Origin of the sequence: Pantoea sp. Ap-967 (assembly GCF_011752565.1) — a bacterium.
Lineage (GTDB): Bacteria > Pseudomonadota > Gammaproteobacteria > Pseudomonadales > Pseudomonadaceae > Aquipseudomonas.
In genome coordinates, this window is the sequence record NZ_VWXK01000031.1 from 1 (window position 1) to 57671 (window position 57671).

48 protein-coding genes (1 of these 48 running past the window's edge) are annotated in these 57671 nt (G+C 63.6%); 25 read left to right on the forward strand and 23 right to left on the reverse strand.

Annotation, left to right across the window (positions count from 1 at the left end; all coding sequences use genetic code 11):
* Window positions 1–168: 168 nt before the first annotated feature.
* Complete coding sequence (locus tag F3J45_RS24305) at window positions 169–2097, reverse strand: transglycosylase SLT domain-containing protein (protein WP_167069127.1); 1929 nt, start codon at window positions 2095–2097, stop codon at window positions 169–171.
* A gap of 223 nt (window positions 2098–2320) precedes the next feature.
* Here F3J45_RS24305 and F3J45_RS24310 point away from each other — a divergent pair, with 223 nt between their 5' ends.
* The gene (locus F3J45_RS24310; RefSeq protein ID WP_167069130.1) at window positions 2321–4249 is read left to right on the forward strand and encodes an ATP-binding cassette domain-containing protein; all 1929 of its coding nucleotides are present in this window, start codon (window positions 2321–2323) and stop codon (window positions 4247–4249) included.
* Window positions 4250–4332: 83 nt separating this feature from the next.
* Here the strand turns inward: F3J45_RS24310 and F3J45_RS24315 are convergent, their stop codons facing one another.
* The gene (locus F3J45_RS24315; RefSeq protein ID WP_167069133.1) at window positions 4333–4773 is read right to left on the reverse strand and encodes a universal stress protein; all 441 of its coding nucleotides are present in this window, start codon (window positions 4771–4773) and stop codon (window positions 4333–4335) included.
* 110 nt (window positions 4774–4883) lie between these two features.
* Between F3J45_RS24315 and F3J45_RS24320 the strand changes: the two genes are divergently transcribed.
* From F3J45_RS24320 to F3J45_RS24350, 7 genes are all read left to right on the forward strand, one after another.
* Window positions 4884–5321 carry a hypothetical protein gene (locus tag F3J45_RS24320; RefSeq protein WP_167069136.1) on the forward strand — a complete coding sequence of 146 codons (438 nt, stop codon included), beginning with the start codon at window positions 4884–4886 and terminating at the stop codon, window positions 5319–5321.
* Window positions 5322–5836: 515 nt separating this feature from the next.
* Complete coding sequence (gene fadB / locus F3J45_RS24325) at window positions 5837–7984, forward strand: fatty acid oxidation complex subunit alpha FadB (protein ID WP_167069139.1); 2148 nt, start codon at window positions 5837–5839, stop codon at window positions 7982–7984.
* Window positions 7985–8015: 31 nt separating this feature from the next.
* Window positions 8016–9191: an acetyl-CoA C-acyltransferase FadA gene (gene fadA / locus F3J45_RS24330; protein ID WP_167069142.1), complete on the forward strand. Its 1176-nt coding sequence runs from the start codon at window positions 8016–8018 to the stop codon at window positions 9189–9191.
* Between the two features lie 78 nt (window positions 9192–9269).
* Window positions 9270–9521, forward strand: coding sequence for a DUF1653 domain-containing protein (locus tag F3J45_RS24335; protein ID WP_167069145.1), 252 nt, complete (start codon window positions 9270–9272; stop codon window positions 9519–9521).
* A 100-nt stretch (window positions 9522–9621) separates the two neighbouring features.
* A complete protein-coding gene (topA, locus tag F3J45_RS24340; protein ID WP_167069148.1) occupies window positions 9622–12234 on the forward strand; it encodes a type I DNA topoisomerase in 2613 nt (870 codons plus the stop codon).
* A 171-nt stretch (window positions 12235–12405) separates the two neighbouring features.
* Window positions 12406–12921 carry a DUF6586 family protein gene (locus F3J45_RS24345; RefSeq protein WP_167069151.1) on the forward strand — a complete coding sequence of 172 codons (516 nt, stop codon included), beginning with the start codon at window positions 12406–12408 and terminating at the stop codon, window positions 12919–12921.
* Window positions 12922–12971: 50 nt separating this feature from the next.
* On the forward strand, window positions 12972–13205 hold the full coding sequence (locus F3J45_RS24350; protein ID WP_167069154.1) for a hypothetical protein: 234 nt from the start codon (window positions 12972–12974) through the stop codon (window positions 13203–13205).
* 38 nt (window positions 13206–13243) lie between these two features.
* On the opposite strand, the gene sulA is transcribed toward F3J45_RS24350, so the two are convergent.
* Together sulA and lexA are read right to left on the reverse strand one after the other, a co-directional pair.
* The gene (sulA, locus tag F3J45_RS24355; RefSeq protein ID WP_167069157.1) at window positions 13244–13723 is read right to left on the reverse strand and encodes an SOS-induced cell division inhibitor SulA; all 480 of its coding nucleotides are present in this window, start codon (window positions 13721–13723) and stop codon (window positions 13244–13246) included.
* A 13-nt stretch (window positions 13724–13736) separates the two neighbouring features.
* Window positions 13737–14345, reverse strand: a complete 609-nt coding sequence (gene lexA / locus F3J45_RS24360) for a transcriptional repressor LexA (protein WP_167069160.1) — start codon at window positions 14343–14345, stop codon at window positions 13737–13739.
* 259 nt (window positions 14346–14604) lie between these two features.
* Here lexA and F3J45_RS24365 point away from each other — a divergent pair, with 259 nt between their 5' ends.
* Entirely contained in the window at window positions 14605–15312 is a 708-nt protein-coding gene (locus F3J45_RS24365) for a TetR/AcrR family transcriptional regulator (protein ID WP_167069163.1), read from the forward strand.
* Between the two features lie 216 nt (window positions 15313–15528).
* Window positions 15529–16539, forward strand: coding sequence for a beta-N-acetylhexosaminidase (gene nagZ, locus F3J45_RS24370; protein ID WP_167069166.1), 1011 nt, complete (start codon window positions 15529–15531; stop codon window positions 16537–16539).
* A 73-nt stretch (window positions 16540–16612) separates the two neighbouring features.
* Here the strand turns inward: nagZ and F3J45_RS30615 are convergent, their stop codons facing one another.
* From F3J45_RS30615 to mfd, 3 genes are read right to left on the reverse strand one after another with little or no spacing between them, the layout of a single operon-like run.
* Window positions 16613–19957 carry a DEAD/DEAH box helicase gene (locus F3J45_RS30615; RefSeq protein ID WP_205300663.1) on the reverse strand — a complete coding sequence of 1115 codons (3345 nt, stop codon included), beginning with the start codon at window positions 19955–19957 and terminating at the stop codon, window positions 16613–16615.
* 1 nt (window position 19958) lies between these two features.
* Window positions 19959–20531, reverse strand: a complete 573-nt coding sequence (locus F3J45_RS24380; protein ID WP_167069169.1) for a CsiV family protein — start codon at window positions 20529–20531, stop codon at window positions 19959–19961.
* Window positions 20532–20540: 9 nt separating this feature from the next.
* A complete protein-coding gene (gene mfd, locus F3J45_RS24385; RefSeq protein WP_370526470.1) occupies window positions 20541–23966 on the reverse strand; it encodes a transcription-repair coupling factor in 3426 nt (1141 codons plus the stop codon).
* 207 nt (window positions 23967–24173) lie between these two features.
* Between mfd and F3J45_RS24390 the strand changes: the two genes are divergently transcribed.
* The 3 genes from F3J45_RS24390 (at window position 24174) to sthA (ending at window position 28351) form a co-directional block, all read left to right on the forward strand.
* Complete coding sequence (locus F3J45_RS24390; RefSeq protein ID WP_370526467.1) at window positions 24174–25622, forward strand: glyceraldehyde-3-phosphate dehydrogenase; 1449 nt, start codon at window positions 24174–24176, stop codon at window positions 25620–25622.
* A 148-nt stretch (window positions 25623–25770) separates the two neighbouring features.
* Window positions 25771–26742 carry an FAD:protein FMN transferase gene (locus F3J45_RS24395; RefSeq protein ID WP_167069177.1) on the forward strand — a complete coding sequence of 324 codons (972 nt, stop codon included), beginning with the start codon at window positions 25771–25773 and terminating at the stop codon, window positions 26740–26742.
* Between the two features lie 214 nt (window positions 26743–26956).
* Window positions 26957–28351, forward strand: coding sequence for a Si-specific NAD(P)(+) transhydrogenase (gene sthA / locus F3J45_RS24400; protein ID WP_167069180.1), 1395 nt, complete (start codon window positions 26957–26959; stop codon window positions 28349–28351).
* Window positions 28352–28399: 48 nt separating this feature from the next.
* On the opposite strand, the gene F3J45_RS24405 is transcribed toward sthA, so the two are convergent.
* Both F3J45_RS24405 and F3J45_RS24410 read right to left on the reverse strand, forming a co-directional pair.
* Window positions 28400–29116: a glycerophosphodiester phosphodiesterase gene (locus F3J45_RS24405; RefSeq protein WP_167069183.1), complete on the reverse strand. Its 717-nt coding sequence runs from the start codon at window positions 29114–29116 to the stop codon at window positions 28400–28402.
* Between the two features lie 31 nt (window positions 29117–29147).
* Window positions 29148–29732: a PilZ domain-containing protein gene (locus tag F3J45_RS24410; RefSeq protein WP_167069186.1), complete on the reverse strand. Its 585-nt coding sequence runs from the start codon at window positions 29730–29732 to the stop codon at window positions 29148–29150.
* Window positions 29733–29825: 93 nt separating this feature from the next.
* Here F3J45_RS24410 and F3J45_RS24415 point away from each other — a divergent pair, with 93 nt between their 5' ends.
* From F3J45_RS24415 to F3J45_RS24425, 3 genes are read left to right on the forward strand one after another with little or no spacing between them, the layout of a single operon-like run.
* Window positions 29826–31076 carry a lipoprotein-releasing ABC transporter permease subunit gene (locus tag F3J45_RS24415; RefSeq protein WP_167069189.1) on the forward strand — a complete coding sequence of 417 codons (1251 nt, stop codon included), beginning with the start codon at window positions 29826–29828 and terminating at the stop codon, window positions 31074–31076.
* A 7-nt stretch (window positions 31077–31083) separates the two neighbouring features.
* A complete protein-coding gene (lolD, locus tag F3J45_RS24420; RefSeq protein ID WP_205299805.1) occupies window positions 31084–31767 on the forward strand; it encodes a lipoprotein-releasing ABC transporter ATP-binding protein LolD in 684 nt (227 codons plus the stop codon).
* A 57-nt stretch (window positions 31768–31824) separates the two neighbouring features.
* Window positions 31825–33066 (forward strand): lipoprotein-releasing ABC transporter permease subunit, encoded by a 1242-nt coding sequence (locus F3J45_RS24425; protein ID WP_167069195.1) that lies wholly within the window; start codon window positions 31825–31827, stop codon window positions 33064–33066.
* A 99-nt stretch (window positions 33067–33165) separates the two neighbouring features.
* Here the strand turns inward: F3J45_RS24425 and F3J45_RS24430 are convergent, their stop codons facing one another.
* Together F3J45_RS24430 and F3J45_RS24435 are read right to left on the reverse strand one after the other, a co-directional pair.
* Window positions 33166–34509, reverse strand: a complete 1344-nt coding sequence (locus F3J45_RS24430; protein WP_304623201.1) for a heavy metal sensor histidine kinase — start codon at window positions 34507–34509, stop codon at window positions 33166–33168.
* Window positions 34509–35189, reverse strand: a complete 681-nt coding sequence (locus F3J45_RS24435) for a heavy metal response regulator transcription factor (RefSeq protein WP_167069199.1) — start codon at window positions 35187–35189, stop codon at window positions 34509–34511. The genes F3J45_RS24430 and F3J45_RS24435 overlap by 1 nt, the downstream gene beginning before the upstream one ends.
* Window positions 35190–35440: 251 nt before the next feature.
* On the opposite strand from F3J45_RS24435, the gene F3J45_RS24440 reads away from it, so the two are divergent.
* Window positions 35441–35944 carry a plastocyanin/azurin family copper-binding protein gene (locus tag F3J45_RS24440; protein WP_167069203.1) on the forward strand — a complete coding sequence of 168 codons (504 nt, stop codon included), beginning with the start codon at window positions 35441–35443 and terminating at the stop codon, window positions 35942–35944.
* 68 nt (window positions 35945–36012) lie between these two features.
* The gene (queF, locus tag F3J45_RS24445) at window positions 36013–36843 is read left to right on the forward strand and encodes an NADPH-dependent 7-cyano-7-deazaguanine reductase QueF (RefSeq protein ID WP_167069206.1); all 831 of its coding nucleotides are present in this window, start codon (window positions 36013–36015) and stop codon (window positions 36841–36843) included.
* Between the two features lie 119 nt (window positions 36844–36962).
* On the opposite strand, the gene F3J45_RS24450 is transcribed toward queF, so the two are convergent.
* Window positions 36963–37226, reverse strand: coding sequence for a DUF4404 family protein (locus F3J45_RS24450; protein ID WP_167069210.1), 264 nt, complete (start codon window positions 37224–37226; stop codon window positions 36963–36965).
* Window positions 37227–37349: 123 nt separating this feature from the next.
* Entirely contained in the window at window positions 37350–37913 is a 564-nt protein-coding gene (locus tag F3J45_RS24455) for a phosphonoacetaldehyde phosphonohydrolase-related protein (protein ID WP_167069213.1), read from the reverse strand.
* A 188-nt stretch (window positions 37914–38101) separates the two neighbouring features.
* Between F3J45_RS24455 and F3J45_RS24460 the strand changes: the two genes are divergently transcribed.
* On the forward strand, window positions 38102–38809 hold the full coding sequence (locus F3J45_RS24460; RefSeq protein WP_167069216.1) for a VacJ family lipoprotein: 708 nt from the start codon (window positions 38102–38104) through the stop codon (window positions 38807–38809).
* Window positions 38810–38860: 51 nt separating this feature from the next.
* Here F3J45_RS24460 and F3J45_RS24465 read toward each other — a convergent pair whose 3' ends face one another.
* Complete coding sequence (locus F3J45_RS24465) at window positions 38861–39160, reverse strand: PilZ domain-containing protein (RefSeq protein ID WP_167069219.1); 300 nt, start codon at window positions 39158–39160, stop codon at window positions 38861–38863.
* A 224-nt stretch (window positions 39161–39384) separates the two neighbouring features.
* On the opposite strand from F3J45_RS24465, the gene rssB reads away from it, so the two are divergent.
* Together rssB and rssC are read left to right on the forward strand one after the other, a co-directional pair.
* Window positions 39385–40614 carry a two-component system response regulator RssB gene (gene rssB, locus F3J45_RS24470; protein ID WP_205299804.1) on the forward strand — a complete coding sequence of 410 codons (1230 nt, stop codon included), beginning with the start codon at window positions 39385–39387 and terminating at the stop codon, window positions 40612–40614.
* Window positions 40611–41093: an anti-sigma factor antagonist RssC gene (gene rssC / locus F3J45_RS24475; protein WP_167069222.1), complete on the forward strand. Its 483-nt coding sequence runs from the start codon at window positions 40611–40613 to the stop codon at window positions 41091–41093. The genes rssB and rssC overlap by 4 nt, the downstream gene beginning before the upstream one ends.
* A 130-nt stretch (window positions 41094–41223) precedes the next feature.
* Here the strand turns inward: rssC and F3J45_RS24480 are convergent, their stop codons facing one another.
* From F3J45_RS24480 to F3J45_RS24505, 6 genes are all read right to left on the reverse strand, one after another.
* The gene (locus F3J45_RS24480; RefSeq protein WP_167069225.1) at window positions 41224–43068 is read right to left on the reverse strand and encodes an alkaline phosphatase D family protein; all 1845 of its coding nucleotides are present in this window, start codon (window positions 43066–43068) and stop codon (window positions 41224–41226) included.
* Window positions 43069–43244: 176 nt separating this feature from the next.
* Window positions 43245–44171: a transaldolase gene (tal, locus tag F3J45_RS24485; RefSeq protein WP_167069228.1), complete on the reverse strand. Its 927-nt coding sequence runs from the start codon at window positions 44169–44171 to the stop codon at window positions 43245–43247.
* A gap of 355 nt (window positions 44172–44526) precedes the next feature.
* The gene (dusA, locus tag F3J45_RS24490) at window positions 44527–45537 is read right to left on the reverse strand and encodes a tRNA dihydrouridine(20/20a) synthase DusA (protein ID WP_167069231.1); all 1011 of its coding nucleotides are present in this window, start codon (window positions 45535–45537) and stop codon (window positions 44527–44529) included.
* Between the two features lie 223 nt (window positions 45538–45760).
* Complete coding sequence (locus F3J45_RS24495; RefSeq protein WP_167069234.1) at window positions 45761–47611, reverse strand: hypothetical protein; 1851 nt, start codon at window positions 47609–47611, stop codon at window positions 45761–45763.
* Between the two features lie 517 nt (window positions 47612–48128).
* On the reverse strand, window positions 48129–48731 hold the full coding sequence (locus F3J45_RS24500; RefSeq protein WP_167069238.1) for a phosphatase PAP2 family protein: 603 nt from the start codon (window positions 48729–48731) through the stop codon (window positions 48129–48131).
* Window positions 48732–48888: 157 nt separating this feature from the next.
* Window positions 48889–50643: a phosphoethanolamine transferase CptA gene (locus tag F3J45_RS24505; RefSeq protein WP_167069245.1), complete on the reverse strand. Its 1755-nt coding sequence runs from the start codon at window positions 50641–50643 to the stop codon at window positions 48889–48891.
* A 485-nt stretch (window positions 50644–51128) separates the two neighbouring features.
* Here F3J45_RS24505 and F3J45_RS24510 point away from each other — a divergent pair, with 485 nt between their 5' ends.
* Window positions 51129–51386 (forward strand): hypothetical protein, encoded by a 258-nt coding sequence (locus F3J45_RS24510; protein WP_167069249.1) that lies wholly within the window; start codon window positions 51129–51131, stop codon window positions 51384–51386.
* A gap of 105 nt (window positions 51387–51491) precedes the next feature.
* Complete coding sequence (locus F3J45_RS24515; RefSeq protein WP_167069253.1) at window positions 51492–51779, forward strand: DUF3077 domain-containing protein; 288 nt, start codon at window positions 51492–51494, stop codon at window positions 51777–51779.
* Between the two features lie 100 nt (window positions 51780–51879).
* Here F3J45_RS24515 and F3J45_RS24520 read toward each other — a convergent pair whose 3' ends face one another.
* Both F3J45_RS24520 and F3J45_RS24525 read right to left on the reverse strand, forming a co-directional pair.
* A complete protein-coding gene (locus tag F3J45_RS24520) occupies window positions 51880–53187 on the reverse strand; it encodes an NtaA/DmoA family FMN-dependent monooxygenase (RefSeq protein ID WP_167069277.1) in 1308 nt (435 codons plus the stop codon).
* 63 nt (window positions 53188–53250) lie between these two features.
* On the reverse strand, window positions 53251–55335 hold the full coding sequence (locus tag F3J45_RS24525; protein WP_240164694.1) for a TonB-dependent receptor: 2085 nt from the start codon (window positions 55333–55335) through the stop codon (window positions 53251–53253).
* 204 nt (window positions 55336–55539) lie between these two features.
* Here F3J45_RS24525 and F3J45_RS24530 point away from each other — a divergent pair, with 204 nt between their 5' ends.
* The gene (locus F3J45_RS24530; RefSeq protein WP_167069289.1) at window positions 55540–56358 is read left to right on the forward strand and encodes an IclR family transcriptional regulator; all 819 of its coding nucleotides are present in this window, start codon (window positions 55540–55542) and stop codon (window positions 56356–56358) included.
* Window positions 56359–56364: 6 nt separating this feature from the next.
* On the opposite strand, the gene F3J45_RS24535 is transcribed toward F3J45_RS24530, so the two are convergent.
* Entirely contained in the window at window positions 56365–57156 is a 792-nt protein-coding gene (locus F3J45_RS24535; protein ID WP_167069292.1) for an ABC transporter ATP-binding protein, read from the reverse strand.
* A 108-nt stretch (window positions 57157–57264) separates the two neighbouring features.
* Between F3J45_RS24535 and fepB the strand changes: the two genes are divergently transcribed.
* Window positions 57265–57671, forward strand: partial view of a Fe2+-enterobactin ABC transporter substrate-binding protein gene (gene fepB / locus F3J45_RS24540; protein ID WP_167069295.1) — the beginning only. Its footprint extends 493 nt past the window's final position; 407 of the gene's 900 nt are visible here — the first part of the coding sequence; the start codon lies at window positions 57265–57267; the stop codon falls past the right edge of the window.

Consider the following 57671-nt stretch of genomic DNA (forward strand, 5'->3'; position numbering starts at 1 on the left):
GGGGCCTCTCTACATACAAGGTCAGGGGCAATCCCTGCCTTTAGGAGCGATCGGCCTCCCCGGAAGTGCTTCTTCAACCTGACGAGAATAACCTCTCTCGCCAGGCCAGACACAACATACAAGGAGCGGGCTTGCCCCGCGAAGGGGCCGGCCCGGGCTCAACGATGCTCACATGTCATCGAAATACCGCTCATGCCAGTCCACCAGCGGCTGTGGCACATTGAGCTTCTGCCCGTAGATCACCGAATACGACAGCACGTTCTGCACATACTGGCGCGTTTCGTCGAACGGAATCGACTCCACCCACACGTCGAAACTCAGGTGCTTGGCACCCTTGAGCCACTGGCGCACGCGGCCTGGGCCTGCGTTGTAGGCCGCCGAGGCCAGCACGCGGTTGCCATTGAACTGGCCATGCACCTGGCTCAGGTAGGCGGCCCCCACCTGAATGTTCTTTTCTGGGTTGAACATCTGCTGTGGCGACGCCAGCGGAATGCTGAACTTGCGCGCGGTTTCCTTGGCGGTGGCCGGCATCACCTGCATCAGGCCACTGGCACCGACGCTGGAGCGGGCGTCTTCCATGAAGGCGCTTTCCTGGCGGGTGATGGCGAACACCCAGCTCGAATGCAGCCCACGCACCTTGGCTTCGCGCACCAGGGTGTCGCGGTAGGCCATGGGGAAGCGGATATCCAGGTCATCCCAGTACTGTGCCTGGCTGATGGTGCGGATGGCCGGGAAGTACCAGCGCATGTCATAGGCCAGGCGCGCCTGGGCGACCATTTCGTCGCGGGTGAAGTGGCGGCTGACGTGGTACCACTCGCGGCGGCCCTCGACGATCTGGCCACGGGCATGGAATTCCAGGGCGCGCTGGATGCCCGGGGTATTGCGCACCTTGTTCACCAGTTGCGGGCTGAGCACCAGCGGCCGGTTGTTCAGCTGGTAGGGCGTTTTCGCCCGGTCGGCCGCGAGGAAACCGTAGAAGTCACGCTCGCGCGCCACGTTCTTGTACAGCAGCGGCACCTGCGGGTTGCTTGGCTGGGCCAGCTCCAGGCTGCGTGCCTGCCAGTATTTCCAGCGGCTACTGCGGGCCAGGTCCTGGGGCAGGCGGCGGGTCAGCTCGTAGGCATCTTCCCAGCGCGCCAGGCGCAGCAGCAGGCGCAGGCGCCATTCGCTGACAGTGTTGTCGCGCAGTTCCGGGTCGTAGCGGGTCATCAGGTCGAGGGCGCGCGGGTCGTAGCGGCGCGCCAGGGTCAGGCCGATCTCGCGGGCGATGGCGACCTTCTCGTCGCGGGAGAAGTGCATGCGCTGGGCGTAGTCGTCGAGCAGGGCCATGGCCCGGTCCGGGTCCTGGCGCGCCAGGCGGCGCAGGCCAAGGCTCACCACATCGGACATGGCTTCGTTGACCGGGGTGAAGCGCGAAGGTTGGTCGAGCATTTCCGGCTTTTGCGCCACGTCGATCAGCAACCGGGCTTGCGGGCCCAGGGTGGTCAGGCCCTGGGCCAGGCTGCTGGCCAGGCTGTAGTTGCGCGCCTGGGCGGCAAGCTTGATGCGGTTCCAGCGCTTGGCTTCGGTCAACTGGCCTTCGGCGGCCCACATGCCGAACAGCGTGTCGCAGGCGGCCGGTTGGGTCTTGCCCACGTTCCACAGCTGTTCCGCACTGGCGAAGCCCTCTGCGCGCTTGCCGTGGCCAAGCTGGTACTGGCCGTTGAGGCAGTCCAGTTCGGTAAAGTTGAGCTTGGGGTCGTAGTATTTGGCGAAGGTGTCCCACTCGCCGCGCTCGGCCAGCCAGCGCAACCAGCGCAGTTTCATCCAGTTGGCCTGGGGCAGGTCGCCGTGCTTGGCCAGGAAGCCTTCGATTTCCTCGTTGCTGGCGGTTTTCAGGCGGGCGGTGAGCTCGTCGTAGGCCAGGTAGGGGGTCAGTGGGTAATCGCTCAGGGCCTGGGCATAGCGCAGGTAGGGGCCTTTGTCGCCCTTGGCCAGGGCACGCTTGGCCTCGTCATAGTACTGGCGTTGCGTGGTGAGGTCGGCGGCCTGCGCCGCGCCGACGGTGGCGGCGGTGAGCAGCAGGCAGGAAGCAATCTGTAACAGGCGGCTGCGCATGATACGTCCGGGCAGTGGAACCAGTGGGGAAGTGACGGCGAAGCCAGCACTGTTGAAATCCAATGGCCTTAGCTTAGCCGTTTGCCGCCGGCCGGTGAAAGCGTTGTGCTTGTATCGAAACGTTAAGTTCGACCGAATGTCACAATGCCCCGGCCAGGCCGCCAACTTAATGCTGCAAAGGGCCAACTCAGGTAGAATGCGCGCCCGCTTTCTGGAGACGAACATGACCCTGCTCAAATTCAGCGATGTGTCCCTCGCATTCGGCGCGATGCCGCTGCTGGACAAAGTGTCCTGGCAGATCGCCCGTGGCGAGCGGGTGTGCATCATCGGCCGCAACGGCACCGGCAAGTCGAGCATGCTGCGCCTGGTCAAGGGCGAGCAGAAAGGCGACGACGGCGATGTGTGGCGCGCCCCGGGCCTGAAAATCGGCGAACTGCCGCAGGAATTGCCGGTGGCCGATGAGCGCACCGTGTTCGACGTGGTCGCCGCGGGCCTCGACGGCGTTGGCGAGCTGCTGGCGCAGTTCCATCACCTGAGCCAGAACATCCAGGGCGACGACGACCTGGAACAGCTCATGCACGTCCAGCACGAGCTGGAAGTGCGCGACGGCTGGCGCCTGCAGCAGGTGGTGGAAAGCACCCTGAGCCGCCTGCAACTGCCGGCCGACAAAACCCTGGCCGAGCTTTCCGGTGGCTGGCGCCGCCGTGTGCTGCTGGCCCAGGCGCTGGTGTCCGAGCCCGACCTGCTGCTGCTCGACGAGCCCACCAACCACCTGGACATCGGTGCCATCGCCTGGCTCGAAGAGGCCCTCAACGGCTTCAACGGTGCGGTGCTGTTCATCACCCACGACCGTTCCTTCCTGCAGAACCTGGCCACGCGCATCCTCGAACTGGACCGTGGTGGGCTGATCGACTGGAACGGCGACTACGCCAGCTTCCTGGTGCACAAGGAGGCCGCACTGGCCGCCGAGGAAACCGCCAACGCGCTGTTCGACAAGCGCCTGGCCCAGGAAGAGGTATGGATTCGCCAGGGCATCAAGGCCCGTCGGACCCGTAACGAAGGCCGCGTGCGTGCGCTCAAGGCGCTGCGCGTGGAGCGTGGTGAGCGCCGTGAGCGCCAGGGCAAGGCGAACATCCAGATCGAAGCGGCGGACAAGTCCGGCAAGCAGGTTATGGTGCTGGAGAACGTCAGCTTCGCCCATCCGGGCGGCCCGCTGCTGGTCAAGGATTTCTCCATGGTGCTGCAGCGCGAGGACCGCATCGGCCTGCTTGGCGCCAACGGTACCGGCAAGACCACCTTGCTGAAGATGATGCTCGGTGACCTGGAGCCAACCGCCGGCAAGGTCGAGCGCGGCACCAAGCTGGAAGTGGCCTATTTCGACCAGCTGCGCCACCAGTTGGAGCTGGAAAAGACCGTTATCGACAACCTCGCCGAAGGCCGTGACTTCATCGAGATCGATGGCCAGAACCGCCACGTGCTGAGCTACCTGGGCGACTTCCTGTTCAGCCCGCAGCGTGCACGTACGCCGGTGAAAGCGCTGTCTGGTGGCGAGCGTGCGCGCCTGCTGCTGGCCAAGCTGTTCAGCAAGCCCGCCAACCTGCTGGTGCTGGACGAACCGACCAACGACCTCGACGTGGAAACCCTCGAATTGCTCGAAGAGGTGCTGTGCAACTACAAGGGCACGGTACTGATGGTCAGCCACGACCGGGCCTTCCTCGACAACGTGGTCACCAGCACCCTGGTGTTCGAAGGGCAGGGCAAGGTCCGCGAGTACGTGGGTGGCTACGAGGACTGGATCCGCCAGGGCGGCTCGCCGAAGCTGCTGGGCGTGGCCGAAAGCAAGGGCGGCAAGTCCGAGCTCAACAGCGCGGTGGTCGAGAAGGTGGCGGAGCCTGTGGCCCCTGCGCCGGCGGCCGCGGCGCCTGATGCGGCGAAGAAAAAGCTCAGCTACAAGCTGCAACGCGAGCTGGAGATGCTGCCAGGGCAGATCGACGCGCTGGAGCAGCGCATGGCCGAGGCGCAGGAAGAAGTGAACGCTGCCGGTTTCTATCAGCGGCCGATTGCCGAAACTTCGGCGGTGCTGGCCAAGATCGAGAAGCTGCAGGGTGAGCTGGATGTGCTGGTGGAGCGCTGGGCTGAGCTTGAGGGCTGAGTAGCATTTGCCGGCCTCTTCGCGGGGCAAGCCCGCTCCTACAACGGCGGGCTTGCCCCGCGAAGAGGCCGGCAAAGCTTACATCACTCTTTCTTCAACAACCGCACCGCCAGCACATCGCAAGGCGCCCCGTGCAGCACGTCATTGGCCGTGGAGCCCAGCAGCAATGCCAGGCCATGCCGGCCATGGCTGCCAACCACGATCAGGTCGCACTTCTGTTCCTTGGCCAACTGGTGGATTTCCTGGCGCGGCTGGCCGTAGACCAGGTGCGAATCGCCGTGGTTGATGTCGGGGTACTTGTTGAACAGGCGGTCCATGCGTTCCTTGGCCTGGTCGAACTGCTGCTGCTGCAGTTGCGACAGGTCCATCGGTACGTCGCCGCCAAAGGCCATGGCCATCGGCTCGACGATATGCACCAGCGAAACCTTGGCGCCCGAGGGTTCGGCGAGCTTCATGGCGCGCTTGATCACCGGGTCGCACTCTTCGGTAAGGTCGACGGCGACCAGAAGGTGTTCGTAGGACATGAGCTGTACTCCTGACAATCGCGATAGTAGAAGTATGGTCGCTTTCCGGCAGGTCATCCGTGAAACCTGAGTAACCCGCTCATTTGCAACGCTTTATGGAATCTACAGATATGACGGTATGGCTGGTTGTGTCAATCCTTGCGCTGATTCTCAGTCCGCTATCCTGGCTGCGCCTGTCGCGCAAGCAGGGCCAGCAGATGGACCTGCGCCTGGAAGCGCGACGCATGGGGCTGGCCATGCAACTGGCGCCGCAGCAGTGGCCGCACTGGTTCGAGCAGGCGCCGCCGAGCCCATGCCCGCAATACCACCGTGGCCGCCGCCGAGGCCATGAAGACAGCTGGTGCTACTGGCAGGTCAGCCCTGGCGTGTGGTGGAACCAGTGGAAGGAAGTGTGCGAGGAGCCGCGCCTGAACGCCGTGTTCGCACGCCTGCCCGAGACGGTCTACAAAGTTGAGGCCGACACGCGCATGATCGCCCTGTACTGGAGCGAACGCGGGGAAAAATCTGTATTGCAGGATATTGCCCACGCCTTCGACAGCCTCGCCTGATCGCGCCGATACACCCGTGCACGGCCCCCGCAAGGCCCCCGGCAATGCCCTGAACGACAAAGCGGCAACCTGCAGAACAGGTTGCCGCTTTGTCGTTTCTGCAGGGCAGAAAAAGGCCAGGCAGGCCGGGAAATGCGTGAAGTCATTCGCAGTGTAGCCATTTCCACGGCAAGTGCGTGAAAAAACATGCAGCACCGCCCATTCCGGCGTGGTCAATCGCTGACATGAATGATCGGCAATCACTGTCATCATGTTTTGCCTCGCGGCGATACAAAATGACTGCAAAGTCGGGTTTTCAACCCGTTCGGGAGCATTTGACAACGCCGAACATTTCGGAGAATGTGTGCATACCCAAATCAAACGGGCGTATGAATTGAGCGTTTGTATGTCATACCGCTCATACAGAATCCCGACTAGCGCGCTGACGGGTGTGCCTGGGGCGAGGGCAGCATGGCCTACTCTTTCACCAGCGATCGGCGTGTACAGTTCAGCTTCCATATCGTGGAGATCAGTTGATGATTTACGAAGGTAAAGCCATCACGGTTAAGGCTCTTGAAAGCGGCATCGTCGAACTGAAGTTCGACCTCAAGGGTGAGTCCGTCAACAAGTTCAATCGCCTGACCCTGGACGAGCTGCGCCAGGCCGTCGACGCCATCAAGGCCGACGCCTCGGTGAAAGGCGTGATCGTCAGCAGTGGCAAGGACGTGTTCATCGTCGGCGCCGACATCACCGAATTCGTCGATAACTTCAAGCTGCCCGAGGCCGAACTGGTTGCCGGGAACCTGGAAGCCAACCGCATCTTCAACGCCTTCGAAGACCTCGAAGTGCCGACCGTGGCGGCCATCAACGGCATCGCCCTGGGCGGTGGCCTGGAAATGTGCCTGGCGGCCGACTACCGGGTCATGTCCAGCAGCGCCAAGATCGGCCTGCCGGAAGTCAAGCTGGGCATCTACCCAGGCTTTGGCGGCACCGTGCGCCTGCCGCGCCTGATCGGCTCGGACAACGCCATCGAGTGGATCGCCTCGGGCAAGGAAAACCGCGCCGAAGACGCCCTGAAAGTCGGCGCCGTCGATGCCGTGGTGGCGCCTGAGTTGCTGCAGGCCGGTGCCCTGGACCTGATCAAGCGCGCCATCAGCGGCGAGCTCGACTACAAGGCCAAGCGCCAGCCCAAGCTGGAAAAGCTCAAGCTCAACGCCATCGAGCAGATGATGGCCTTCGAAACCGCCAAGGGCTTCGTTGCCGGCCAGGCCGGGCCGAACTACCCAGCCCCGGTCGAAGCCATCAAGACCATCCAGAAAGCCGCCAACTTCGGCCGTGACAAGGCCCTGGAAGTGGAAGCCGCGGGCTTTGCCAAACTGGCCAAGACTTCGGTTGCCGAAAGCCTGATCGGCCTGTTCCTCAACGACCAGGAGCTCAAGCGCAAGGCCAAGGCCTTCGATGAAATCGCCCACGACGTGAACCAGGCCGCCGTGCTCGGCGCCGGCATCATGGGTGGCGGCATCGCCTACCAGTCGGCGGTCAAGGGCACTCCGATCCTGATGAAGGATATCCGCGAGGAAGCCATCCAGCTGGGCCTGAACGAGGCTTCCAAGCTGCTCGGCAACCGCGTCGAGAAAGGCCGCCTGACCCCGGCCAAGATGGCCGAGGCGCTCAACGCCATTCGCCCGACCCTGTCCTACGGCGACTTCGCCAACGTCGACATCGTCGTCGAGGCGGTGGTCGAGAACCCGAAGGTCAAGCAAGCCGTGCTGGCGGAAGTGGAAGGCCAGGTGAAGGAGGGTGCTATTCTGGCCTCCAACACCTCGACCATCTCCATCAACCTGCTGGCAAAAGCCCTGAAACGCCCGGAAAACTTCGTTGGCATGCACTTCTTCAACCCGGTGCACATGATGCCGCTGGTGGAAGTGATCCGCGGCGAGAAGTCCAGCGACGTGGCCGTTGCCACCACCGTGGCCTACGCCAAGAAAATGGGCAAGAACCCGATCGTGGTCAACGACTGCCCGGGCTTCTTGGTCAACCGCGTGCTGTTCCCGTACTTCGGCGGCTTCGCCAAGCTGGTCAGCGCCGGTGTCGACTTCGTGCGCATCGACAAGGTCATGGAAAAGTTCGGCTGGCCGATGGGCCCGGCCTACCTGATGGACGTGGTCGGCATCGACACCGGCCACCACGGCCGTGACGTGATGGCCGACGGCTTCCCTGACCGCATGAAGGACGCCCGCCGCTCGGCGGTGGACGCCCTGTACGAGGCCAACCGCCTGGGCCAGAAGAACGGCAAGGGCTTCTACGCCTATGAAACCGACAAGCGCGGCAAGCCGAAGAAGGTCTTCGACGCCACCGTGCTCGATGTGCTCAAGCCGGTGATCTTCGAGCAGCGTGAAGTGAGCGACGAAGACATCATCAACTGGATGATGGTGCCCCTGTGCCTGGAAACCGTGCGCTGCCTGGAAGATGGCATCGTCGAAACCGCTGCCGAGGCCGACATGGGCCTGGTCTACGGCATTGGTTTCCCTCCCTTCCGTGGCGGTGCGTTGCGCTACATCGACTCGATCGGGGTGGCTGAATTCGTTGCCCTGGCCGACCAGTATGCCGACCTGGGCCCGCTGTACCACCCGACCGCGAAGCTGCGTGAAATGGCCAAGACCGGCCAGCGCTTCTTCAACTGAGTGGTCAACGAGCTAGAGCGAGAGATTTGATATGAGCCTGAATCCAAGAGACGTGGTGATCGTCGACTTCGGTCGCACCCCGATGGGCCGCTCCAAGGGTGGCATGCACCGCAACACCCGCGCCGAAGACATGTCTGCGCACCTGATCAGCAAGCTGCTGGAACGCAACGCCAAGGTCGACCCGAAAGAGGTCGAGGACGTGATCTGGGGCTGCGTCAACCAGACCCTGGAGCAGGGTTGGAACATCGCGCGCATGGCGTCGCTGATGACCCCGATTCCGCACACCTCCGCTGCGCAAACCGTCAGCCGCCTGTGCGGCTCGTCGATGAGCGCGCTGCACACCGCCGCCCAGGCGATCATGACCGGCAACGGCGATGTGTTCGTGGTCGGTGGCGTGGAGCACATGGGCCACGTCAGCATGATGCACGGCGTCGACCCTAACCCGCACCTGTCCTTGCACGCCGCCAAGGCATCCGGGATGATGGGCCTGACCGCCGAGATGCTGGGCAAGATGCACGGCATCACCCGTGAGCAGCAAGACCTGTTCGGCCTGCGTTCGCACCAACTGGCCCACAAGGCGACGGTCGAGGGCAAGTTCAAGGACGAGATCATCCCGATGCAGGGGTATGACGAGAACGGCTTCCTGAAGGTTTTCGACTACGACGAAACCATTCGCCCGGAAACCACCCTCGAAGGCCTGGCGTCGCTCAAGCCTGCGTTCAACCCCAAGGGCGGTACCGTTACTGCCGGTACGTCGTCGCAGATCACCGATGGCGCATCGTGCATGATCGTCATGTCCGGCCAGCGCGCCATGGACCTGGGCATCCAGCCATTGGCGGTGATCCGCTCCATGGCGGTGGCCGGGGTGGACCCTGCGATCATGGGCTACGGCCCGGTGCCATCGACCCAGAAAGCGCTCAAGCGCGCTGGGTTGAGCATGGCCGACATCGACTTCATCGAGCTCAACGAAGCGTTCGCGGCGCAGGCCCTGCCAGTGCTCAAGGACTTGAAAGTGCTCGACAAGATGGATGAGAAGGTTAACCTGCACGGCGGCGCAATCGCCCTGGGCCACCCCTTCGGTTGCTCCGGTGCGCGAATTTCCGGCACCCTGCTCAATGTGATGAAGCAGAATGGCGGCACCCTGGGCATCGCGACCATGTGTGTGGGCCTTGGCCAAGGCATCACCACTGTCTTCGAACGCGTCTGATCGCGTTGCAAGGCAGCAGCCGGGGCCCTGTGCCCCGGCTTTTGTTTTTACAGAATTTGTTTCAAGAGGAAGGGCGGCATGCAGATACAACCAGGCGTTTACCGGCATTACAAAGGGCCTGAGTACCGTGTCTTCAGCGTTGCACGGCACTCGGAAAATGAAGAGTGGATGGTTTTCTACCAATGCCTGTATGGTGATTACAGCTTCTGGGTGAGGCCGCTTTGCATGTTCCAGGAGTCCGTCGAGGTTGACGGCGAGCAAGTGCCACGCTTTGCTTTGGTCAAGGCCGAAGAGGGCTTGCCTGAGTTGTCTGGCAAGTCGCAAGAGTGAACGACTGCGCTTGACCTCACTCATTCGCCACTATATATAGCGGTGCCGCGTTTGGCACCTGACGCGTTTTTCATCTTCAGATTCAGGAATACTCCGATCCATGGGCAAATCGCTGGTCATTGTGGAATCCCCGGCCAAGGCCAAGACCATCAACAAGTACCTGGGCAACCAGTACGTGGTGAAGTCGAGTATCGGCCATATCCGAGACCTCCCCACCAGCGGTTCGGCCAGCGCCAGCAAAGAGCCCGCCGCCAAGCGTGGCAAGGCTGCCGCGGGTGAGGCGCCGGCACTGTCGCCGAAAGAGAAGGCCCGCCGCCAGCTGGTCGCGCGCATGGGCGTGGACCCCGAGCACGGCTGGAAGGCCAAGTACGAGATCCTGCCCGGCAAGGAAAAGGTGATCGAGGAGCTGCGCCGCCTGGCCAAGGATGCCGACACCATCTATCTCGCAACCGACTTGGACCGCGAGGGGGAAGCCATCGCCTGGCACCTGCGCGAGGCCATCGGCGGCGACGACACCCGCTACAAGCGTGTGGTGTTCAACGAAATCACCAAGAAAGCGATCCAGGATGCGTTCTCGCAACCGGGCGAGCTGGACATCGACCGGGTCAACGCCCAGCAGGCGCGGCGCTTCCTCGACCGCGTGGTGGGCTACATGGTTTCGCCGCTGCTGTGGGCCAAGATCGCCCGTGGCCTGTCGGCCGGCCGTGTGCAGTCGGTGGCCGTGAAGCTGGTGGTCGAGCGTGAGCGTGAAATCCGCGCCTTCGTGCCGGAAGAATACTGGGAAGTGCACGCTGACCTGGGCACCGCCAAGAACGCCAAGGTGCGCTTCGAAGTGGCGCGCGAGAAAGGCGAGGCCTTCAAGCCGCTGAACGAAGCCCAGGCCATGGCCGCGCTGGAAAAGCTCAAGGCTTCCAGCTACAGCGTGATCAAGCGTGAAGACCGCCCGACCAGCAGCAAGCCGTCGGCGCCGTTCATCACCTCCACCCTGCAGCAGGCCGCCAGCAACCGCCTGGGCTTCGGCGTGAAGAAGACCATGATGATGGCCCAGCGTCTGTACGAAGCGGGCTACATCACCTACATGCGTACCGACTCGACCAACCTGTCGGCCGATGCCCTGGACATGGCGCGCAGCTACATCGAGCGCGAGTTCGGCAAGCAGTACCTGCCGGAAAACCCACTGGTCTACGGCAGCAAGGAAGGCGCCCAGGAAGCGCACGAGGCGATTCGCCCGTCCGACGTCAACACCCACCCGACCAAGCTCAGTGGCATGGAGCGTGACGCCGAGCGCCTGTACGAGCTGATCTGGCGCCAGTTCCTGGCCTGCCAGATGCCGCCTGCCCAGTACCTGTCCACCAGCGTTACCGTGGCGGCTGGCGACTTCGAGCTGCGCGCCAAGGGCCGTATCCTCAAGTTCGACGGTTACACCCGTGTACTGCCGCAACAGAGCAAGCCGGGCGAAGACGACGTGCTGCCGGAAATGGCCCAGGGCGAGGCGCTGAAGCTGATTCAGCTCGACCCGAGCCAGCACTTCACCAAGCCGCCGGCGCGCTTCACCGAAGCCAGCCTGGTCAAGGAAATGGAAAAGCGCGGCATCGGCCGCCCGTCGACCTATGCGGCGATCATTTCCACCATCCAGGACCGTGGCTACGTCACCCTGCACAACCGCCGCTTCTATTCCGAGAAGATGGGCGACATCGTCACCGAGCGCCTGTCGGAAAGCTTCTCCAACCTGATGGACTACGGCTTCACCGCCGGCATGGAAGAAAACCTCGACGACGTGGCCCAGGGCGAGCGTGACTGGAAAAACGTGCTGGACGAGTTCTACGGCGATTTCAGCAAGAAGTTGCTGACTGCCGAATCCGCCGAAAGCGGCATGCGCGCCAACCAGCCGACCATGACCAACATTCCGTGCAAGGAATGCGGCCGGCCGATGATGATCCGTACCGCCTCCACTGGCGTGTTCCTCGGCTGCTCGGGCTACAGCCTGCCACCGAAGGAGCGCTGCAAGGCCACCGTCAACCTGGTGCCGGGCGATGAAATTGCCGCGGACGACGAGGGCGAATCGGAATCCCGCGTGCTGCTGGGCAAGCACCGCTGCCCGATTTGCGCCACGGCGATGGATGCCTACCTGCTCGACGAGAAGCACAAGCTGCACATCTGCGGTAACAACCCGGACTGCGCGGGCTACGAGATCGAAGAGGGTAACTACCGCATCAAGGGCTACGAAGGGCCGAGCCTGGAGTGCGACAAGTGCGGTAGCGAGATGCAGCTCAAGACCGGCCGTTTCGGCAAGTTCTTCGGTTGCACCAACCCTGCGTGCAAGAACACCCGCAAGCTGCTCAAGAGCGGCGAGGCGGCGCCACCGAAGATGGACAAGGTGGAGATGCCGGAGCTCAAGTGCGAGAAGGTTGACGACACCTACGTGCTGCGCGACGGCGCTTCGGGGCTGTTCCTGGCTGCCAGCCAGTTCCCGAAAAACCGGGAAACCCGTGCGCCGCTGGTGATGGAGATCGTGCCGCACAAGCACGAGATCGACCCGAAGTACCACTTCCTGTGCGATGCACCGCAGAAAGACCCGGAAGGGCGCCCGGCCGTGATTCGCTACAGCCGCAAGACCAAGGAGCAATACGTGCAGTCCGAGGTCGATGGCAAGCCAACGGGCTGGAAGGCGTATTACGACGGTGGTAGCTGGAAAGTCGAAGACAAGCGCTAAACCGTTAGCGCTGTCGTTGGGGCCGCTTTGCGGCCCTTCGCGGGGCAAGCCCGCTCCTACAGGAGAACGCGATCCCTTGTAGGAGCGGGCTTGCCCCGCGAAGGGGCGCAAAGCGGCCCCAATCATTTATGATGCAGCTATCCGCCTCGCAGCCTTACGGAGGGCACTGAAATGGCCCAGGAACTCTACACCCGCACCAACCAGAAACTGTTTTTCGCAGGCCTGGCCCTCGAATCCATGGCCAAGGCCGAACAGAGCCAGGCCATGAACGCTCAAGGCCTGGTTCAGGCCGAGCGCGAGTCGGCGCTGTTCCACCTGTATGGCGCGCTGCTGGGGCTGTGCCATGAAATCGGTGGCTTCTACCGCCTGCCTGTCGTGGCAACTGTCGAACAGGCGTTGGCCGACGATGCGCTGAACACCATCGCCATTCCCGAGGTGGCCGAAATGCTTGAGCTGGTTCGCCAGCGCGAGACGTGGCTTGCGCAACTGCTCAGCGCTTATGCCGATTTGTTCCGACCACCTGTCGCGAAAAAGGCGGCAAAAACCGATGTCACCCAGCCACTGATCCAGGCCGTCAATCTCGACGAGCCCGAGCACCCCGCGCTGTCGCGTGAAGAGCTGGAAAGCTGGCGCAACAACCTCAAAGGCTTGGTGAGACGTTTCCGCGACGCGTTGAGTGAGTGCTGATAGCCGCGTTGGCTGGTACACTAACGGCCTTTCGTGGAGAACTGCCCTTTATGTCTACGTCGTTTCTGGAAATTGTCGAGTTGCCTGATGGCCGAATCGAGCTGCGTCGCGCCGAGGACGAAGGCTCCCTGGTAACCTTGGATTTCTCGGAAGACGCCAAGGCGTTCCTGCAGGGCCAGCACGTTGAAGTCGCCAAGGCGATGCTCAGCGTTGGCGTGCAGATGGCGGGCCGTTTGATGGAAGGTGAGCTGGAACGCGACGAAGGGCCGCGCGTGCTGCATTGATTGCCCGGTTCTACCGATTTACAGGCAAAGCCTGAACATCAGCCAAGGCGGATGTTCAGGCTTTGTGCATTTCCGGCACTGGCGGCGCGAAGCAGTTTTTGCCGTGCGGTGACGTTGACGTTGCCCAGCCAGCTGACCACGGTGTGGCTACGCCCCAGGCGCAGGGCTTCGCAGGCCAGTTGCAGGGCGCTTTGATTGCCGCGCGGTTGCAGCAACAGGATACGCTCACGGTTGAGGCCGGCATCGCGCAACCAGGCCTGGGTCAGGCTGGCGGGTGGTGCGATGAGTGTCAGCCAGCGGGCTTCCTCTTCTTCGCTCAGGTCGCGCAGTACCGGTGCCAGCAAGCTCTGGCAATGCTCCGGGGCGCCACGCAGGGACAGTTCGCTGAACAGCTCCGGGTGGCTGTTCGCCTTGCGGGCCTGCTCGCTGGCTTTCAGGCCGGGCAGAACCGGTTGGGCCAGAAACGCCTCGAACAGGGGCAGTTGGACCTGTTGCTGTGCTGGGATGAACTGTTGCATGACGCCTCCTGGATCAGCGGCGAATAACGCCGACACTCAAACCCTCGATCACCAGTTCCTGATCTTTCAGGTCGACTTCGATGGGGGCGAACTCGGGGTTTTCAGCGATCAGCCAGACCTTGCTGCCTTCACGCTTGAAACGTTTGACGGTCACTTCGTCGCCGATGCGGGCGACCACCACCTGGCCGTTGCGGGCCTCGCGGGTGGTGTGCACGGCCAGCAGGTCGCCGTCGAAGATGCCGATGTCCTTCATGCTCATGCCGTGCACGCGCAACAGGTAGTCGGCGCGCGGGTGGAAGAAGGCTGGGCTGATGTTGCAGGATTGCTCGATGTGCTGCTCGGCCAGGATCGGCGCGCCGGCAGCGACGCGGCCAATGATGGGCAGGCCGTTTTCCTCGGGCTTGGCTTCGACACCTGGAATGCGGATGCCACGGGACGCACCCGGGGTCATTTCGATCGCGCCTTTGCGGGCGAGGGCCTTGAGGTGCTCCTCGGCGGCGTTGGGTGACTTGAAGCCCAGTTCCTGTGCGATTTCCGCGCGGGTTGGCGGGAAGCCGTTGTCTTCGAGGCAACGTTTGATGAAGGCCAGGATTTCGGCTTGGCGTGGCGTCAGTTTCAACATGGCGGGCGCTCTGTCTTTTTATACAGTGACTGGGATTATATACAGTGGATGGCCCACTGCAAGCACTGATCGCCCGCAAATTCCCGGCACGGCCCCGTGTTCAGGGCCAGGGGTGGCGAGAACCGTGGTGTGCGGCGTGTTGTCGCGAGCTGTGATTTAATGGCGACCGCACAGTCATAAAGCGCCACCGAGCCTTGACATCGACAGGCCTGAAACGTATGTTTCAAACACCTGTTTGCCCCTGCCTGCCGGAGTCGTCATGGCCCAATCCGAAACCGTTGAACGCATTCTCGATGCCGCTGAACAGCTGTTCGCGGAACGGGGCTTCGCGGAAACCTCGCTGCGGCTGATTACCAGCAAGGCCGGGGTCAACCTGGCGGCGGTCAACTACCACTTCGGCTCGAAGAAGGCGCTGATCCAGGCGGTGTTCTCGCGCTTCCTCGGGCCGTTCTGCGCCAGCCTTGAGCGTGAGCTGGAACGGCGCCAGGCCAAGCCCGAGGCAAAGCCCAGCCTCGAAGAGCTGCTGGAAATGCTGGTGGAGCAGGCGTTGGCCGTGCAGCCACGCAGCAACAACGACCTGTCGATCTTCATGCGCCTGCTGGGCCTGGCCTTCAGCCAGAGCCAGGGCCACCTGCGCCGCTACCTGGAAGACATGTACGGCAAGGTGTTCCGCCGCTACATGCTGCTGGTCAACGAAGCCGCGCCACGCATCCCGCCGCTGGAGCTGTTCTGGCGTGTGCACTTCATGCTTGGCGCCGCGGCGTTCAGCATGTCCGGCATCAAGGCGCTGCGCGCCATCGCCGAAACCGATTTTGGCATCAATACCTCGATCGAGCAGGTGATGCGCCTGATGGTGCCATTCCTGGCCGCCGGCATGCGCGCCGACAGCGGCGTTACCGACGATGCCATGGCCAGCGCCCAGCTGCGCCCACGCAGCAAGTCGGCCAGCACCACCGCCAAGGCCTGAAGGCTGGGCGGGGCAGGGCGCTTCGGCTAAGCTAGCGCCCATGCCCAACCTCGATTTCCTGCGTACCCCCTTAACAACGGTTACCGCTGCTTCGGCTTTTGCCCGGGGCGGCGTTGCCCGTGCCTGCGCGAACGCACTGGGCGCATTGCCCGCTGCACATCGCCGGGGGCCGGTGCGCCAATCGGGTTTCTCCCCGTCTGCAATGAAGGATTACCTATGACCGCCCGCCTGCAAGGCTCCCTGATGGTGGATATCGCCGGTAAATGGCTGACCGCCGAGGACCGCCAGCTCCTGCGCCAACCGGAAGTGGCCGGCCTGATCATCTTTGCCCGCAACATCGACAGCCCACGCCAGGTGCGCGGGCTGTGCGCCTCGATTCGCGCCATTCGCCCCGAGCTGATCCTGGCGGTCGACCAGGAAGGCGGGCGCGTGCAGCGCCTGCGCCAGGGCTTCGTGCGCCTGCCGGCGATGCGTGCGATTGCCGATAACGCCAATGCCGAGTACCTGGCCGAGCAGTGCGGCTGGCTGATGGCAACCGAGGTGCTGGCGGTGGGCCTGGACCTGAGCTTCGCCCCGGTGCTGGACCTGGACCACCAGCGCAGTGCGGTGGTGGGCAGCCGCGCCTTCGAGGGTAACCCCGAGCGGGCCACGCAGCTTGCCGGTGCTTTCATCCGTGGCATGAATGCCGCCGGCATGGCCGCCTGCGGCAAGCACTTCCCGGGGCATGGCTGGGCCGAGGCGGATTCGCACGTGGCCATTCCCACCGACGAGCGCAGCCTTGCGCAACTGCGCGAGGCCGACCTGGTGCCGTTCACGCGCCTGAGCGGGCAGTTGGCGGCGGTGATGCCGGCGCATGTGATCTACCCGCAGGTCGACAACCAGCCGGCCGGGTTCTCGCGGCGCTGGCTGCAGGACATCCTGCGCGGCGAGTTGGGCTTTGATGGGGTGATCTTCAGTGATGACCTGTCCATGGCCGGTGCCCACGTGGTGGGTGATGCGGCGAACCGTATCGAGGCAGCACTCAGCGCCGGTTGCGACATGGGCCTGGTGTGCAATGACCGGGCGGCGGCGGAGCTGGCGTTGACGGCGGCGCAGCGTTTGAAGGTCACGCCGTCGCCGCGTATCGCACAGATGCGTGGGCGTGGGTTTGCCCGTACCGATTACCGCCAGCAGCCGCGGTGGCTGGAGGCTTTGGGGGCGTTGAAAGAGGCGCAGTTGGTAGATTGATTCGCCGGCCTCTTCGCGGGGCAAGCCCGCACCTTGTAGGAGCGGGCTTGCCCCGCGAAGGGGCCGGTACAGGCTAACGCCCTCGCTTACCAGGCAACGGCGCAAACAACGCTTCGATCTCCTCGTCGCCCAGCCGCCATTGCCCGGCCTGCCCGCCATCGAGCAGGCTCGCCGCGAGCGCGGCCTTGTCCTGCTGCAGGGCCTGGATCTTCTCCTCCACCGTGCCCCGGGTAATCAGCTTGAACACGAACACCGGCTTGTCCTGGCCAATGCGGTAGGCGCGGTCGGTTGCCTGGTTTTCGCTGGCCGGGTTCCACCACGGGTCGAAGTGAATCACCGTATCGGCCGCCGTTAGGTTAAGCCCCACGCCACCGGCCTTGAGGCTGATCAGAAACACCTCGCTGTCACCCTGCTGGAATTGCTGCACCGGCGTGCGCCGGTCGCGGGTGTCGCCGGTCAGCAGGCTGTAGCGGACCTTGCGCTTTTGCAGTTCCTGCTCGATCAGCGACAGCATCGAGGTGAACTGCGAGAACAGCAGCACCCGCCGCCCTTCGCTCAGCAATTCCTCGAGCATTTCCAACAGCGCCCCAAGCTTGCCCTTGTCGGCCTGGTTGCCCTTGACCTCGACCCCTTTGACCAGGCGCAGGTCGCAGCACACCTGGCGCAGCTTGAGCAGGGCATCGAGGATCACGATCTGGCTGCGCGCGGCGCCATTGCGGGCAATTTCGTCGCGCACTTTCTTGTCCATGGCCACCCGCACCGCTTCATAGGTGTCGCGCTGGGCATCGCTGAGCTCCACCCAGTGCACCACCTCGGTCTTGGCTGGCAGCTCGGTGGCCACCTGCTCCTTGGTGCGGCGCAGCAGGAACGGGCGCACGCGGCTGGCCAGGTGCGCCAAACGTTCGGTGTCGCCGTGGCGTTCGATGGGGGTGCGGTAGTCCTGGGTGAAGCGCTTGCTGTCGCCAAGCCAGCCGGGCATCAGGAAATGGAAAATCGACCACAGCTCGCCCAGGTTGTTCTCCATCGGCGTGCCGGTCAGGCACAGCCGCTGGCTGGCCTGCAGTTCGCACACGGCCAGGGCGGCCTTGCTGGTGCTGCTCTTGATGTTCTGCGCCTCGTCCAGCACCAGCAGGTGCCAGGCCTGGGCGCGCAGGTGTTCGAGGTCGCGCGGCACCAGGGCGTAGGTGGTGAGCACCAGGTCGTAGTCATGCAGGTTGGCAAAGTGCTTGCTGCGCCCTGGGCCATGCAGGGCCAGCACGCGCAGGTCGGGGGCAAAGCGCTGGGCTTCGTCGAGCCAGTTGGGCACCAGGCTGGTGGGCATCACCGCCAGGGCCGGCGTGCCCAGGCGCCCGGCTTGCTTTTCCAGCAGCAGGTGGGCCAGGGCTTGCAGGGTCTTGCCCAGGCCCATGTCATCGCCCAGGATGCCGCCGGTGCCCATCTCGCGCAGCGCCTGCAGCCAGTTCAGGCCTTGCTGCTGGTAAGGCCGCAGGGTGGCGTTGAGCCTGCTGGGTGGCTCGACCTGCAAGTCGCGGGCATCGCGCAGGCGGCGGCCGAGGTCGCGCACATGGGCGCCGCCTTCCCACTGCAGGGGCAGGTGGGCGATGTCGTTCAGGCGCGCCGCGTCGGCACGGTCCATGCGCAGGGTTGGGCCTACGGCGTCCTCGTGCAGGTACAGCTCGCCCAAGGTGCCCATCACCGCCTTGATCCGCCCGTAGGGCAGGGCCACGCGCAGCGCCGGGCTGTCCAGGCGGCCGCGGTTGAGGTCGATCAGCAGGTGCTCGTCGTCGCTGCGCCGGGCCAGTTCGGCTGGGCGCAGCAGCTCAGGGTTGCTGCGCAACAGTTGTAGCACGATCGGCAGCAGGCTATGGCGCTGGCCGTCGACCACGATGCCCAGTTCCAGGTCGAACCATTCATGGCCGGGGGCTTCGTCGATGGTTGCGTACCAGTCGTCCACCTCCTGCAGGTTGAAGGCGAAATCGCGGTGGATGTCGATTTCCCAGCCGGCGTCGCGCAGGCGCGGCAGGCCATCGCGGGCAAAGCGCAGCCAGGCTTCGTCATCGGGCAGCTGGAGCATTTCCCCAGCGCTGTCGGGCAGGGCCTTGCTCTGCCGGGTGGCGGGCTTGAAACCCAGGTCGCGCAGCACCTTGCGCAGCGCCTGCTCGGCCTGGGGTTGGCGGCGGATGCGCTGGCTGGTAGCGTCGACCAGGCGGGTCAGGGGCTTGTCGTCGCTGCCGCTGGCGCGCAGGCCGTCGTAGTCGAACGCCAGTGCGGCGCGGTGCTGCATCTGCCGCTGCATGCGCCCGGTCTTGGGCATGTAGGCGCTGAATTCGAGGCTGCCCAGGGTCAGGTGCCCCTTTGGCAGGATGCCTTCCACTTGCTCGGTACTCACGGCGGTAGGGGTGGGAACTTGGCGATTCAAGGCGTTCAATCGATGACTCAAGGGTACGACCAGGTGCTCGGGGACAATAGGTGCACGGGCAAGCTGGCTGGCCACGAAGGGGTCAAGGTCATGGGTCAACTTGCCCGTTTGCCCCGTTTGGCTATCCACGTAGTAAAGCGGATCCAGGGGCAGTGCCTCGACCTGAAGATTTTCCTCATGGTGCCAGGCGCCGCGGTAGCTGCCGCTATCGAGCCTTACCCAGCGAAACGCCGCGTGCAGCTCTGGCCCCGCGGCAAGCGGGGTCAACTGCTGCCCATACAACAGGCGCCCTGTGCCCAGGGCATATTCGTAGAGCTCTGCGCCTTTCTTGCCCTCCAGCGTGGCCATGGGAAAACCGTAGTTCTCGCTCAAGGCATCGATCAGCCTGAGCACGCGCAGGTCTTCATCATTCACGTATTTAGGCGTGTAGTAGATCAGCTCGGGCAGCGAGCTGGGGCGTCCGAGCTTGAGTTCGCCGCCGATCTGGCCGGTACCTTTGAATACGCTGAGCATGCACCGGCCATGCTCGATGTCTACGACATAGTAAAGCGAGGCGCCTTTGCGTTTGGCAGGCTCCGAGGTTTTCAGCGGTACTTCCAGTGCTTCGACCCAATTGGCCAGCTCAGGCGTGAGCTCAAGCGATGATTGGCCGGCCTCGGTGACCGAGGCGCGTGGGCCGTCCTCGCCTTCGGTGACATCCGGCCCCTGTTCCAGTAGGTAAAGTGCTGCGGCGCAGTGCTTGCAGTCTTCTCCGACGGGGCAAGAGCAGGTGCCTTCGCAATACAGGCCGTCCTCGGTCATGTCCAGGGTAATGCGCTGAAAGTAAACACGGCCTGCCGAGCCTTTGCATTGAGCACGGATCGTCATGCCAAGGATCGACACAATCTCGCTTCTGTCTTCATCGGCATACTCCTGGCCGCGACGCAGGGTCTTGCGATCAAACCCGATCTGCCAGCCATTGTGCGCACGCACGAAGAACTGCGCATCGCTCTCGCTCACATCACTGCTCCATCATCTCCGGGTTCATCACCGGCATTTTCGGCGTGCCCGGTGGCGTTACCTTCAGCAGCAAGGCCAGGTGCCCGCCGTCCAGGAAGGTCAGTTGGCCGCCTTTCATGTTGCTGTTGCTCTGCTTGAACTGCTCGCTTTGCAGCACGCTGCCGTTGCCGTCGAGCTGGTTGACCCAGAAGTTGGCGGTGACGCCGATGAAGCGGCCGCTGGTGATGCTCAGGTTACCCTCGATGGGGAAGTGGCCGAACTGCTCGTTGCCGGCACCCAGGGCAATACGGCTGGCGTCGCTGCTCACCGGCTGCTGCCAGGCCTTGTGCAGCAACACGGTGTAGTCGGCGGTGGCTTCCAGGCGCGTGGCCTCGTCCTGCAGCGCCAGCGGGCGCTCGGCGTTCTTGTCCAGGCGCGGGGCGCCGGCGCTCCAGTTTTCCGGGGCGAACGGGCTGGTGAAGGCGGGCACGCTGTTCTGCCGCACCAGGATCATTTCCACCTGATACATCCCTTCGGCAAAGGCTGCTGGCGCAAACAGCGCCAGCAGCAGGGTCAGGCAACGAATGGCACGCATGGATCTTCCTTAGGCAGGCTGTGGGGTCAGGCGCTCGAACAGCGCCTCCAGGGTATTGAAGCGTTCTTCGGGGCGTTCCATCGGAACCAGGAAGCGGAACTGGGTGGCGCCTTCGAACTTGTAGCGTTTGGGCTGGCCCTGGATCAGCTTGATCAGGGTCAGCGGGTCGACCGGGGTTTCGGCTTCGAATTCCAGCTTGCCGCCATTGGGGCCGGCATCGACCTTCTTGATGCCGAGCTTTTCCGCCAGCAGCTTGAGCTGGGTCAGGCGGATCAGGTTCTTGGTCGGCTCAGGCAGCAGCCCGAAGCGGTCGATCATCTCTACTTGCAAGTCCTTGAGGCCTTCTTCGTCGGCCGCCGAGGCGATGCGCTTGTAGAGGATCAGCCGCGCGTGCACGTCGGGCAGGTAGTCCTCGGGGATCAGTGCCGGCAGGCGCAGGTTGATCTCCGGGCCGCCGCCCAGCGGTTGCTCCAGGTTCGGCTGGGTGCCCTTGCGGATGGCCTTGACCGCACGTTCGAGCATTTCCATGTAGAGGGTAAAGCCCACCGCCTGGATCTGCCCGCTCTGGCCTTCGCCCAGCAGCTCGCCGGCACCGCGAATTTCCAGGTCGTTGGTGGCCAGCACGAAGCCTGCGCCCAGGTCCTGGGTGTTGGCGATGGCTTCCAGGCGCTTTTCGGCGTCCGTGCTGATTTTCTGCCGCTGCGGGGTGAGCAGGTAGGCATAGGCCTGGTGGTGGCTGCGCCCCACGCGGCCGCGCAGCTGGTGCAACTGGGCCAGGCCGAACTTGTCGGCGCGTTCGATGACGATGGTGTTGGCGCTGGGCACGTCGATGCCGGTTTCGATGATGGTCGAGGCGATCAGCACGTTGAAGCGCTTGTGGTAGAAGTCGCTCATCACCTGTTCCAGCTCGCGCTCGCGCATCTGCCCGTGGCCGATGCCGATACGCGCCTCGGGCACCAGCTCGGCCAGGTCGGCGGCGCATTTCTCGATGGTTTTCACATCGTTGTGCAGGTAGTACACCTGGCCGCCGCGCAGCAGCTCACGCAGCAGCGCTTCCTTGACCGTGCTGTTGTTCTGCTCCATCACGAAGGTGCGCACCGACAGGCGTCGCGCCGGTGGCGTGGCGATGATCGACAGGTCGCGCATGCCCGCCACCGCCATGTTCAGCGTGCGCGGAATAGGCGTGGCGGTGAGGGTGAGGATGTCCACCTCGCTGCGCAGGGCCTTGAGCTGTTCCTTCTGGCGCACGCCGAAACGGTGTTCCTCGTCGATGATGGCCAGGCCCAGGTCCTTGAACCGCACATCATCCTGCAGCAGCTTGTGGGTGCCGATCAGGATGTCGATCTTGCCTTCGGCAAGGTCGGCGGCGGCGGCGGCCACTTCCTTGGCCGACTTGAAGCGGCTCATCACTTCCACCTTCACCGGCCATTCGGCGAAGCGGTCGCGGAAGCTGTTGTAGTGCTGCTGGGCGAGCAGGGTGGTGGGCACCAGCACCGCCACCTGGCGGCCACTGTGCACGGCGATGAAGGCCGCGCGCATGGCCACTTCGGTTTTGCCGAAGCCGACGTCGCCGCACACCAGGCGGTCCATGGGCTTGGGCGCGAGCATGTCGACCCGCACCGCTTCGATGGCGGCCTGCTGGTCGGGGGTTTCCTCGAACGGGAAGCCGGCGCTGAAGGTGGCGTAGTCGGCGGCTGGGTCGGCGAAGGCATAACCCTTGCGCGCCGCGCGGCGGGCATAGATGTCGAGCAGTTCGGCGGCAACGTCGCGCACCTGCTCGGCGGCCTTGCGCTTGGCCTTCTGCCAGGCTTCGGAGCCCAGCCGGTGCAACGGCGCCAGGGCGTCATCGCTGCCGGTGTAGCGGGCGATCAGGTGCAGGTTGGCCACCGGTACGTACAGCTTGGCGCCCTCGGCGTATTCCAGGGTGAGGAATTCGGCGGCCTGGCCGTCGATTTCCAGTGTCGCCAGGCCCAGGTAGCGGCCCACGCCGTGGTCGATGTGCACCACCGGCGCGCCTTCGCGCAGCTCGGTCAGGTTCTTGATGACCGCATCGTTGGCCGCCTCGCCGCGCTTCTCGCGGCGCCGGCGCTGCATCACGCGTTGGCCGAACAGCGGGCTCTCGGCAACCAGGGCGATGGCCGGGTCGTCCAGCAGCAGGCCGTCGTCGAGCGGGGCGATGGTAATCGCCAGGCGGTCGCGGCCGGTGATGAAGTCGTCCCAGCCCTCTACCGTTTGCGGGCGCAGCTTGAGGCGTTCGAGCAGCTCCAGCAGCACCTCGCGGCGGCCTGCGGACTCGGCGGTGAACAGCACGCGGCCGCTGAACTGGTCGAGGAAGTTGGCCAGCTCGGCCAGCGGCTGGTTGGCCTTGGCCTCGATGGCAAGGTTTGGCAGGGCCCGCGCCGGGAAGCGCTCGCGGCCGGCGCCGGGCTCGATTTCCTCGGCGCTGACCACCACCCGTGGCCACTGCTTGAGCTGGGCGAAGCAGTCTTCCACCGGCAGGAACAACTCGGCGGGCGGCAGCAGTGGGCGGCTCAGGTCGCCGCGGCGTTCTTCGTAGCGCCCGCGCACGTCGTTCCAGAAGTGCTCGGCGGCCTGTTCCACGCCCGGCAGGGAGAACACCTGGGTGTTGCTGGGCAGGTAGTCGAACAGGGTCGAGGTGTCTTCGAAGAACAGCGGCAGGTAGTACTCGATGCCGGCGGGGATGATGCCGCTGGCCAGGTCCTGGAAGATCGCGCTGCGGCGAAAGTCCACGTCGAAACGCTCGCGGAACCGCGCCTTGAAGCGGGTGACCTCTTCCTTCTGCATCGGGAACTCGCGCGCCGGCAGCAGGCGGATCGAGTCGACTTTGTCGATCGAGCGCTGGGTTTCCGGGTCGAAGGTGCGCAGGGTTTCGATTTCGTCATCGAACAGGTCGATGCGATAGGGCAGCTTGCTGCCCATCGGGAACAGGTCGATCAGTGCGCCGCGCACGGCGAACTCGCCATGCTCGTACACCGTGTCGACGCAGCGGTAGCCACTGGCTTCCAGGCGCGTGCGCATCTGCTCCACGTCCACGGTCTGGCCCACGTCCAGCACCAGGCTACTGCCCAGCAGGAAGCGGGTCGGGGCCAGGCGGTGCAGGGCCGTGGTGATCGGCACGACGAGAATGCCGTGGCTCAGCTCCGGCAGCCGGTACAGGCTGGCGATGCGCTGGGAGATGATGTCCTGGTGCGGCGAGAACAGGTCGTAGGGCAGGGTTTCCCAATCGGGAAACGGCAGCACCGGAAGGTCCGGGGCAAAGAAGCGAAGTTCCTGTTCCAGGCGGTCGGCCGCCTGGCTGTCGGCAGTCAGCAGCAGGGTAAAGCGGCCCGCACTGCTGGCGGCCTCGGCGATGGCGAGGCTGAGGGCGGCACCGGGCAGGTTGCCCCAGGTTTGTTTGCCGGCCGTGGCCGACATTTGCGGAAGGCGCAGAACTGACACGGGAGATTGCACTCCAAGCGTTGCGGCAAAGAGGTCGATTGTACCGGTGACGGTGCCTGCTGTCAGGCTTCACAGGCCATCAACAGCGGGCTTTGGCGGCGGCGACAGGCGCTCATTGCCGGTTACGCGCTGGGGCGTCATAATGTAGCCCCTTTTTTCTGTCCCTACATGTGGAAGGTTCCCGTGACTCAGAAGCCCGACCAGTGTCTTGGTGAGTGGATTGATCGTGAAGCCCTGGCTGAAGCGATGATCCCGCTTATCGGTCAGCTCTACCGCAACAACAACGTGGTGAGCTCGATTTATGGCCGCAGCCTGATCAACCGTTCGGTTATCTCGATCCTCAAAGCCCACCGCTTTGCGCGTCACCGTCAAACCGACGAGACCGAACTGTCCGTACACGAGACATTCCCCCTGCTCAAGGCAATGAGCGAGCTGAAACTGGGCGCCGCTTCGGTCGACCTGGGCAAGCTGGCCAACAAGTTCAAGCAGGAAGGCAACGGCCGCACTGCCGAGCAGTTCGTCCGTGAAGAGCTGGCCGACGTGGTTGGCCAGCAGAACGCCTCGGCGCGCAAGGGCACCGACGTGGTGCTGTACGGCTTTGGCCGCATCGGCCGCCTGCTGGCGCGCATCCTGATCGAGAAAACCGGTGGTGGCGACGGCCTGCGCCTGCGCGCCATCGTCGTGCGCAAAGGCGCCGAGAACGACCTGGTCAAGCGTGCCAGCCTGCTGCGCCGTGACTCGGTGCATGGCCCGTTCGATGGCACCATCACCATCGATGAAGCCAACAACACCATCACTGCCAACGGCAACCTGATCCAGATCATCTACGCCAAGAGCCCGAGCGAAGTCGACTACACCCAGTACGGCATCGACAACGCGCTGATCGTCGACAACACCGGCGTATGGCGTGACGCCGACGGCCTGGGCCAGCACCTGGCCTGCCCGGGCGCTGCCCGCGTGATCCTCACCGCACCTGGCAAGGGCGCGCTGAAGAACATCGTGCACGGCATCAACCACGGCGACATCACTGCCGATGACAAGATCATCTCGGCAGCGTCCTGCACCACCAACGCCATCGTGCCGGTGCTCAAGGCCATCAACGACCAGTACGGCATCGTCAACGGCCACGTCGAAACCGTTCACTCGTTCACCAACGACCAGAACCTGATCGACAACTTCCACAAGGGCAGCCGCCGTGGCCGTGCCGCGCCGCTGAACATGGTCATTACCGAAACCGGCGCCGCCACCGCTGCCGCCAAGGCACTGCCAGTGCTCAAGGGCAAGCTGACCGGCAACGCCATTCGCGTACCGACGCCGAACGTGTCGATGGCCATTCTCAACCTGAACCTTGAGAAACCGACCACTCGCGACGAAATCAACGAGTACCTGCGCCAAACCGCCATGCACTCGGAACTGCACAAGCAGATCGACTACGTCAGCTCCCAGGAAGTGGTTTCCACCGACTTCGTAGGCTCGCGCCATGCTGGCGTGGTGGATGCCGAGGCAACCATCGCCAACGACAACCGCGTTGTACTGTACGTTTGGTACGACAACGAGTTCGGTTACAGCTGCCAGGTGGTTCGCGTGATGGAAGAGATGTCGGGTGTGAACCCGCCAGCGTTTCCACGCTGATTCGCTTGTAAGCGCGTGAGAAAACGGGAACCTTCGGGTTCCCGTTTTTTTTGCCTGGCATTTAGGGGTTGCCTGTGCGGGCCTCTTCGCGGGGCCCGCCCAGGCAATCGAGATCTCAACATTGCGCGCATTACTTTCAATCCCGCTGATGCTCCTCACCGCCTGCAACCAGGGCCCGACCCTGGAGCGCCTGGGCGGCCCGACCATGGGCAGCAGCTACAGCATCCAGTACGTGCGCGAACCCGGCGGCCCGGCACCGACCCAGGTCCAGGCCGCCGTCGAGTCCATCCTCCACGACATCGACCAGCATTACTCGACCTACCGTGGCGACTCCACCGTCAGCCAGTTCAACCAACTCCCTGCAAACCAATGCATGGCCCTTCCGGCCGACATGCTCGAACTGGTCGCCCTCGGCCAGCACCTGGCCGAGCTGAGCGACGGCGCCTACGACCTCACCGTCGAGCCGCTGCTCGACCTCTGGGGCTTCGGCCCCCAGGCCCGCCACGAGCAGGTGCCCGGCCCACAGGCACTGGCCCAGGCGCGCCAGCGCGTGGGCTACCGCCACCTGCGCATCGACGGCCAGGCGCTGTGCAAGGACGCCCCGGTGCAGTTGGACTTCAACAGCATCGCGGCCGGCCACGCCGTCGACCTGATCGCCGAGCGCCTGCAGGCCATGGGCGTGGCCAGTTTCGTCGCCGAAGCCACCGGCGAGCTCAAGGCCGTGGGCCGCAAGCCCGATGGCAGCTCCTGGCGTATCGCCCTGGAGTTGCCCCGCGAGGACCGCCAGATCGCCCGCCAGATCATTGCAGTCAATGGCCTGGGCGTATCGACCTCGGGTGACTATCGTCATTATTTCGAGGAGAATGGCCGGCGCTATTCGCACACCTTCGATGCCCGCTTGGGGCGCCCAGTGGATCACGACCTGGCCGCAGTGACCGTGCTCGATGCCTCGGCGCTGCAAGCCGACGGCTATTCGACCCTGTTGTTGATCCTGGGGCCGGAGCGCGGTTGGGACTTTGCCGTGGCCCATGGCCTGGCGGCGGTGTTGGTGACTCGGGCAGATGGTGGCTTCGTCTCCCGTGCTACCCCTGCGTTCGAGCAGGCGGTGAAGGGCGAATGAAAGCCGAGTGAAAGCGCAGGCAGGGATGATCGCCACCAGGGAGCCGGTGAACGACATGTAGTGCAGGCAAAATTGGCCTACGACGCGACCAAGGGTTAATGTGCGCGGCGTTCACGCTTGATTAGACTGCACCCGAATTTTCTCATGGCGCCCCGGCGGCATGATCGAGCCCCGTGGGTAACCGTAACCCCGGGCCAGTTCTGAAGGAGTACGCATGGCTGTCTACAACTACGACGTAGTGGTGCTGGGTTCCGGCCCGGCCGGTGAAGGCGCGGCAATGAACGCCGCCAAAGCGGGGCGCAAGGTGGCGATGGTCGACAGCCGCCGCCAGGTCGGGGGCAACTGCACCCACCTGGGCACGATCCCGTCCAAGGCACTGCGTCACTCGGTGCGGCAGATCATGCAGTTCAACACCAACCCGATGTTCCGCGCCATCGGCGAGCCGCGCTGGTTCTCGTTCCCCGACGTGCTCAAGAGCGCCGAGAAGGTGATTGCCAAGCAGGTTGCCTCGCGCACCGGCTACTACGCACGTAACCGCGTCGACGTGTTCTTCGGCACCGGCAGCTTCGCCGACGAGCAAACCGTTGAAGTGGTATGCCCCAACGGTGTGGTGGAAAAACTCAACGCCAAGCACATCATCATCGCCACCGGCTCGCGCCCTTATCGCCCGGCCGATATCGACTTCCACCACCCGCGCGTCTACGACAGCGACACCATCCTCAGCCTCAGCCACACCCCACGCAAGCTGATCGTGTACGGCGCCGGGGTAATCGGTTGCGAATACGCCTCGATCTTCAGCGGCCTGGGTGTGCTGGTGGAGCTGGTGGACAACCGCGGCCAGCTGCTGAGCTTCCTGGACTCGGAAATTTCCCAGGCCCTGAGCTACCACTTCAGCAACAACAACATCACCGTGCGCCACAACGAAGAGTATGAGCGCGTGGAAGGCCTGGACAACGGGGTGATCCTGCACCTGAAGTCGGGCAAGAAAATCAAGGCCGACGCCTTGCTGTGGTGCAACGGCCGTACCGGCAACACCGACAAGCTGGGCCTGGAAAACATCGGCATCAAGGTCAATAGCCGTGGCCAGATCGAGGTCGACGAGGCCTACCGCACCAGCGTGCCGAACATCTACGGCGCCGGTGACGTGATCGGCTGGCCGAGCCTGGCCAGCGCCGCCCACGACCAGGGCCGTTCGGCGGCCGGCAGCATCGTCGACAATGGCAGCTGGCGCTTCGTCAACGACGTGCCAACCGGCATCTACACCATCCCGGAGATCAGCTCGATCGGCAAGAACGAGCAGGAGCTGACCCAGGCCAAGGTGCCGTACGAAGTGGGCAAGGCGTTCTTCAAGAGCATGGCGCGTGCGCAGATCGCCGGCGAGCCGCAAGGCATGCTGAAGATTCTGTTCCACCGCGAAACCCTGGAAATCCTTGGCGTGCACTGCTTCGGCTACCAGGCTTCGGAAATCGTTCACATCGGCCAGGCGGTGATGAACCAGCCGGGCGAGCAGAACAACCTGAAGTACTTCGTCAACACCACGTTCAACTACCCGACCATGGCCGAAGCCTATCGGGTAGCTGCCTACGACGGCCTGAACCGGCTTTTTTGACCGGCTCCGGCCGGTGGCCTGAGCCGGTCGGGGAGACCGATTTCAGCCCTACCCGAGGGTGGTCTTGGCCAAACCGGGAAAGTCTGTAATCAGGCTGTCCACGCCAAAATCAGCGAGCCGGCGCATCAGTGCCGGTTCGTTGACCGTCCACACCGACACATGCAAACCCTGGCCCTGGGCTTTGAGCAGGCGCTCGGGGGTGCACAGCGTCCAGTTCAACGCCAATAGCTCGCAGCCGTAGTTCTGCGCCACCTTCAGCGGGTCGAGCCAGGCGTATTCGGCCACCAGCCCGCGTTTCACGTCCGGTACCAGTTCCTGCGCCGCGCCCAGCACTTCGCGTGAGCTGGAGGTGATGGTGACTTTGTCCAGCAAGCCGTACTGCTGGGCCAGCTCGCGAATCGCCAGCACGGTGGTGGCGGCGCGGGTGCGCGAGGCGCTTTTGACCTCCAGCTGCCAGTGCTCGAACGGGCATTTCTCGAACAGCTCTTCAAGGGTTGGAATAGGGCAGGGCTGCACATGGCCCGGGCCACCCTTGCGCGCGTCGATCTTGACCAGTTCGGCGGCAGGGTGTTCCACCACCTTGCCGCGCCGGCCGGTGGTGCGTTTGAGGGTCGGGTCGTGGATCACCATCAGCTCGTTGTCGGCCGACAGGTGCAGGTCGAGCTCGCAGCGGGTCACGCCGTGGGACAGGCAGTGCTGGAAGCTTTGCAGGGTGTTCTCGGGGGCTTCGCCCTTGGCGCCGCGGTGGCCGTAGATCAGGGTCACGTTCGTTCCTTCAAATCAAAGAGAAAAGGGCTCAGGAGGCGGGGCCGTCTTGTTCCAGTTGCTGGCGCCGCTGCTGCTGTTGGCGCTGGAGGATGTAGCGGGCCAGCAGTTGCCGTTGCGAATCGGTCATGTCGGTAAATTCGGTGCCGACCTCGAAATCGCCGCCAGGGCGTGGGTCGCAGTGGGTCACCTTGCCGCGCAGCAGCAGGCCGTGGGCGCGGGGCATCAATACCATCTTCACCTTCACCCGGGTGCCGGGGGTAACCGGCTGGGCTTGTGCGTACTCGATGCCGCCTTCTGAAATGATGACCCGCTGCGGCAGGCCGACTTCGCCAAGCAGGGTGTGCGCGACCACGGCGCTGAGCAGGTCCAGGCGTTTGTTCTGGGCGCGCAGGAAAGCGGCCAGGGTGCGGTCCTTTTCGCTCAGTTGGCGCAGCAGGTGCTGCGATTCGAAGTCGGACAGGTGCAGTTCGCTGAGCAGGTTGAACAGCGGCGAATCATCTTGCAACAGTTCTGGCTCAAGGGCTTCGGCCGCCGTGAGCGGGCTGATTTCCAGTGCGATCCGATCTTCGATGCGGTAGTATTCGCGGCGATCTTCTTCGTCTAATGTCGTCATGGCGAACCCATGGTTGCGGCGGTGGTCCGAGTGTAAAGCCGCCGTAGGCGCCTCGCCACAAGGACGTTCCCTTTCATCCGAACAAGCCCCGACATGTTCAGACCTCTTTTCGCATTCATCGGTACGCGGTACACCCGTGCCAAGCGCCGTAACCACTTCGTCTCGTTCATTTCCCTGACCTCGATGATCGGCCTCGCCCTGGGCGTGGTGGTGATGATCGTGGTGCTTTCGGTGATGAACGGTTTCGACCACGAGATGCGTACCCGCGTGCTGGGCATGATCCCGCACGCCACGCTGGAGAGCGGCCAGCCGATAGGTAACTGGCCTGCCCTTGCCCAACAAGTAAAGCAGAATCCGCAGGTGCTGGCGGTGGCCCCGTACACGCAGATGCAGGGCCTGCTGACCCACGACGGCAAGGTGCAGAAGGTATTGCTCAACGGCATCGACCCGGCGCGCGAGCGGGAGGTGTCGATCATCGACAACTTCATTCTGCAGGGCCGTCTCGACCAGCTGGCGCCGGGCGAGTGGGGCATCATGATCGGTGACAAGGCCGCGGCCAAGCTGGGCGTGGCCGTGGGCGACAAGCTGACCTTCGTCGCCCCCGAGGTCAGCGTGACCCCGGCCGGCATGTTCCCGCGCATGAAGCGCTTCACCGTGGTGGGCACCTTCCACGTGGGCGCCGGCGAGATCGACGGTTACCTGGGCCTGACCAACATCACCGACCTGTCCCGCCTGCACCGCTGGAAGCCCGACCAGGTGCAGGGCCTGCGCCTGAAGTTCGACGACCTGTTCCAGGCGCCACGGGTGGCCTGGAGCATCGCCCAGCAGTTGGGCGACCAGGAGTTCTACAGCCGCGACTGGACCCGCACCCACGGCAACCTGTACCAGGCGATTCGCATGGAGAAGGCCATGATCGGCCTGCTGTTGCTGCTGATTGTCGCGGTGGCGGCGTTCAACATCATTTCCACCCTGGTGATGGTGGTCAACGACAAGCGCGGCGACATCGCCATCCTGCGCACCCTGGGCGCCACGCCCGGGCAGATCATGCTGATCTTCATGGTTCAGGGCACGGTGATCGGGGTGATCGGCACGCTGATCGGCGCCGTGGTCGGGATCATTGCCGCGCTCAACGTCAGCGCGGTGATCGCCGGCATCGAGAAACTGATCGGGCACAAGTTCCTCAACGCCGACGTCTACTTCATCGATTACCTGCCGTCGCAGATCCAGGCCCAGGACGTGTACATGGTCTGCGCTGCGGCATTGGTCCTGAGTTTCTTCGCCACCCTGTACCCGGCCTGGCGCGCAGCGCGCACCCAGCCGGCAGAGGCGCTACGTTATGAGTGAGTCGCGCATGAGTGATAAAGCCGTTCTGAGTTGCCGCAACCTGGGCAAGTCCTACGACGAGGGCCCGGCGTCGGTGCAGGTGCTGCACGGCCTGAACCTGGAGCTGCACGCCGGTGAGCGCGTGGCCATTGTCGGCAGCTCGGGTTCGGGCAAGAGTACCTTGCTCAACCTGCTGGGCGGCCTCGACCGGCCAACCCAGGGCAGCGTCTGGCTGGCCGGCGAGGAGCTGTCGGCGCTGGGTGAACGGGCCCGCGGCCTGCTGCGCAACCGCGAACTGGGCTTCGTCTACCAGTTCCACCACCTGTTGCCAGAGTTCACCGCCATGGAGAACGTGTGCATGCCGCTGCTGATCGGCCGCACCGCCATCCCCGAGGCCCGTGAGCGCGCCGAAGCCCTGCTCAAGCGCGTGGGCCTGGGCCACCGCTTGCACCATAAGCCGGCCGAGCTGTCCGGCGGTGAGCGCCAGCGTGTGGCCATCGCCCGCGCCTTGGTCAACCGCCCGGGCCTGGTGATGCTCGACGAGCCGACCGGCAACCTCGACCACCATACCGCACAGGGTATCCAGGAATTGATGCAGGAGCTTTCCAGCGCTTCGCGTACTGCGTTCCTGGTGGTGACCCACGACCTTAACCTGGCGCGTCAGATGGACCGCGTGCTGAAGCTTGAAGACGGCCGCCTGGTCGCGATCTGATAGCGCTCGGGGTGGCGATGCCGCCCCGTTTCCCCGTTTTGATTGGGTGTTCCCTACATGTTCAGACCCTTGCCCATCTTCATTGGCGCGCGCTACACCCGGGCCAAGCGCCGCAACCACTTCATCTCGTTCATTTCGATGACCTCGATGATCGGCCTGTCGCTGGGCGTGCTGGCGATGATCGTGGTGTTGTCGGTGATGAACGGCTTCCAGCGCGAAATGAGCTCGCGCATCCTGGGGCTGGTGCCGCATGCCGCCATCCTGGGGGTGCAGCCGCTGGATGATTGGCACAAGGTTGCCGATGCCGCGTTGCAGAACCCCGCGGTAATGGCCGCGGCGCCGATTTCCGAGATGGAAGGCATGCTGTCGTACAAGGGCGCGATGCAGCCGATTCAGGTCAGCGGCATCGACCCGGCCGAAGAAGACAAGGTTTCGATCGTCGGCCAGCATATCGTCCAGGGCCGCCTGCAAGACCTGCAGCCGGGTGAATACGGCGTGGTGATCGGTGAAATGACCGCACGGCGCTTTCGCCTGAACACCGGCGACAAGCTGACGCTGATCGTGCCGGAAATCAGCAAGGAACCGGGGGGCATCACCCCACGCATGCAGCGCCTGACCGTGGTCGGCATCTTCAAGGTGGGTGCCGAGCTGGATGGCTCCCAGGCCTACATGCATGTGGCCGATGCCGGTGAGATGCAGCATTGGGCGCCGGGCCAGGTGCAGGGCGTGCGCCTGAAACTGCACGACCTGTATGCCGCGCCGCAGGTGTCCAAGGCGATTGCTGCCGGCCTGGGCGAGGGTTACCGCGCCGATGACTGGTCGCACACCCAGGGTAGCCTGTTCAGCGCGATGAAAATGGAAAAGACCATGATCGGCCTGTTGCTGCTGATGATCATTGCGGTGGCGGCGTTCAACATCATCGCCACCCTGGTGATGGTGGTGAACGACAAGGGGCCGGACATCGCCATCCTCCGTACCTTGGGCGCGACGCCGGCGCAGATCATGGGCACGTTCATGGTCCAGGGCAGCTTGATTGGCGTGGTCGGCACGCTGATCGGCGGCGTGCTCGGGGTGATTGCCGCGCTCAACGTCAGCCAGATCGTTGGCTGGCTGGAGCGGGTGAGCGGGCAGCATATCTTTACCTCCGACGTGTACTTCATCAGCAGCTTGCCGTCGGAGTTGCAGGGGGGGGATGTGCTGATGATCTGTGCAGCGGGGCTGGTGATGAGCTTCCTGGCGACCATTTACCCGGCGTACCGGGCATCGCAGGTGCAGCCGGCGATAGGCTTGGCGGTCTAAACCCCGTAGGAGCGAGCAAAGCTCGCGATGCGCCGCGCAAGCGGCGCTCGATTGCATGGGCCGCATCGCGAGCTGCGCTCGCTCCTACCAGAGGCATTGTCACTCACCTTCTGGCAGCTCGATCACAAACCGGGTCCAGCCACCCTCGCAGTGTGCAACGATGCTTCCGCCATGGGCCTGCACAATCGACCGAGTAATCGCCAGGCCCAGCCCCGCATGCTCACTGCTGCCCTCGCGCCGCGCCGGGTCTACCCGGTAGAACCGGTCAAACAGGCGCGGCAGCGCCGCCGCATCGATAGCAGCGCCGGTATTGGCCACGCACACCCGTATCCCTGGCTCCAGCGTCACTCGAACCTGCCCGCCCGCCGGGGTAAAGCGCAAGGCATTGTCCAGCAGGTTGGACAGCGCCCGGCGCAACATGGGCCGGTCACCCTGCAACAGGGCTTCACCCTCGCGCAGCAACTGCACCTCGCCGTCCTCGGCCAGCGCTGCGTAATACTCCAGCAGCGCGTCCACCTCCTCGTGCAAGGCCAGCGCCACTTGCCCCGGCACCAGCAGGCCGTGGTCGGCCTTGGCCAGGAACAGCATGTCGTTGATCATTTGCGCCATCCACTGCAGCTCCTCAAGGTTGCCGTGCAAGGCCTCGCGGTATTCCTCCAGGCTGCGCGGGCGGGTGAGGGTGACCTGGGTGTGGGTCAGCAGGTTGGACAGCGGCGTGCGCAGCTCATGGGCGATGTCGGCCGAGAACGCCGACAGGCGCTGGAAGGCATCGTCCAGGCGCTGCAGCATGGCGTTCACCGTGCTGGCCAGCTCCGCCAACTCCTCGGGCATCTGCGCCACCGGCAGGCGGGTGGTGAGCGAGCGCGCCGACACGCTGGCGGCCACCTGGCCTATCTGGCGCAGGGGGCGCAGGCCACGGCGCGCGGCCCAGGCGCCGAGCAGCGCGGTGGCCAGGGCCGACAGGCCGACAGTGAGCCAGATCAGCCGCTGCATGCCCTGCAGGAAGTGCTGGTGGTGGGTGATGTCGAGGAACAGGGTCAGCCGGGGCGAGCCTTGGCCGTTCAGTTGCACGGCAAGGCTGCGGTAGTCGACGCCATTGGCATGCTGTGTCGACAGGCCGGGCGTGGCGGGCGTGGGCGGCAGGCCCGGGCGGCTGGTGAACCAGGCGGCGCCGTCGTGGCTGCTGATGCGCAGCGCCAGGTCGGCCTGGTGGCTGAGCTCGCTGTGCAGGGCGGGCAGGCGGGCAGGCAGGCCATCAAGGGTGTCCAGGCCGCCCAGCAGGCTACGCACTTGCGACAGGCGCGATTCCAGTAGCTGCTGGTCCAGCTCGATGAAGTGCTGCGCGCTGGCGTGGCTGAACAGCAGCCCGGCACCCAGCGAAACCGCTGCGGTGCAGGCTGCGAACAGCAGGGCCAGGCGCGTACCCAGGGCCATCCGGCGCATCAGTCGTGGCGCTCTTCGAGCACGTAGCCCATGCCGCGTACGGTGTGGATCAGCTTGTTGGCGTGCGGGTCGTCGACCTTCAGGCGCAGGCGGCGAATGGCAACTTCGATCACGTTGGTGTCGCTGTCGAAATTCATGTCCCACACCTGCGAGGCGATCAGCGACTTGGGCAGCACCTCGCCCTGGCGGCGCAGCAGCAGTTCGAGCAGGGCGAATTCCTTGGCGGTCAGGTCGATGCGCGTGCCGGCGCGCTCGGCGCGGCGGCGGAGCAGGTCCAGGCGCAGGTCGGCTAAGGCCAGGGTGGTGTCCTGGCTGGGGCTGGCGCCACGGCGCAGCAGGCTGCGCACCCGGGCCAGCAGCTCGGAAAAGGCGAAGGGCTTGACCAGGTAATCGTCGGCGCCCAGTTCCAGGCCATGCACGCGGTCCGCCACGGCGTCGCGGGCGGTGAGAAACAGCACCGGGGTGCCCAGGCCCGCGTTGCGCACGGCCTGGAGGATCTGCCAGCCGTTGCGGCCTGGCAGCATCACGTCGAGAATCAGCAGGTCGTGGTCGCCGGTCAGGGCCAGGTACTGGCCGGTTTCGCCGTCTGTGGCCAGTTCGGTGGTGAAGCCGGCCTCGTTCAGGCCCTGGCTGAGGTATTGGCCGGTGCGGGCCTGGTCTTCGACGATCAGCAGTTTCATGCGTTGATGGTTTTCCCTTTATGTAGGAGCGGGCTTGCCCCGCGAACACCGGTGTAACCGGTGCCATGCACCGCGTCGCCTGCTTCGCGGGGCAAGCCCGCTCCTACAGTGGTCGCACGGGCCTGTGCTGAAATGATACGTGACGAAGCAAGCGCTCGCCCAAGCTGACAAAGTTGTAATCTCCCGGTAAGCCACACGCCAGCCGCCCCTCACTAGAGTGGCTGCATCCCGCTGCAACCCTCGGAGTCATCATGAAACACCTGTTCATCGCCGCCGCCCTGGCCCTGGTCAGCCTGCCGACCCTGGCCGGCGAGGCGAAAACTTTCGCATTCGGCGAGCCTGCCCCGGCGGCCAAGGCCACCCGTACCGTCGAAGTGCTGCTCAAGGACATCGCCTTCGAGCCCAAGAGCCTGCAGGTGAAGGCCGGTGAAACCGTGCGCTTCGTGCTCATCAACCAAGGCAAGTTGCCCCATGAGTTCAACCTGGGTGACAAGGCCATGCACGCCGAGCACCAGAAGGAAATGATCGCCATGCAGGGCAAGCTGTTCAACAACGCCATGCAGCACGAGGGCATGGACCATTCGCAGATGGGCCACGGCGCCCATGGCCATGACGCTGGCAATACCGTGCTGGTGCAGCCCGGCCAGCGTGCCGAACTGACCTGGACCTTCCGCCAGTCGGCGCCCATCGAGTTCGCCTGCAACGTGCCGGGGCATTACCAGGCCGGTATGGTCGGGGCGCTGACCATCGAGTAGGCGGGCCTGCAAGGCGGGGTGCAAAACCGGTAGACTAGGGGCAATTTCGAACCCTCAGGTCAGTTTCCATGCATCCCGCCGCCGAACATTCCCCGCTGGGCAAATCCAGCGAATACATCGCCACCTACACGCCTTCGCTGCTGTTCCCGATTCCGCGCACGGCCAAGTGGGCTGAGCTTGGGGTCACCGCCCAGACCTTGCCGTGGCAGGGTGTGGACTACTGGAACTGCTTCGAGCTGTCGTGGCTGCTGCCATCGGGCAAGCCGGTGGTGGCCATTGGTGAATTCGCCATTCCGGCCGACTCGCCGAACATCATCGAGTCCAAGTCGTTCAAGCTTTACCTCAACTCCCTGAACCAGACCGTGTTCGCCTCGATTGGCGAGCTGCAGGCGTGCCTGGAAAAAGACCTGTCGGCGGCGGCTGGCAAGCCGGTGGGCGTGCAGGTGCGTACCTTGGCAGAGGTTCAGGCGCAGGGTGTGGTGGCACTGCCAGGGCAGTGCATCGACGACCTGGATGTGGCGATCGACAATTACGCGCAGCCCCAGCCGGAGTTGCTGAGCTGCAACCCGCAGCGCATCGTGGAAGAAACCCTGCACAGCCACCTGCTCAAATCCAACTGCCCGGTAACCGGCCAGCCAGACTGGGGCAGCGTGGTGGTGGAATACAAGGGCAGGGCGCTTGACCCTGCCAGCCTGCTGACCTACCTGATCAGCTTCCGCCAGCATGCCGACTTCCACGAGCAGTGCGTGGAGCGGATTTACCTGGACCTGAAGAACCTGCTGCAACCTGAGCACCTGACGGTGTATGCGCGGTATGTGCGCCGGGGCGGGCTGGACATCAACCCATACCGTAGCACTGGGGCGATCAGCCCGGTGAACCAGCGCTTGGTTCGGCAGTAAGGTCGGTGTGATTGGGGCCGCTTTGCGGCCCTTCGCGGGGCAAGCCCGCGCCTACAAAGGGGCGCGTGCCCGTAGGCGCAGGCTTGTCCGCGAAGGGCTGCAAAGCAGCCCCAATGGCTTCAGATCCCCATGCTGTGCAGCGAGTTGGCAATGCTGCGCAGGGTGGCGGTAAGGTCGGGGTGCTCGGCTTCGAAGCGTTCGATCGCCAGGTTCACCCCGTCGACCACGTTGTTGTCCGGCGTGGCTTCTTCTAGCTTCAACTGCGCCTCGATCTGCCTGGCTTCCTCGTGCAGGGCGGCCAGTTCGTCATCGGTAAGCGGCACGTTACGGTCCAGTTGCTCGCGCAGGCTGTTCAGGCGCTCTTGCAATTCGCGGGCAGGCATTGGCTTTACTCCATCAATGGCTTGGCAAGGCATGGACCTCAGCGAAGCGGCAAAGGTTCTCGCCTGCCCCCAAGCGTAATCCACTCGCCGTCGCTTTGCATGCTCTGCATCAATGGGGCTGTGTCAGGGTTTTTCACCCTTGCTGCGGCGCAGGGCGATGTCTGCAAGGCAGGTGTCCAGCTCTTCGAGGTGGTCGATCACCGAATGCACACCCAGGCGGAACAACGCCAGGGTGGCCTTGCCGCGGGCAAGGTCCTGTTCCTGCTGGGTCATGGCCTGCCACTGCGCGGAGCTGAGGTCGCAGGCCGGGCCGCAGGTGGCCAGGCCAACGGTCCACAGCCCGGCATTGAGGCCCGACTGCAGCAGTTGCGGTTCACCGCTGACCAGCACGCAGCCTTCCAGGCGTTCGCTGTCCAGGCTCATCAAGGCTTGCCAGCAGGCGTTCGGCGCCGGCCAGCGTGCGCCGTTCACCGAGTGCCCCGGCAGCCAGTCGGGCAGCACGCTGGCCAGGCGCCGGCTTTGCAGGCTGGTCAGGTCGTCCAGCCAGATGCACGGGATTTGCGCCTGGCGCAGGCCGGCGAGGGTGTCGAGGGCGCCCGGGGCGGGCAGGGGACCTTGGTCGGCGGTTTGAACCAGGCAACCGCGCAGGCCGAACAGCACAGCGGTAATGTCGGGTGCAGCGAACATGGCAACGTCCCCAAATAGACCGCAGCCTAAGCGGCGATTGTTACCGTCCTGTGACGCACAACACTTGTTCACAAAATATTCAGCATGGATGTGCGAAGCTGTTTCTCAGCGCGCAAGCCTCTATACTGCCGCCGTACAGCAGCGCACCTGTTGCGCTTGCGGCCGAAAAATCCGATGGAGAAACATCTATGCGTAGGATCGGTGCCGGTGTGATCGAGCGAGTCACCCAGGCCTGTGTCTGTGCCAGCTTGTTGCTGGCGCCCATGGCAGCCAGCCAGGCCGCCACTGAGGAAGATCCCTGGGAAGCGGTCAACCGCCCGATCTTCCGTTTCAACGACACGATCGACACCTATGCCCTCAAGCCATTGGCCAAGGGCTACCAGGCGGTCACCCCGCAGTTCCTCGAAGATGGCATTCACAACATCTTCCGCAACCTCGGCGATGTCACCAACCTGGCCAACGACGTGCTCCAGCTCAAGCCCCATGCGGCGGGCGTGGACACTGCGCGGCTGATCGTCAACACCACCTTCGGCCTGGGCGGTTTCTTCGATGTGGGCACCAAGATGGGCCTGCAACGCAATGACGAAGACTTCGGCCAGACCCTCGGCCACTGGGGCGTGCCCAGTGGCCCATACGTGGTCATCCCGCTGCTTGGCCCAAGCACCGTGCGTGACGGGCTGGCCAAGTACCCGGACACCTACACCGAACCCTACCGCTACATCGACCACGTGCCGACGCGTAATTCGATCTTCGCCCTGGACGTGATCGACACCCGCACCGCGCTGCTGCCGGCCGAGAAGTTGATTCAGGGTGACAAGTACATTTTCATCCGCAATGCCTACCTGCAGAACCGCGAGTTCAAGGTCAAGGACGGCAACGTCGAAGACGATTTCTGATCGTCGTGGGCAGGGCAAAGGCGACCTTCGGGTCGCCTTTTTCGTAACAGTTCAATGCATGGCCAGGATGCGCAGGCCAAGCTTTTGCTGGCCGCCGGGTTGGTCGGCAATCCACACCACTTCGGTGCTGGCATGCAGCCCCTTGAGGGCCGGATGGTCGGAATCGATGCGCACTTCCAGGTGGCTGCCCACCAGGAAACGCTGGGGGGCCTGCACCTGCATGCCGCCGCTGGACAAGTCCAGGCACACCGCCGCGATCACCTGCCCCTCGTGCAGCAGGGTGACTTCGGTGTCGATGCGCATGCGGATGAAATCGCGTTTTTCACTGTGGCTGGTGGGCGTATGGGGCATGCTGCGTCCTTCCCAATAGGTTGTACTGGTTGGCGTTTTTATAACTCCCGGTGATTTGCCCTGTAAAGAGCACCGAACTCGACCCATGTATGCTTGAAACGCCTGGCGGATGGGAGTACCGTCTGCGCCTTACGAGGTACCTCTGTCGGTTGCCTGGGCCGGGTTCTTGGCCTACAACTCAAGTAGAGCGTTACTACAAGTATTCCAGCAGCCGGATGTCAGCTTTGCAGACGCCCCTGCACCAACCCAAATCGGCGCCGTTCGCCCACATGCAGAAAATCAGTGCAACGCTGCTGATCATCGATGATGACGACGTGGTCCGTGCGAGCCTCGCCGCCTATCTGGAAGACAGTGGCTTCAGCGTCCTCCAGGCCGGTAACGGCCAGCAGGGGCTCCAGGTCTTCGAAGAACACCAGCCCGACCTCGTGATCTGCGATCTGCGCATGCCGCAGATGGGCGGCCTCGAACTGATCCGCCAGATCAGCGAGCGTGCGCCGCAGTTGCCGGTGATCGTGGTGTCCGGTGCCGGCGTGATGAGCGACGCGGTCGAGGCCTTGCGCCTGGGCGCTGCCGACTACCTGATCAAGCCGCTGGAAGACCTGGCCGTGCTCGAACACTCGGTACGCCGGGCCCTCGACCGTTCGCGCCTGGTGCTGGAAAACCAGCGTTACCGCGACAAGCTCGAAGCGGCCAACCGTGAATTGGAGGCCAGCCTGCACCTGTTGCAGGAAGACCAGACCGCCGGTCGCCAGGTGCAGATGAACATGCTGCCGGAAAGCCCGTGGAAGGCCGGCGAATTCGCGTTCGAGCACCAGATCATCCCTTCGCTGTACCTGTCGGGCGACTTTACCGACTATTTTCGCGTGGATGAGCGGCGCATCGCCTTCTACCTGGCCGACGTGTCCGGGCATGGTGCTTCCTCGGCGTTCGTTACCGTTTTGCTGAAGTTCATGACCACCCGGCTGATGTTCGAATTCAAGCGCAACAGCAAGCTGCGCGAGTTCAAGCCCTCGGAAGTGCTCAGCCACATCAACCGTGGGCTGATCAACTGCAAGCTGGGCAAGCACGTGACCATGGTTGGCGGGGTGATCGACGAGGAAACCGGCCTGTTGACCTACGCCGTGGGCGGCCACTTGCCGCTGCCCGTGCTGTATACCCCGGGCCAGGCGCGCTACCTTGAAGGCCGCGGCCTGCCGGTGGGGCTGTTCGATGAAGCCACCTACCAGGACCTGGTGATCGAGCTGCCGCCGCAATTCAGCCTGAGCCTGATGTCCGATGGCATTCTGGACCTTTTGCCAGGGGATACGCTCAAAGATAAAGAAGCTGCCTTGCCGGATATCGTCAAAGCAGCAGGGGGTAGCCTGGATGGGCTGCGCCAACGATTTGGATTGGCTACGCTTGGGGAGATGCCGGATGATATCGCCCTATTGGTGTTGAGCAGGAACCTTCAATGAGTACCGGTAGAATCCAGTTCGCCGAGCAGAGCGGTACCTTCGTACTGAAATTCGTCGGTGAAGTGCGCCTGACCCTGTGTTCGGCGCTGGATGCGACGATCGAGAAGATTTTCACCGCGCTGAACTTCTCGGCCATCGTCATCGACCTGACCGAAACCGAAAGCATCGACAGCACCACGCTGGGCCTGCTGGCCAAGCTGTCGATCCTGTCGCGGCAGAAGGTGGGCCTGTTGCCGACCGTGGTCACCACCAACCCGGACATTTCGCGGCTGTTGCAGTCCATGGGCTTCGACCAGGTATTCAACATCGTCGACCGCCCGGTGCCGTGCACCGAATGCCTGACCGACCTGCCGTCCCAGGACCAGAACGAAGATGTGGTGCGCTCGAAGGTGCTGGAAGCGCATAAGATCCTCATGGGCCTCAACGATTCCAACCGTGAAGCCTTCCACGACCTGGTGAGCGCCCTGGAGCGCACCTGAGCGGTGGCCTGTACGGGCCTCTTCGCGGGCAAGCCCGCTCCCACATCGATTTTGCCGCCCCCGAGCCTTTTGTAGGAGCGGGCTTGCCCGCGAAGAGGCCGGTAAGGCTAAAGGCGGTCATCCCGATTTTTCATTTGCGGCGCGCAAACTCGGCCGCTTCGCTGCCATCGGCACTTAGCTGAAACACCCGCACCGGGCGCCCTTGCTCATCGAAGAACACCTGCCCCAACCCCGCACCGTTCCACAACCGCTCGCCGGCCTTGCTGCGGCTGGGTGTGCGCGGCGTCACCTGCATCTGGCGCCGCTTGGTAAACCAGTTCAGCGGCGAGCGCGGGGCATACAGCCAGCGGTTGAGCCGGTCCAGTACATCCAGCAAGCGCCGGGGGAATTCGTTCTTGATACCGCTGCTGGTCACCTGCCACAAATGCGGGCTGCGCTGGCGGTGGCGAATCAGTACCTCGTAGACGAACGAGTAGTGCACATCGCCCGACAGGATCACGTAGTGCCCCGGCGTGCGCGAGTGGCGGAAGATGTTCAGGATCACCTGCGCCGCACCGCGGTGGGCCATCCAGTTCTCGGCGTCCACCAGCAGCGGGTAGCCCAGCCAGCTGAACAGCTTCTGCACCGCTTCGATCAGCTTCACGCCAAACAGCGGCGCCGGTGACACGATCACCGCTGACGGGTGGTCGAGCAGCGCCTGCTGCAGTTCGCACAGCGCCTCCCAGTCCAGCAGGCCGGAGGGCTTGCCCAGGTCGCTTTCGCTGCGCCAGCGGCGTGTGCGGGTGTCCAGTACCAGCAGCGGCGGCTCGGTGGGCAGGTTGAATTGCCAGCCCTGGAAACGCAGCAGCTCACCGATCAGTTCGTCCTGTTGCCGGGGCACTGCCTGGCACTGCTCGACCAGGCCATTGCAACCGTCCGGGTCGTTGCCCCAGGCCTGGCACAGCAGGTAGCCAAGCAGCGCATTGCCGATGATGCGTCGCGAGAAGGGGTGGCCGTAGGCCGTTTCTTCCCACTGGGCCGAGAGGTTCCAGTCATCGGTAATATCGTGGTCGTCAAAGATCATCAGGCAGGGCAGGTGGGCCATCGCCCGCGCTACCTGGCCAAGGTTGGCGGCAAATGCCTCGATCAGCGGCAGTTCTTCGCGGTAGCGGGCTTGGTGGTGGTGGCTCAGGCCGGCTGGCATGTGCAGGTTCACCAGGCGCCAGGGCACTGGCGACCACACCAGCAAGTACATGGCCATGACCTCGGCGAAGGTCACCAAGTGGTTGTCGGCGTTGCTGGAGGAGAAGATCGGTTTGCGCTTGCCGGCGAAAAAGCGCTCGCGCAGGGTGTCGTTGCCGGCGTGGGTGGGCAGCAGGTCGGCGCGGCGGTAGTAGCTGGCCGGGTGGTGGTAGAGCGCCTGGCTGCAGGCGACCACGGCGCCGTCCAGGGCCTCGTCGAACAGCCCCAGGCGCTCGATCAACCCATGGATGGCGCGCAGCATTGGGCCGGCGACGTCGTCGGCATACACCTGGTCGCCGGTCATCAGCAGCACGGCGGGGCGCTGCTCTGGGCGCTGGCAGGCCTGCAGCAGGCGGTCGGCGCAGAGCAGGCCATCGGCGGCGGGGTGGTGTGGCTTGCGGCAGGAGCCGTGGAGCAATTGGTCCAGGCGCTCGCGCAATACGAAGTTCGGGCGCGCCTGGCCGGGGTAGAGCAGGTGCGCTGCCCAGCCGGCGATGCCTTGGCCCTCGATCAGCAGGTCGTAAGCCAGCTCGACGTTGACTGGCAAGGGCGCGGCAAAGTGGATGTCCAGCAGGTGGATGAAGGCGTGCTTGCCCACCGGGACCACCTGGCAGTCGACCTTAACGGCGCCGTTGAAGATGAATTCAGGCTGCAGGGGCTGGCTGCCAACCAGCCAAATGGCCAGCCTTTGCGGTTCCAGCCGGCGCAGGACGGGGCCTGCGAGTACGAGGGGCAACGGAGGGATGACGGTCATCGACAGCTCGAAAGGCTAGGCGGGCCTGCGCCGTTTTCGAACACTGCGCAGCACCCTGTGGGAGCGGGTTTACCCGCGAGGTGGCCCGCGAATTCACTGCATCACAAAACCTGCACAAAACAAAACGGGCGGAAAATGCTGAACATTCCCCGCCCGCCTGGCAAACCCAATATGTATCAGGCCTTTTCAGCCATCAGCTTCTCAAGCTTCTCCTGGTCGCGGGCAAACTGGCGAATACCTTCGGCCAGTTTCTCGGTGCCCATGGCATCTTCGTTCATTGCCCAACGGAACTGGCTTTCGTTCAGTACCTGCTTGGCCTCACCGGCATTGCCCGGCTTGAGGATACGCGGCAATTCGCCCTGGTCGCTGCCCAGCTTGTCCAGCAGGTCGGGGCTGATGGTCAGGCGGTCGCAGCCGGCCAGTTGTTCGATCTGGCCGAGGTTGCGGAAGCTGGCGCCCATGACCACGGTGTTGTAGCCATTGGCCTTGTAGTAGTTGTAGATGCGCGTTACCGACTGCACGCCTGGGTCTTCGGCACCCACGTATTCCTGCCCGGTGCTTTTCTTGTACCAGTCATAGATGCGGCCGACGAACGGTGAAATCAGGAACACCCCGGCATCGGCACAGGCCTGGGCCTGGGCGAAGGAGAACAGCAGGGTGAGGTTGGTCTGGATACCTTCCTTCTCCAGCTTCTCGGCGGCGCGGATGCCTTCCCAGGTGGAGGCCAGCTTGATCAGCACGCGGTCTTTGGAAATGCCGGCGGCTTCGTACAGGGCGATGAGCTGGCGGGCCTTGTTCAGCAGCGCTGGCTCGTCGAACGACAGGCGGGCATCCACTTCGGTGGAAATACGCCCTGGAATGACCTTGAGAATCCCCGCGCCCACAGCCACGGCGAAGGTGTCGCAGGCCAGGTCCACATTGCCCTTGGCATCGGCCTTGACCTGCTTGAGCAGGTCGGCGTAACCCGGCATGGCGGCAGCCTTGAGCAGCAGCGACGGGTTGGTGGTGGCATCGACCGGTTTCAGGCGGGTGATGGCGTCCAGGTCCCCGGTGTCGGCGACCACGGTGGTGAACTGCTTGAGTTGTTCCAGCTTGGAGGTCATGGCGTGCTCTGTCCTGTGCATTTACTCGACATTACCCGAGGCCTGGCAGGTGCTCAAGAGGGCGCAGGGGTTGCCGACGGTGATGATTCGAGTCAGCACGGGGGGCGAGGTTCCCTTGGGCTATCCCGTAGGCGGGCTGCACGATCCCACGGGTTTGCGCCGATGAACGGGTAGGAGCGAGCATAGCTCGCGATGGGGCGCGCAGCGGCCCCGGGTTTTCAGCTTCGCGGCATATGACGCCGGGGCTGCTTTGCAGCCCATCGCGAGCTACGCTCGCTCCTACCAGGTCCACCGTCAACGGGTGAAAACGCGATTCTCTGTGGTAGCAGGCGACGCGGTGTTCACCCGCCTGATTTCACCGCCCCTGCATCAACTCCGCCGCCTGGTCGAACACCTGCAGCGGCTGCGCCGCCTTGTGAATATCCGCCGACAACAACTGCCGGAACCGCCGCGCCCCCGGGAACCCTTGCCCCAGCCCGAGGATATGCCGGGTGATATGGTGCATCGCGCCCCCGCTTTCCATATGCGCCACGATATAGGGCCGCAACTGCTCCAGCGCCTCGCTACGGCTGACCACCGGCGCGGCACTGCCGAACAGCTGCTGGTCCACCTCGGCCAACAGGTAAGGGTTGTGATACGCCTCACGCCCCAGCATCACGCCATCGAAGGTTTCAAGGTGCCCCTGGCACTCGGCCAGCGTCTTGATCCCGCCATTGAGCACGATCTCAAGGTCCGGGAAGTCTGCTTTCAATTGCGCCGCCACGTCATAGCGCAGCGGGGGAATCTCGCGGTTCTCCTTGGGCGACAGCCCTTCCAGAATCGCGATCCGCGCATGCACGGTAAAGCTCCGGCACCCAGCCTCGCGTACCTGGCCGACGAAGTCGCACAGTTCGGCGTAGCTGTCACGGCCATTGATGCCGATGCGGTGCTTTACCGTCACCGGCGTTGACACCGCATCCTGCATGGCCTTCACGCAATCGGCCACCAACGCCGGGTGGGCCATCAGGCAGGCGCCGATCATGTTGTTCTGCACCCGGTCGCTCGGGCAGCCGACGTTCAGGTTCACCTCGTCGTAGCCCGCTTCTTCGGCTAGCTTGGCACAGGCCGCCAGGTCCGCCGGCACGCTGCCGCCCAGCTGCAGGGCCAGCGGGTGCTCGGAAACGTCGTGGCGCAGGAAACGGTGGGCGTCGTTGTGCAGCAGGGCGCCGGTGGTGACCATTTCGGTGTAGAGCAGGGTTTGTTTGGACAGGAGGCGTAGGAAAAATCTGCAATGCCTATCTGTCCAATCCATCATAGGCGCAACGGAGAAACGCCGTGAGGGATCAGGGCGCTGCAAGGCTGGAGGTGTAGCGGAGGCTTGGGGCATTTGAGACACGTTTAGGGTACCAGGCTCGGCGGGGCGGAGCGGATGGGGATTCGGAATGGGTATAGTCTATCAATCTGGCGCAACTCCCGTCTGAAACTGTGATGGTTGGCAGTACCGATGATGTGAAGGCGTTAGCTTGCTTCCCTGTGGCATCAGCCAAGCTGGGCAATAACATATGGGTCGCGCCAAGCTTGAGCTTGGCGCACCCTAAGTTAGCTATTCCCTATGGGGCAGTGCGCACAGTCAATTTGCTCACGCCAAGCCCAAGGACTCTGGCGTCTGCGGATTGGCCAAGCTGTTGTGGAGACACCGAGCCGGGAGCTTTGAACACAAGCTGGACCGAGCCATCAGCGGTGAGATTTTTCGGTATCGCCGCTGATCTTGTGCCACTTGGCGAGCCTTGGTCGAATGTCCATTGGGCGATTTCAGTGCCATTTGCCTCCACTATGATGGTCTGTTCCGGATGCTGTGGCGTTAGGTATGCCATGCCATCGACTTCAAGCGTGTACGAGGCGTTTGGCAACTGAAGCTTGAGAGCACCACCCGTATCACCGAGCGACCACGCGCCCCACGCCTCCGCTCCGCCCCAGCCATCGGTAGTGTATTGCCAAGCGCTTCCACCAGGACGGAATGTGAGTTCGTAGCCAGGTATGTAATTGCTGAGGCAGGACTGTCTTACAACTACAAAGTTTCTGGTCTCTGAGACTTTGGAGTTGCAAGCTGTATCAACATTGGAAGTTCTCGGGATCATTACAAGTTCTGCCCCAGCTTTAATGGGGGCGCCGCGAAGCCAGGAAATTGCGCGATCATTGAATGGGTGCTGGAATGCTGTGAGCGTTACCATCACGTTGCCCATCAGGGGGAGCGATCCATCGTCGTAGATCAAGTTTCCAGGCTCGAAGTCAGGGAGTTGATACTCTGCCATGTTGTTGGCGTAGGATAGAGCATCTACAATCGGGGCTACACGTGTGGTGAAACCCTGCAAAGCAAATACGGAAGCCACGCCTGCCAAGAGTGGAGCTACCAAGCTTGTAGGGATGTTTCGGGTGTGTTTATTAGTAGCTGGGGTTAGCAGTCTGATCACGTTCATCATGCCAAGCGTTACGACAATGAACATGTGTTTCTTGATGGCGTAATCAGACCCATCGCCATGCAGCTTTAGCAGCGCGTACTGAATGAAAACCAAGCCGACTGCTGCGAGCGTCGCTGACCCTATAATAAGATCGGCATAGTCGCCTTTGTTTTTCCAATAGTTGCGCAAGCTCCACGCGCCAATAAGGCCGCAAAGGAAGGCAACGGGCACGGCCGCAGGGTAGCCGAAAACCAAATATCCATCATTTGCCGAAATCTGACGCATCACCTTGAGTGCTGGATTAGTAAACACGATCACAGCAGCGCCAACGACGATCACGAAGAGATTCGCAGCGCTTTCCAGTCGGATTCGCTTACCCTCGCTCCAGCGATTCCAAAGCAGGAAGGTCATGAGCGCGCAGCCAGACGCCAGTACATGAACAGCGACTAATGGCTGAATCCACATGGTGACATAGCCGGCCAGCAAGAAAGCCACGGTCTGTTGCCAGTTCTGCCGATTTTTCAGTACCCAAAGCAGGACGCCAAAATAGACGACATCTGCAACGAGTTGTGGGTAGAAATAGTTTACAACTATCTCCCAGCCCACCAATGAATGGGTTAGCATCAGGGCTGAGAACACGGCTGAAGCTGCAATGATTCGCGCGGCTGACTTGATCTCCAATAGGCAGACTATCAGTATGTAGCACAAGAAAACAGCAATGATCGACACAATAGATATGCCGACAAGTCCTGAGCCACCCACCCATCCGACGAGGGTTGCAAGCCAATGAGAAACAGGTGGGTAGAGTGCCATTGCACCAATTCTGTCAAATGCCTCAGGTAGAACCCTGGCGTGCCTCGACAGTTCGTCTACTAGCAGAAGATGCTGAACAAGGTCAAAGCTACTGGTTTGAATGTAGCGCGAGAACTTGAATATAAGAAACAGGAGAATGCAGGCGCCCAATACAAAGTGACTGACTTTGTTTTCTGATTTGTTATGCATTGCTTCGCCCTTCTGAAGGCTGAAAATCTCGGCTGTACTTTAAGCCTGGCCCGCTTCCGGCTAAGCGCTTCGCCACGTTGTACATAAGCTCCCTCTCGGTGGATAACAGAAAAGTATAAAGTGGTACTAATAACGCAACCGACGGGACCTGATACAATCTCATGGCATAGCTATACGCAGCGTGCCCGCCTGCTGGAAACGAGGGTCAATACCTCGGTTGCGCCGTAGTGCGCAGGCCATGCTATAGACGTCCGCACCGCGAACCAAGCCCAAAATTCTGATTTTGCACATCAACCAAAAATTGGCTGAACAGCTCATCTTGCGCAGGGCTGTTCTTATATACAGTGTATGGGGTGAATGCGCGACTCTGTCACCGACGCGTGCCTGCGCCGGGCATGCCTGCCCACGCTGCTTGAGACCAGCAAGCATCTGTGGGGGCTGCGAGGTGCTGAGCTGGCCCGGTGCGGAGCAGCATAACGGCAGTTACTGGGTGCGGCCGTTCACAGTCGACGAGCACTTAACCCCGCAACCAACCCGCCTTGATCGGCCTCGCCATCAGGCTACGGTAAAGCCGCTCCACGACCCCGGTCACCGGCAAGCCAATCCGTCCCCAAACCGGCGTAAACGCCGCATACACCAGCAGCGAAACCACCACCGCCCCCAGCATATCGAGTGGAAAGTGCACGCCAAGAAACACCCGTGCCCAGGCAACCCCCAGCCCAGCCAGCAACACGACCACGCCCCAGCCCGCGACGCCGCCCAGCAGGAGGGTCAAGCCGATGCAGGTGAAAATGGTCATGTGGTCGCTTGGGAACGAGGCGTTGGCGGCGTGGGCCATCCAAGCGTGCCCCAGGCCCAGCATGAACGGCCTTGGATGGGGCCAGATTGTGCCGATGGCCAGGTTGGCAAACAGCGCGATTAACGTGACCAGGGCCGCTTTCAGCACCAGGCTGCGCTGCCCATGGCTGCCCCATAGCCACAGGCCCAGCAGCAATACCGGGAGCAGGTACATCAGGCCCGCACCGATGGCGATGGCGAACTGCACCAGGCCGTGCGGGGTGTCCGCGTTGCCATTGATCAGCAGGTAAAGGGTACGGTTGAGTGCTTCGAGTTCGCCCATGGCGTGTTACCCCTCGGTCATTTCAAAGGCGGTTACAGGTTTCATTAAAGCTGCTTGCTTGAGGTGTGTGGCACTTGGGCATCAGGCGAATGAAAAAAGGCCGAGGGCAGGGTCTTGGACCTTGCCCTGTCGGCCTTTTGGGGCGCCTGTGCGGCGGCTACTGCTGGCTGCTGGCAACCTGCTGCGGCGCCGGCGCTGGGGTGTCCTGCGGCAGCAGGTCGAAGGCATGCAGACCGTCTTTGCGGTACGGGTCGCCAATCCACCGGGTGGCCTCGGTGAACTGGGCGTTGACCAGGCTCTTGGCCGGTTCGTACTGGGTGTAGCTCAAGCCGGCCAGGTCCGACAGGGTGTGGATCAGGTGGGCGCTGCTGTAGGGGCGCTTGGCCATGGCCTGCAGGTCCCGTGGATGCTCGGCTTGCCAGCTTGGCGAGGTCCACAGCAGGAAGGGCACGGTGTACATCGGCCGGGTCGGGGCGCCTTCGTTGCGGCCCAGGCGGTCGTGGTTGCCGGAGCTGTACACGTCCTCGCCATGGTCGGACAGGTACAGCAGGAAGCCGTTGGGGGTGGTCGCGGAATACCGCTTGATCAGGCTCGACACCACGAAGTCGTTGTAGCGCACGGCGTTGTCGTAGAAGTTGTAGGTTTCAACCTGGTCGTCGGTCAGTGCCGCTGGCGCGCCCTGGCGGTCGGTGAAGTGCTGGTAGGTGTCCGGGTAGCGGTAGCGGTAGTCCATGTGCGTGCCCAGCAGGTGGACGATGATGAACTTCTTCGGCGCAGGGTCCTGCAGGGCCTTCTCGAACGGTGGCAGCACCACTTCGTCGTATTGGCTGGCGTTCTGGTTGCGCTGGTTGTTCAGGTACACCTGCTCGTCGGTCTGCTGCGAGAACGTGGTGAGCATGGTGTTGCGCTTGGTCATGGTCTGCTGGTTGGTGATCCAGAAGGTCTTGTAGCCAGCCTGTTTCATCAGGTTCATCAGCGACGGCTCGGTGAGGAAGCGGTCGGGGTGCTCCTCGTCGCCGAAGGTGAGAATCTGCTGCATCACCTCGATGGTGTAGGGGCGCGGGGTAACCACGTTCTGGAACACGGTCAGGTTCTTGTCGGCGGCCAGGGCGTCGAGGTTTGGCGTGGTGTCGCGGTTGTAGCCGTACAGGTGCATGTGCTCGCGGGTGGTCGATTCACCGAGCACCAGCACCAGGGTGCGCGGGGCCTGGCCGCTGCTGTCCTGAAGGTTTTGCAGCGGCGGCAGGGCGGCGTTCTGGGCCAGCAGGTTCTGCATGTTGTCCAGTTGCTGGCGGTACTGGCGGTAGCCCACCACCAGTTGCCACGGCACGGCAGGCTCCATGCGTTGCTGCACTTTTTCCGCAGCGTCGGTGAAGTTGCGTTCCTGGGTGACCATTTGCTTGTAGAACGGCAGCACCAGGTTCAGGGCCAGCAGCAACACGGCAACCGGGATGCGGCTGCGCAGGCGCAGGGTGACCGGGCGGATGCGCGTCCACAGCAGCACGGCGACGGCTGTATAGGCCAGCAGGCCGAGCATCAGGCCCACGCTGAAATACTGGCTGAAATATTCACCGGCTTCGGCGGTGTTCGACTCGAACATCACGAAGATGACGCTTTGCGAGAACTCTTGGCGGTAGATGCCGAAGTAGCTCAGGCCTACCAACGAGGCAGCCCACAGCACCAGGCCGATGACGGCGGCCGTGCTACGGGTGAAGCGGGGCAGCAGCAGTACCGGCACCAGCCACAGTGTGCTGAGGAAGAAGGCGTCACGGAAACCGGCGAAACCGGTGGTGCCGCTGACCAGCAGAAGCGCCTGGGTGACGCCGGAGAAGTACCAGAAGAACAGCAGGAGCCAGCCCAGGCCGGCCCAGTCCACGCGCTTGGGCGTGGATGGGGATGCGGTGTTTGCCACGTGTGCCTCATTGAACCATGGCGGCAGCCAAAAGGCGGGCTGCCGGAAAGGCTGTGACGCTAGAGGGCGGTACGTGAAAATACCGTTAACGAAGCATGGAAAAAGTCTTAACCAAATTTTACAGAGGTGGCGAATTTGGCGATTTCTACATATGTAGAAACAGATTTTACCGCTGGTTTGTAGGACGGTTCTGAATCAGCCTTTGGGGCATTGCGGTGGGGGATTCAGCTCCCTAGGCTGGCGGGGCCGTTGCAAATTCAACGGCCGGGTCTGCAAGCCCGAGGTTAGCTTGAAGATGCCATCACTCAGCAAAGGCGCTCAGCGTCCGGCTGCATTTTATGGTGGTTACGTACGGGTGGTCTTCGGACCAACCGGGGTTTTGTCTTCGAGTTAACCCGGTCTTGCAGGCCTGTACGTAGCCGCCACCCAATCATCTGCAAGTGAGCGAGTGGCGATCCTTTCAGCTTAATTCGAAGAGATTCGCCATGCTTAAAATAGTCCCCGATCCACCCTCCACCCCCGATACCTCGCATTACCTCGAAGATACCCTGATCGAGGCCTGCGAATACGTGTTCTGCGGCCTGGCCGTGGCCCATCAGGCCGTCGCCACGCTGCCCAAGTCACCTGCAGCCCTCATGACCCAGGCCGTGATCCATGAATTGGAGGCGGTGCGTACGCTGCTGGAATCGGCGATTGCGCAGGTGCAAATCAAGCAGCCCCGGCAGGTGCGCTCGTTGCACTGAGGCGCTTGAGCGTTTGGGTGATGGCTTTGTGGCTTGGTTGCCTGGGCTATCGCATTCGCGGGGCAAGTCCGCTCCTACAGGGGCGGGGTAGAATGAGGATTGAAGATGGACAAGGAACTCCCTGAAGAAACCGGCAGGCTTGGCTTCACCGTGGGCTCGGCCACCTGCGTGCCCGGTGTGGTCGAAGGCAAGCGCCTGTTCCGGGTGGAACCCGGCAATTGCAGCAACCACGCCATGGAGCAGGCCTCGGTGTTGATGGACTGCGCGCGGCGTACCTCGTTTATTGGCGTGATGGATGATGAACCCGCGCTGGTGTGGGCCTCGCATTATCTGTGTGAGATGGCTAAAGCGTTGATGGATGATGCGCATATGGGGATTTTGAAACGCAGGTAGGTGGCGTTTGCGGCAACGAGCGCCGCTTGGCGGCGCATCGCGAGCTGCGCTCGCTCCTACGGGAGGGTGACGCGATGGCGTCATCCGCTCCGGCAAGCCCTTAATATCGCCGCAAATGCTCCGCAAAGGTACTGCCCTGGTACCGCGCGCGGAACAGCCCGCGCTCCACCAGCCGCGGCACCACCTCATCCAGAAAACGGTACACCGACCCAAACGACCCACCGGGCGCGGCGATAAAGCCATCCATCACTCCGGCCTCGGCCCAGTCGGCAATCTCGTCGACCGCATCGTCAACCGTCCCGATCACCTGCCAGTGCGCCGCCGACAGCACTTCCGGGCGCATCAGCAGCTCGCTGGGCAACAGCGACTCGCGTTCGATCAGGCGCCGGAGCAGGCCCACATGGGTGCGGCTGGCGCCCGGTTGCAGCTGCAGCGGCGGCAGGTCGCTGGCGTGAATGCGGCGGTCGCTCGGCCAGGTGGCCAGGTCCAGGCCGGTCATCTGCTTGATCGAGGCATGCTTGCGCGCCACATCCACCCGCGCATGGGTGGCCATGAACAGCTCGCGGGCCTCTTCGCGGGTGCCGGCCAGGAACAGGCTCAGGCCCGGCAGCAAGCGGATGTCGGCGGCGTTGCGGCCATGGCGCTCGGCGCGCCGGCTGAGGTCGCGGCGCAGCTCCGCGGCGGCTTCCTGGTCGGGGGTGGGGGCGAAGACGATGTCGGCCACCCGGGCGGCGAAATCGCGGCCGCTGTCGGACGCACCTGCCTGAATCAGCGGAATGCGTGCGCCCTGCTCAGGCAGGTTGAGCGGCCCCTGCACCTTGTGGAAATCCCCCTCATGGGCAATGGCCTGCACCTGCGCAGGGTCGGCGTAGCGGCCATTGGCCCGGTCGATCAGCAGGGCCTGCTGCGGGAAGCTGCGCCACAGGCGTTGCACCACCTCGGTGAACTCCGCCGCGCGGGCGTAGCGCTCCTCGGCACTGGGCATGGCCGCCAGGCCGAAATTCTCGTGCCCTTGCAAGGCCGTAACGATGTTCCAGCCAACCCGGCCCTGGCTCAGCCAGTTCAACGACTGCAGCTGGCGCGCCACCAGGTAGGGCGGGAAGAACGTGGTGGAAATGGTCGTCACCAGGCCGATGCGCGAGGTTCCGCGGGTAAGCGCGGCCAGCAGCAGGGTAGGGTCGAGGCTGGTGAACCCCGAGCCGCTTTCCAGGGCGTCGGCCACCACGCAGCTGACATCCGGGCGGAACACGAAGTCCAGGTGCGCCGCTTCCGAGCGGCGGGCGATATCCAGGGCGAAGTCGCTGCCGAACAGGGTTTCCACCCGGCTGTCGGGGCGGCGCCAGCCTTCGCCGCTGAGCCAGGTGGGGGCGAGTGACATGCCGATGTGCAGGCCGTTTCGAGGGGTCATCAGGGTCTCCAGAAATCAGGCTGGCCGGTGGGTGCCGGCCAGGGCTTCACAACGTGTAGCCAGTTAGAACGTACCTTTCACGCCCACGCCCAGCATGCGCGGTTCGGTCATGCTGGCCTCGATGCCGCCAATGCCGCGGTTGGTCTGCATGTAGGTGGGGGTACGCTGGTCGAACACGTTCTTCACGTAGGTGTACAGCTCCACTTGCTGGCTGAAGCGGTAGCTCATGCGCGCGTCGGTGAGGGTGTAGCCATCCACCGAATAGCTGCGGGTGTTGGCCACGTCCGAGTAGTAACCGTCGATGTGGCGTACCTGGGCATTGACGTTGAGGCGGTCGGTGATGTCCCAGCTGGCGCCGAAGCTCACGGTATAGCCCGGCGAGCGGGCGAACTCGTTGTGGGCGTAGCTGCTGTTGGCATCGATGCTGTCGATACGGGTTTTCAGCGCGCCGGCGCTGGCCTTGAGGGTGAGGTTGTCCAGCACGCGGTAGTCGGCCGACAGTTCCAGGCCATAGGCATGGGCTTTTTCGGCGTTAATGGTATAGGACTGGGTCAGCCCCGAGGCGAGCACCACCGGAATGTTGTACTGGGCATCTTGCATGTCCATGTAGAACAGGTTGCCGTTCAGGTGCAGGCGGTCGTCCAGCAGGCTGGAACGGGCGAACAGCTCGTAGTTCCAGATGCGCTCGTCGTCGAAGCTTTCGAAGCGCTTGCTGCTCAGGTTCAGCGACACACCACCTGGGTTATAGCCACGGCTGACCATACCGCCAAGGGTCCATTCGGGGGTCAGGGCGTAGGCCAGCGACACCTTGGGCAGGAAGGCCGAGAAGGTTTTGTCGTAGTCCAGCCCGCCACTGGCGAACGGCGAGGTGCCGCTGCGGCGGATCTGGTCTTGCTGGAAGCGCAGGGCGGTGGTGAGCGTCCAGCGGTCGTTGAGGCGGTAGTTCAGCTCACCGAACACCCCCAGGTTGCGCTTGCTGTCGTCGAAATCGGAAATACCGCTGTAGTAGAGGATTTCGTCGGAGTCGGTGCGTGCCAGGTACAGCCCGGCCATGCCGCTGAGGGTGTCTTGCTGTTCGCCGAAGGTGAGGCGGGTTTCGTTGGAATAGTTCTTCTGCCGGATATCGGCGTCGCCGCCGTTGGCCACGCCGATCACCCGGTGCACGTTGGATAACGAGTACTGCGTCTGGTTGAACAGCTTGATGCCGTTGTCCAGGTCGTAGTCCACATCGACGATGTGGGTGTTGCTCTGCTGGTGCCAGCTGGGCATGGTGGCGCCGGTGTGGTCCAGGTCGTGGAAGGGGCGCGAGGCTGCTTCCTGGGTGGGGCGGTTGGAATCGCCGTGGGCGAAGGTGTACTTCACGCCCAGGCCACTGACCGAACTGGGCAGCCACAGCAGCTTGCCGCGCAGGTTCAGCGAGCGGAAGTCCTGGTCGGTGTTGTGGCTGGCGAACGAGCGGTTGGTGTAGTCGATGAAGGTGTCGCGCGCCGAGTAGTCCAGCGCCAGGCGGCCGGCCACATCCTCGCTCAGCGGCCCGGACACGGCCAACGAACTGCGGCGCGAATGGTAACTGCCAAGCTCTGCCTGGTAGGCCGCCTCGGGGGTGAAGGTCGGGTCCTTGGTCTTGACCACGATGGCCCCGGCAATGGCGTTGGCACCCTGGCTGGTGGTTTGCGGGCCGCGGTACACCTCGATGCTGTCGACATCCCACACCGAGGGAGCGCCGAAGTACATCTCGTTGTAGTTCAGGTAGTGCCCGTCGAGGTTGATGGTGGCGCGGGGCACCGTGCCGCCCCAGAACACGTTGGCACCGTTGTTCGGGCCCTGGGTGTCCTGGCCACGGATGATCGGCGCGCCGACCGTGTCGGTGTAGAGCACGTTGGGCACATCGTTGAGCACTTCGTGCACCGAGGCGTCGCCGGTTTTGAGGCGGTCGATCTCGTTGGCGTTCTTCACCGACACCGACGAGGCGGTGTTCCTGAGGTCGCGTTGCACTTTTTCACCGGTCACGACCACGGCGTCCAGCACGTATTGCTGGTTGCCGGCGGCGGCTGCCTGGTCGGCCAGGGCGGTGGGGCTGGCGAGCAGGGTGGACAGGGTCAGAACTCCGAATCCGTGGCCTAACGAGCGTTGCGCAGGGTACTTCAAGACAACCTCCAAATGAGAACGATCCTCGTTTGCGGCGCAAGGTATCACGGTGATATCGCATTCCGCAATAAAGAATATGTTCCTCATTGTGGTATATCTGTTCGAATTGAACCGCGCGGCGCGCCAGGCGATGGGTGCTGGCGGTATGATGGGGGCGCCGCGCCCGCCGCCCGGCCGAACAATCAGAACTGAGGAGATAGCCCGTTGAACACTTTGCAGTCCCCCGCCGACGAGGCGCCGGAGAGCCCGGGCGAAAAGCGTTCCGGCACCATTCAGTCGGTGTCGATTGCCGCCCGCTTCCTCAATGTGCTGGCCAATGCGCAAAGTGAGCTGAGCCTGGGCGAGGTGGCGCGCCGCACCGCAACCGGCGGCTCCACGGCGCACCGCTACCTGCAGAGCCTGGTCAAGGAAGGGTTGGCCCAGCAGGACCCGGCCACCGGGCTGTACGACCTGGGCCCGGCAGCGCTGAGCATTGGCATTGGCGCGTTGAAGCGGGTGGATGCAGTGGAGATTGCCGCCCGCCACATGAAGGCGCTTTCCCAGCAGCATGCGGCCAGCGGTGGCGTGGCGATCTGGACCGACCGAGGCCCGACCCTGGTGCGCTGGTACCGCAGCGCCTACTTCTCGATCAACCCCTTGGCCCTGGGCGATATCCTGCCGATCGACAACACGGCCTGTGGCCTGGTGTTCCAGGCCTTCCTGCCCAAGGCCACCATCGATGCCGCGCGCAAGCTGCAGCCGGCGCATTTTCGCGGCACGCCACCGGCTGCCCAGGTGCTGGAGCAGATTCGTGAGCATTGCTGGGCTGAGCTCACCAGCCACCTGCTGTCGAACGTCACCGGCCAGGCGGCGCCGGTGTTCGATGCCCAGCAGGAAATTGTCTGCGTGATGACCACCGTCACCGACCTTGGCCAACTGCGCAGCGCCGAGGACCGCCAGGCGCTGTTCCACCAGGCCGCCCAGGTCAACCAGGCCACCGGTGGCCGCATGCTGGGGGCCCCGGCGCCGGTGTTGCCGGCCTAGGGCGGCTCAGGCGCTGGCCGGTTGCCCGCGCGGCACCAGCATCGGCGTGCCGGTGATGGGGTCGGGGACGATCAGGGCCGAAAGGCCGAACACCTGCTGCACCAGCGCTTCGGTGAAGATCTGCGCAGGCTTACCCTGGGCGATGATCGCGCCGTCGCGCATCGCCACCAGGTGGCTGGCGTAGCGGCAGGCCTGGTTCAGGTCGTGCAGCACGGCGACGATGGTGCGGCCTTGCCGGTTGAGCTCACGCAGCAGTTCCAGCAGCTCGAACTGGTGGGCGATGTCCAGGTAGGTGGTCGGTTCGTCCAGCAGCAGGATCGGCGTGTCCTGGGCCAGGGCCATGGCAATCCACACCCGCTGGCGCTGGCCGCCGGACAGCGCCTGCACCGGGCGTTCGGCCAGGGCCTCGATGCCGGTGGCGTGCATGGCCCGTTGCACCGCCTGCTCGTCGTCGGCCGACCACTGCCGCCACAGGCTCTGGTGCGGGTAGCGGCCCCGCGCCACCAGCTCGCCCACGCTGATGCCATCGGGGGCGCTGGCGCTTTGCGGCAGCAGCGCCAGGCGCCGGGCTACATCCTTGGCTGGGCGCTGCTGGATGTCCTGGCCGTCGAGCAGCACGTGCCCGGCACTGGGCACGAGCAGGCGTGCCAGCGCTGCCAGCAAGGTGGATTTGCCGCAGGCGTTGGGGCCGATGATCACGGTGAAGGCGCCGTCTTCGATGTCCAGCGACAGGTCCTGGGAAAGCGTGCGCTGGTCGCGGCGCAGGGTCAGGGCGTGGGCGTGCAGGCGAGCGGTCATGGTGGGTCCTTGGCGGGGCAAGATTTTCGGAATGCATTCTACATGATGGAATTGTTTGCATGAGAAGTATTATCATGCGCACCTTCGCCTTCCCAAGAGATGTTGCCGATGAAGCCCTACCGATCTTGCGCAGCCCTGGCTGCGGCCACTGTGTTGCTGGTTGCAGCGCAACTGGTGAGCGCCGCGCCGCGCATCGTCTCCACCACGCCCAGCGTCACCGGCATCCTGCTGGCGATGGACGCGCCGCTGGTGGCCAGTGCCGCCGCCGCGCCCAGCCGCCTTACCGACGACAAGGGCTTTTTCTCGCAGTGGGCGGCAGTTGCCGACCAGCGCGACGTGCAGGTGCTGTACCGCAACCTGCAGTTCGATATCGAGGCGGTGGTGGCCAGCGCGCCTGACCTGCTGGTGGTGTCGGCCACCGGTGCCGACAGCGCCGCGCCGCACCTGGCCGAGCTCAAGGCCCAAGGCATCGACACGGTGGTGGTCAACTACTCCAACCAGTCGTGGCAGGCGCT

Coding starts and splice junctions, on each gene's coding strand:
- tal (WP_167069228.1), bottom strand. CDS start 44,171: ATGACCTCCAAGCTGGAACAACTCAAGCAGTTCACCACCGTGGTCGCC.
- F3J45_RS24410 (WP_167069186.1), bottom strand. CDS start 29,732: ATGACGACATTAGACGAAGAAGATCGCCGCGAATACTACCGCATCGAA.
- dusA (WP_167069231.1), bottom strand. CDS start 45,537: ATGCCCCAAGCCTCCGCTACACCTCCAGCCTTGCAGCGCCCTGATCCC.
- F3J45_RS24440 (WP_167069203.1), top strand. CDS start 35,441: ATGAAACACCTGTTCATCGCCGCCGCCCTGGCCCTGGTCAGCCTGCCG.
- queF (WP_167069206.1), top strand. CDS start 36,013: ATGCATCCCGCCGCCGAACATTCCCCGCTGGGCAAATCCAGCGAATAC.
- topA (WP_167069148.1), top strand. CDS start 9,622: ATGGGCAAATCGCTGGTCATTGTGGAATCCCCGGCCAAGGCCAAGACC.
- F3J45_RS24335 (WP_167069145.1), top strand. CDS start 9,270: ATGCAGATACAACCAGGCGTTTACCGGCATTACAAAGGGCCTGAGTAC.
- F3J45_RS24455 (WP_167069213.1), bottom strand. CDS start 37,913: ATGTTCGCTGCACCCGACATTACCGCTGTGCTGTTCGGCCTGCGCGGT.
- lolD (WP_205299805.1), top strand. CDS start 31,084: ATGAGTGATAAAGCCGTTCTGAGTTGCCGCAACCTGGGCAAGTCCTAC.
- F3J45_RS24310 (WP_167069130.1), top strand. CDS start 2,321: ATGACCCTGCTCAAATTCAGCGATGTGTCCCTCGCATTCGGCGCGATG.
- F3J45_RS24535 (WP_167069292.1), bottom strand. CDS start 57,156: ATGACCGCTCGCCTGCACGCCCACGCCCTGACCCTGCGCCGCGACCAG.
- mfd (WP_370526470.1), bottom strand. CDS start 23,966: ATGTCGGCCACGGCCGGCAAACAAACCTGGGGCAACCTGCCCGGTGCC.
- F3J45_RS24510 (WP_167069249.1), top strand. CDS start 51,129: ATGCTTAAAATAGTCCCCGATCCACCCTCCACCCCCGATACCTCGCAT.
- rssC (WP_167069222.1), top strand. CDS start 40,611: ATGAGTACCGGTAGAATCCAGTTCGCCGAGCAGAGCGGTACCTTCGTA.
- F3J45_RS24315 (WP_167069133.1), bottom strand. CDS start 4,773: ATGTCCTACGAACACCTTCTGGTCGCCGTCGACCTTACCGAAGAGTGC.
- F3J45_RS24320 (WP_167069136.1), top strand. CDS start 4,884: ATGACGGTATGGCTGGTTGTGTCAATCCTTGCGCTGATTCTCAGTCCG.
- F3J45_RS24450 (WP_167069210.1), bottom strand. CDS start 37,226: ATGCCTGCCCGCGAATTGCAAGAGCGCCTGAACAGCCTGCGCGAGCAA.
- F3J45_RS24425 (WP_167069195.1), top strand. CDS start 31,825: ATGTTCAGACCCTTGCCCATCTTCATTGGCGCGCGCTACACCCGGGCC.
- F3J45_RS24415 (WP_167069189.1), top strand. CDS start 29,826: ATGTTCAGACCTCTTTTCGCATTCATCGGTACGCGGTACACCCGTGCC.
- F3J45_RS24395 (WP_167069177.1), top strand. CDS start 25,771: ATGCTCCTCACCGCCTGCAACCAGGGCCCGACCCTGGAGCGCCTGGGC.
- F3J45_RS24345 (WP_167069151.1), top strand. CDS start 12,406: ATGGCCCAGGAACTCTACACCCGCACCAACCAGAAACTGTTTTTCGCA.
- fadB (WP_167069139.1), top strand. CDS start 5,837: ATGATTTACGAAGGTAAAGCCATCACGGTTAAGGCTCTTGAAAGCGGC.
- F3J45_RS24515 (WP_167069253.1), top strand. CDS start 51,492: ATGGACAAGGAACTCCCTGAAGAAACCGGCAGGCTTGGCTTCACCGTG.
- F3J45_RS24480 (WP_167069225.1), bottom strand. CDS start 43,068: ATGACCGTCATCCCTCCGTTGCCCCTCGTACTCGCAGGCCCCGTCCTG.
- F3J45_RS24430 (WP_304623201.1), bottom strand. CDS start 34,509: ATGCGCCGGATGGCCCTGGGTACGCGCCTGGCCCTGCTGTTCGCAGCC.
- fadA (WP_167069142.1), top strand. CDS start 8,016: ATGAGCCTGAATCCAAGAGACGTGGTGATCGTCGACTTCGGTCGCACC.
- nagZ (WP_167069166.1), top strand. CDS start 15,529: ATGACCGCCCGCCTGCAAGGCTCCCTGATGGTGGATATCGCCGGTAAA.
- sulA (WP_167069157.1), bottom strand. CDS start 13,723: ATGCAACAGTTCATCCCAGCACAGCAACAGGTCCAACTGCCCCTGTTC.
- F3J45_RS24520 (WP_167069277.1), bottom strand. CDS start 53,187: ATGACCCCTCGAAACGGCCTGCACATCGGCATGTCACTCGCCCCCACC.
- F3J45_RS24365 (WP_167069163.1), top strand. CDS start 14,605: ATGGCCCAATCCGAAACCGTTGAACGCATTCTCGATGCCGCTGAACAG.
- F3J45_RS24305 (WP_167069127.1), bottom strand. CDS start 2,097: ATGCGCAGCCGCCTGTTACAGATTGCTTCCTGCCTGCTGCTCACCGCC.
- F3J45_RS24465 (WP_167069219.1), bottom strand. CDS start 39,160: ATGCCCCATACGCCCACCAGCCACAGTGAAAAACGCGATTTCATCCGC.
- F3J45_RS24460 (WP_167069216.1), top strand. CDS start 38,102: ATGCGTAGGATCGGTGCCGGTGTGATCGAGCGAGTCACCCAGGCCTGT.
- F3J45_RS24495 (WP_167069234.1), bottom strand. CDS start 47,611: ATGCATAACAAATCAGAAAACAAAGTCAGTCACTTTGTATTGGGCGCC.
- F3J45_RS24435 (WP_167069199.1), bottom strand. CDS start 35,189: ATGAAACTGCTGATCGTCGAAGACCAGGCCCGCACCGGCCAATACCTC.
- F3J45_RS24350 (WP_167069154.1), top strand. CDS start 12,972: ATGTCTACGTCGTTTCTGGAAATTGTCGAGTTGCCTGATGGCCGAATC.
- sthA (WP_167069180.1), top strand. CDS start 26,957: ATGGCTGTCTACAACTACGACGTAGTGGTGCTGGGTTCCGGCCCGGCC.
- F3J45_RS24380 (WP_167069169.1), bottom strand. CDS start 20,531: ATGCGTGCCATTCGTTGCCTGACCCTGCTGCTGGCGCTGTTTGCGCCA.
- F3J45_RS24500 (WP_167069238.1), bottom strand. CDS start 48,731: ATGGGCGAACTCGAAGCACTCAACCGTACCCTTTACCTGCTGATCAAT.
- lexA (WP_167069160.1), bottom strand. CDS start 14,345: ATGTTGAAACTGACGCCACGCCAAGCCGAAATCCTGGCCTTCATCAAA.